44 protein-coding genes and 1 pseudogene (1 of these 45 running past the window's edge) are annotated in these 46,483 nt (G+C 40.5%); 26 read left to right on the plus strand and 19 right to left on the minus strand.

Going from position 1 to position 46,483, the window contains the following annotated elements; translation table 11 throughout:
- Positions 1–1,604: the 5' portion of a BamA/TamA family outer membrane protein gene (locus AC5JMK_RS22205; protein WP_495911052.1), read on the minus strand. The gene continues 988 nt to the left of window position 1, outside the view; only the first 1,604 of its 2,592 coding nucleotides appear in the window; the start codon lies at positions 1,602–1,604; the stop codon falls past the left edge of the window.
- A 276-nt stretch (positions 1,605–1,880) separates the two neighbouring features.
- Complete coding sequence (gene purC, locus AC5JMK_RS22210; RefSeq protein WP_096675539.1) at positions 1,881–2,618, minus strand: phosphoribosylaminoimidazolesuccinocarboxamide synthase; 738 nt, start codon at positions 2,616–2,618, stop codon at positions 1,881–1,883.
- A 489-nt stretch (positions 2,619–3,107) separates the two neighbouring features.
- Between purC and AC5JMK_RS22215 the strand changes: the two genes are divergently transcribed.
- Positions 3,108–3,377, plus strand: a complete 270-nt coding sequence (locus AC5JMK_RS22215; protein WP_096675538.1) for a DUF7219 family protein — start codon at positions 3,108–3,110, stop codon at positions 3,375–3,377.
- Positions 3,378–3,650: 273 nt separating this feature from the next.
- Here the strand turns inward: AC5JMK_RS22215 and AC5JMK_RS22220 are convergent.
- The 5 genes and pseudogenes from AC5JMK_RS22220 to AC5JMK_RS22240 form a co-directional block, all read right to left on the minus strand.
- Positions 3,651–3,893, minus strand: a pseudogene (locus AC5JMK_RS22220) (hypothetical protein); the annotation flags it as partial.
- Between the two features lie 136 nt (positions 3,894–4,029).
- Positions 4,030–5,163 carry a glycosyltransferase family 4 protein gene (locus AC5JMK_RS22225; RefSeq protein WP_096675537.1) on the minus strand — a complete coding sequence of 378 codons (1,134 nt, stop codon included), beginning with the start codon at positions 5,161–5,163 and terminating at the stop codon, positions 4,030–4,032.
- A gap of 245 nt (positions 5,164–5,408) precedes the next feature.
- On the minus strand, positions 5,409–5,699 hold the full coding sequence (locus tag AC5JMK_RS22230; RefSeq protein ID WP_096675536.1) for a hypothetical protein: 291 nt from the start codon (positions 5,697–5,699) through the stop codon (positions 5,409–5,411).
- 12 nt (positions 5,700–5,711) lie between these two features.
- A complete protein-coding gene (locus tag AC5JMK_RS22235; RefSeq protein WP_096675535.1) occupies positions 5,712–6,866 on the minus strand; it encodes an NAD-dependent epimerase/dehydratase family protein in 1,155 nt (384 codons plus the stop codon).
- Positions 6,867–7,026: 160 nt separating this feature from the next.
- Positions 7,027–7,566 carry a hypothetical protein gene (locus AC5JMK_RS22240; protein ID WP_495911053.1) on the minus strand — a complete coding sequence of 180 codons (540 nt, stop codon included), beginning with the start codon at positions 7,564–7,566 and terminating at the stop codon, positions 7,027–7,029.
- Between the two features lie 221 nt (positions 7,567–7,787).
- On the opposite strand from AC5JMK_RS22240, the gene AC5JMK_RS22245 reads away from it, so the two are divergent.
- The 3 genes from AC5JMK_RS22245 (at position 7,788) to AC5JMK_RS22255 (ending at position 10,244) form a co-directional block, all read left to right on the plus strand.
- Positions 7,788–8,129 (plus strand): slr0373 family blue light stress response protein, encoded by a 342-nt coding sequence (locus tag AC5JMK_RS22245; RefSeq protein ID WP_096675534.1) that lies wholly within the window; start codon positions 7,788–7,790, stop codon positions 8,127–8,129.
- Between the two features lie 107 nt (positions 8,130–8,236).
- The gene (ycf46, locus tag AC5JMK_RS22250; RefSeq protein WP_096675533.1) at positions 8,237–9,748 is read left to right on the plus strand and encodes a stress-responsive protein Ycf46; all 1,512 of its coding nucleotides are present in this window, start codon (positions 8,237–8,239) and stop codon (positions 9,746–9,748) included.
- Positions 9,749–9,893: 145 nt separating this feature from the next.
- The gene (locus AC5JMK_RS22255) at positions 9,894–10,244 is read left to right on the plus strand and encodes a DUF1257 domain-containing protein (RefSeq protein ID WP_016863491.1); all 351 of its coding nucleotides are present in this window, start codon (positions 9,894–9,896) and stop codon (positions 10,242–10,244) included.
- Between the two features lie 457 nt (positions 10,245–10,701).
- Here AC5JMK_RS22255 and AC5JMK_RS22260 read toward each other — a convergent pair whose 3' ends face one another.
- A complete protein-coding gene (locus AC5JMK_RS22260; RefSeq protein WP_495911044.1) occupies positions 10,702–10,833 on the minus strand; it encodes a VOC family protein in 132 nt (43 codons plus the stop codon).
- A 116-nt stretch (positions 10,834–10,949) separates the two neighbouring features.
- Here AC5JMK_RS22260 and thrB point away from each other — a divergent pair, with 116 nt between their 5' ends.
- The 4 genes from thrB (at position 10,950) to AC5JMK_RS22280 (ending at position 14,955) form a co-directional block, all read left to right on the plus strand.
- The gene (gene thrB, locus AC5JMK_RS22265) at positions 10,950–11,921 is read left to right on the plus strand and encodes a homoserine kinase (protein WP_096675532.1); all 972 of its coding nucleotides are present in this window, start codon (positions 10,950–10,952) and stop codon (positions 11,919–11,921) included.
- Positions 11,922–12,017: 96 nt separating this feature from the next.
- On the plus strand, positions 12,018–12,530 hold the full coding sequence (locus AC5JMK_RS22270) for a hypothetical protein (RefSeq protein WP_096675531.1): 513 nt from the start codon (positions 12,018–12,020) through the stop codon (positions 12,528–12,530).
- A 232-nt stretch (positions 12,531–12,762) separates the two neighbouring features.
- Positions 12,763–14,373 (plus strand): NAD(P)H-quinone oxidoreductase subunit 4, encoded by a 1,611-nt coding sequence (locus AC5JMK_RS22275; protein ID WP_096675530.1) that lies wholly within the window; start codon positions 12,763–12,765, stop codon positions 14,371–14,373.
- 126 nt (positions 14,374–14,499) lie between these two features.
- Positions 14,500–14,955 (plus strand): GFA family protein, encoded by a 456-nt coding sequence (locus AC5JMK_RS22280; RefSeq protein ID WP_495911045.1) that lies wholly within the window; start codon positions 14,500–14,502, stop codon positions 14,953–14,955.
- Positions 14,956–14,961: 6 nt separating this feature from the next.
- On the opposite strand, the gene AC5JMK_RS22285 is transcribed toward AC5JMK_RS22280, so the two are convergent.
- On the minus strand, positions 14,962–15,087 hold the full coding sequence (locus tag AC5JMK_RS22285; RefSeq protein ID WP_495911046.1) for a hypothetical protein: 126 nt from the start codon (positions 15,085–15,087) through the stop codon (positions 14,962–14,964).
- Between the two features lie 154 nt (positions 15,088–15,241).
- Here AC5JMK_RS22285 and AC5JMK_RS22290 point away from each other — a divergent pair, with 154 nt between their 5' ends.
- Positions 15,242–15,448 carry a helix-turn-helix domain-containing protein gene (locus AC5JMK_RS22290; protein WP_495911047.1) on the plus strand — a complete coding sequence of 69 codons (207 nt, stop codon included), beginning with the start codon at positions 15,242–15,244 and terminating at the stop codon, positions 15,446–15,448.
- Complete coding sequence (locus AC5JMK_RS22295) at positions 15,441–16,115, plus strand: class I SAM-dependent methyltransferase (protein WP_096675528.1); 675 nt, start codon at positions 15,441–15,443, stop codon at positions 16,113–16,115. The genes AC5JMK_RS22290 and AC5JMK_RS22295 overlap by 8 nt, the downstream gene beginning before the upstream one ends.
- 33 nt (positions 16,116–16,148) lie before the next feature.
- On the opposite strand, the gene AC5JMK_RS22300 is transcribed toward AC5JMK_RS22295, so the two are convergent.
- The 5 genes from AC5JMK_RS22300 to AC5JMK_RS22320 all read right to left on the minus strand — a co-directional run bounded on the left by AC5JMK_RS22300 (position 16,149) and on the right by AC5JMK_RS22320 (position 20,492).
- Complete coding sequence (locus AC5JMK_RS22300) at positions 16,149–17,435, minus strand: bifunctional folylpolyglutamate synthase/dihydrofolate synthase (protein WP_495911048.1); 1,287 nt, start codon at positions 17,433–17,435, stop codon at positions 16,149–16,151.
- A gap of 168 nt (positions 17,436–17,603) precedes the next feature.
- Positions 17,604–18,293: a hypothetical protein gene (locus AC5JMK_RS22305; protein WP_495911049.1), complete on the minus strand. Its 690-nt coding sequence runs from the start codon at positions 18,291–18,293 to the stop codon at positions 17,604–17,606.
- Between the two features lie 294 nt (positions 18,294–18,587).
- The gene (locus tag AC5JMK_RS22310; protein ID WP_016863499.1) at positions 18,588–18,713 is read right to left on the minus strand and encodes a photosystem II protein Y; all 126 of its coding nucleotides are present in this window, start codon (positions 18,711–18,713) and stop codon (positions 18,588–18,590) included.
- A gap of 567 nt (positions 18,714–19,280) precedes the next feature.
- Positions 19,281–19,808 (minus strand): copper amine oxidase N-terminal domain-containing protein, encoded by a 528-nt coding sequence (locus AC5JMK_RS22315; protein ID WP_096675525.1) that lies wholly within the window; start codon positions 19,806–19,808, stop codon positions 19,281–19,283.
- Between the two features lie 153 nt (positions 19,809–19,961).
- Entirely contained in the window at positions 19,962–20,492 is a 531-nt protein-coding gene (locus AC5JMK_RS22320) for a gamma carbonic anhydrase family protein (protein WP_096675524.1), read from the minus strand.
- On the opposite strand from AC5JMK_RS22320, the gene AC5JMK_RS22325 reads away from it, so the two are divergent.
- The 6 genes from AC5JMK_RS22325 to map all read left to right on the plus strand — a co-directional run bounded on the left by AC5JMK_RS22325 (position 20,482) and on the right by map (position 26,553).
- Positions 20,482–20,658: a hypothetical protein gene (locus tag AC5JMK_RS22325; RefSeq protein WP_495911050.1), complete on the plus strand. Its 177-nt coding sequence runs from the start codon at positions 20,482–20,484 to the stop codon at positions 20,656–20,658. The two genes, AC5JMK_RS22320 and AC5JMK_RS22325, sit on opposite strands and share 11 nt — an antisense overlap.
- A gap of 33 nt (positions 20,659–20,691) precedes the next feature.
- Positions 20,692–21,201, plus strand: a complete 510-nt coding sequence (locus AC5JMK_RS22330) for a TIGR02652 family protein (RefSeq protein ID WP_495911054.1) — start codon at positions 20,692–20,694, stop codon at positions 21,199–21,201.
- 128 nt (positions 21,202–21,329) lie between these two features.
- Positions 21,330–21,782: a VOC family protein gene (locus tag AC5JMK_RS22335; RefSeq protein WP_096675523.1), complete on the plus strand. Its 453-nt coding sequence runs from the start codon at positions 21,330–21,332 to the stop codon at positions 21,780–21,782.
- Positions 21,783–21,999: 217 nt separating this feature from the next.
- A complete protein-coding gene (locus AC5JMK_RS22340; RefSeq protein ID WP_096675522.1) occupies positions 22,000–24,816 on the plus strand; it encodes a M16 family metallopeptidase in 2,817 nt (938 codons plus the stop codon).
- Positions 24,817–24,874: 58 nt separating this feature from the next.
- Entirely contained in the window at positions 24,875–25,456 is a 582-nt protein-coding gene (locus AC5JMK_RS22345; RefSeq protein WP_495911051.1) for a cupredoxin domain-containing protein, read from the plus strand.
- A 269-nt stretch (positions 25,457–25,725) separates the two neighbouring features.
- A complete protein-coding gene (gene map / locus AC5JMK_RS22350) occupies positions 25,726–26,553 on the plus strand; it encodes a type I methionyl aminopeptidase (protein ID WP_096675521.1) in 828 nt (275 codons plus the stop codon).
- A 73-nt stretch (positions 26,554–26,626) separates the two neighbouring features.
- On the opposite strand, the gene AC5JMK_RS22355 is transcribed toward map, so the two are convergent.
- The 5 genes from AC5JMK_RS22355 to AC5JMK_RS22375 all read right to left on the minus strand — a co-directional run bounded on the left by AC5JMK_RS22355 (position 26,627) and on the right by AC5JMK_RS22375 (position 34,960).
- Complete coding sequence (locus tag AC5JMK_RS22355) at positions 26,627–29,425, minus strand: caspase family protein (protein WP_096675520.1); 2,799 nt, start codon at positions 29,423–29,425, stop codon at positions 26,627–26,629.
- A 1-nt stretch (position 29,426) separates the two neighbouring features.
- Entirely contained in the window at positions 29,427–29,807 is a 381-nt protein-coding gene (locus AC5JMK_RS22360) for a Pepco domain-containing protein (RefSeq protein WP_016863508.1), read from the minus strand.
- A gap of 371 nt (positions 29,808–30,178) precedes the next feature.
- Entirely contained in the window at positions 30,179–31,309 is a 1,131-nt protein-coding gene (locus tag AC5JMK_RS22365; RefSeq protein WP_096675519.1) for a CO2 hydration protein, read from the minus strand.
- Positions 31,310–31,389: 80 nt separating this feature from the next.
- A complete protein-coding gene (locus AC5JMK_RS22370; RefSeq protein WP_096678881.1) occupies positions 31,390–32,886 on the minus strand; it encodes an NADH-quinone oxidoreductase subunit M in 1,497 nt (498 codons plus the stop codon).
- 217 nt (positions 32,887–33,103) lie between these two features.
- Positions 33,104–34,960 (minus strand): NAD(P)H-quinone oxidoreductase subunit F, encoded by a 1,857-nt coding sequence (locus AC5JMK_RS22375; protein WP_096675518.1) that lies wholly within the window; start codon positions 34,958–34,960, stop codon positions 33,104–33,106.
- Positions 34,961–35,609: 649 nt separating this feature from the next.
- Here AC5JMK_RS22375 and AC5JMK_RS22380 point away from each other — a divergent pair.
- The 10 genes from AC5JMK_RS22380 to AC5JMK_RS22425 all read left to right on the plus strand — a co-directional run bounded on the left by AC5JMK_RS22380 (position 35,610) and on the right by AC5JMK_RS22425 (position 45,864).
- Entirely contained in the window at positions 35,610–35,918 is a 309-nt protein-coding gene (locus AC5JMK_RS22380; protein WP_009457333.1) for a carbon dioxide-concentrating mechanism protein CcmK, read from the plus strand.
- Between the two features lie 186 nt (positions 35,919–36,104).
- Positions 36,105–36,449 carry a carbon dioxide-concentrating mechanism protein CcmK gene (locus AC5JMK_RS22385; protein WP_039748664.1) on the plus strand — a complete coding sequence of 115 codons (345 nt, stop codon included), beginning with the start codon at positions 36,105–36,107 and terminating at the stop codon, positions 36,447–36,449.
- A 7-nt stretch (positions 36,450–36,456) separates the two neighbouring features.
- Positions 36,457–36,759: a beta-carboxysome shell vertex protein CcmL gene (ccmL, locus tag AC5JMK_RS22390; RefSeq protein WP_096675517.1), complete on the plus strand. Its 303-nt coding sequence runs from the start codon at positions 36,457–36,459 to the stop codon at positions 36,757–36,759.
- Between the two features lie 71 nt (positions 36,760–36,830).
- Positions 36,831–38,519: a beta-carboxysome scaffolding protein CcmM gene (gene ccmM / locus AC5JMK_RS22395; RefSeq protein WP_096675516.1), complete on the plus strand. Its 1,689-nt coding sequence runs from the start codon at positions 36,831–36,833 to the stop codon at positions 38,517–38,519.
- A 169-nt stretch (positions 38,520–38,688) separates the two neighbouring features.
- Entirely contained in the window at positions 38,689–39,450 is a 762-nt protein-coding gene (gene ccmN, locus AC5JMK_RS22400; protein WP_096675515.1) for a beta-carboxysome scaffolding protein CcmN, read from the plus strand.
- Between the two features lie 100 nt (positions 39,451–39,550).
- A complete protein-coding gene (ccmO, locus tag AC5JMK_RS22405) occupies positions 39,551–40,306 on the plus strand; it encodes a beta-carboxysome assembly protein CcmO (RefSeq protein WP_096675514.1) in 756 nt (251 codons plus the stop codon).
- A 253-nt stretch (positions 40,307–40,559) separates the two neighbouring features.
- Positions 40,560–41,480, plus strand: a complete 921-nt coding sequence (locus AC5JMK_RS22410) for a LysR family transcriptional regulator (RefSeq protein ID WP_096675513.1) — start codon at positions 40,560–40,562, stop codon at positions 41,478–41,480.
- Between the two features lie 233 nt (positions 41,481–41,713).
- Positions 41,714–43,330 carry a serine/threonine-protein kinase gene (locus AC5JMK_RS22415; RefSeq protein ID WP_096675512.1) on the plus strand — a complete coding sequence of 539 codons (1,617 nt, stop codon included), beginning with the start codon at positions 41,714–41,716 and terminating at the stop codon, positions 43,328–43,330.
- 526 nt (positions 43,331–43,856) lie between these two features.
- The gene (locus AC5JMK_RS22420; protein WP_495911055.1) at positions 43,857–44,624 is read left to right on the plus strand and encodes an FHA domain-containing protein; all 768 of its coding nucleotides are present in this window, start codon (positions 43,857–43,859) and stop codon (positions 44,622–44,624) included.
- 529 nt (positions 44,625–45,153) lie between these two features.
- A complete protein-coding gene (locus AC5JMK_RS22425; protein ID WP_096675509.1) occupies positions 45,154–45,864 on the plus strand; it encodes a DUF2459 domain-containing protein in 711 nt (236 codons plus the stop codon).
- Positions 45,865–46,483 lie beyond the last annotated feature (619 nt).

Below are 46,483 nucleotides of genomic sequence, written 5' to 3' on the forward strand. Positions count from 1 at the left end.
TTCTGGTTTCTACCGTTGAGGTTTTGCTCTTGGTAACTGATAGTACCAAACAAGCCGCTAGCAGAACTGATACCTGCACCGGCGGCGATGGAACCACTGTTACGCTCAACTACATTAACTTGTACATCGACTTCACTGGGGTTGGTACCGGGGTTAAGAGAAACATTCACATCTTCAAATAGCCCCAGACTGTATACACGTTGTAAATCTTTTTGGATGATGTTGCGGTTGAATACTTGTCCGGGCTTTAATTGGATTTCCCGTGTAATAATATACGGCTGTGTCCGCCCCCGGATCGGGTTTCCATTTTTATCGGTTTCTTGACCTTCTTTATTGCGGTATTGGACATTAATATTTTCTACTACCCCTTCTGCTACATTTAGCGTGACAACTCCATCTGGGGATACTTGCGGAGAGCCAACTACTTGTGCTAAGACGTACCCTTTGTCTTGATATACCTTGAGTAACTTTTTAACACTGTCTTGCAACTCACGTAGGTTCAAGATTCTACCATACTGGCTACTAAAGATTTGATTGACAGTGTTTGGAGGTAATACAGAAGCTACATTTGTACCAGGATTAGCGTCAATTTTTACTTGATTTAATACGGGATTTAACTGAACTAAAAATGTGACTCGTACCCCTAATGGTGTATCTTCTGGCACTGCTTGCACATTTGAGAAAAAACCAGTAGCAAAGACAGAGTTAATATCTTCTTGCAGTTGCGATCGCGTTGTTGTTCGTCCTGGTTGAGTACGAATTACCCCGTAAACTTGGTTTTCTTGTTCTGCTGGTAGCGGTTGTCCACCTTCTGTTCTAACCACAACCTCTGATACTAATACGCGAGGTTCTGCTTCTGTTGTTGGTTGTTGATTAGTTGGTGGTTGTTGATTAGTTGGTGGTTGTTGATTAGTTGGCGGTTGTTGGTTAGTTGGTGGTTGTTGGTTAATTGGCGATTGTTGATTAGTTGGTGGTTGTTGGTTAGTTGGCGATTGTTGATTAGTTGGCGATTGTTGATTAGTTGGCGATTGTTGATTAGTTGGTGGTTGTTGGTTAGTTGGTGGTTGTTGGTTAGTTGGCGGTTGAGTGTTTTGAGGAACAGCCGTGGGAGGATTCTGTGCAGTTTTTGAAGTTGTTAAAGTTGTTGTTGATGTTACGCTTTTGGGTGTTGTCTTTAGTGCTGACGCACCGACAGTATTAACTAACACTTGTTGGTTTGCTGTCGATGTCCTAAGTGTTGTTGGCTGTGTTTTTTGAGAATTATGTATTTTTTTTGACGTATTGTTAGTTAGTCTAGATAAGTCTAATGTCGTCTTTTTCGCAGGAAAAACGGCGACAAATTCTTCTTTTTCTGGTTTTACCACTGCTGTTGTATCTTCGGCAGTCTCTGTAATATTTGGATTAATGGAAGTTGGGATTGTTACCTCTGCTTTTGTATCATTTGTTGGGAATCCTGCAACAACTTCTTGGTCTTGATTTGTTGTTGGGACGAAAAAATCTGCTGTTTTTTTGGAATTGTTCGCGGTTTGCGCGTTAGCATGAAGCGAACCGCTTAAAGGTGTGGCGATCGCCACCATAGTCATCAATACCGGAGACAAGCGCATTTTATTCTGATTGTTCTTCACTTCCACACCATCAAATAGAGATTTAGCTTTTAGTCAAAAATTTTTGTTGGTCAATGGTCAACAGAGCATCCCAAATGTTTAAAATCCCCGCAGACTGGAAGTCTGGGGCTAGACAAACTTAGTCCGCGCAGGCGGACTAATTGTACCTACGTAGGCAGGCTTTGTTGTTCTAGCCGCGAATAGAAGTCGCTCTTGTTTTTTCAAAAATTGGGATGCTCCCATAAATGCCCAATGTCCACTCCTCACACTTCCCCATTACCTTTTTTCCACCGCTTCTAGCACTCTTGTTAAAACCTCCTGGTAAGCATTCTCAACATTCCCTAAGTCCCGACGAAAGCGGTCTTTATCTAGTACACGACGATTGGGGTCATCTCCTGCGGATATGTCCCACAAACGACAGGTATCGGGACTAATCTCATCTGCTAATAGCAACTGTTGTTGTGAATTCAAACCAAATTCTAGTTTGAAGTCCACTAAGGTAATGCCACACCCCTGGAAAAACTCTTTGAGAAATTCGTTAATTTGCAATGCAAGATGGATTATACTGTCAACTTGTTCCGGAGTTGCTAATTCCAGAAGCAGGAGGCGATCGCGTGTCAACAATGGATCTCCCAATTCGTCGTTTTTATAATAAAACTCCACTAATGGCATTTTGAGTACAGTACCCAGTACTAACCCTGTTTGTTGACAAAGACTACCTGCGGCTATGTTCCTGACAACTACTTCCAATGGCAATATTTTTACTGCCTTGATCCGCATTTGGTTTGAAGCAGGACTGTCAATAAAGTGGGTCTTGACACCACGGGTTTCTAGCTGTTGAAATATTTTACTAGAAATGATATTATTTATGTTTCCCTTATTTTCAATACTGCCGCGTTTTTGAGCGTTGAATGCTGTAGCATCATCTTTAAAAACAGCCAATAAAATTTCCGGGTTATCCGTGGGATAAATAATTTTGGCTTTGCCTTCGTATAACTTGGTTTGGGCAGTCATGGTAGGAAGTAAATTTAAGTTCGATGGCTTGCTTCTATGCGTTTAGGCTTAACCATTTTATCTTTTGTTTTTCGTTATTAGTCATCAGTAAAACACTTAAGCAAAACTGTTGACTAAAGATAGATGCATAGAATAATAGTGGGAATTTAACATAAATTATCTATATTTGTGTTTATTGAAGTAGTCGCTATTTTCCACAAGAGAAAATTAATAATTTAAATGTATAAATTAGAACAATATCATAAATTACTTAGTAATTAAAGTTAAATAAATTAGTATTTCACAATAATTGTGGAAAATCCGTAAACCTACTCAAAACTAAATAATGAATTTTTGACAAAATTAACCTTGGTAAGGATTAAATACTAAGAAACAAGGACTTCTTAACCTTTTTGCTTTATCGTTCCCAAGTTTTAAGAAAAATATCAAGATTGCCAGTTCTTCAGTTTGGGATTACAAAAAATAAGGAGGTGAAAATTGGATCAAAATATGCCTAACAAAGATGACTTTCTTTATCCTCGTGGTCGCTATTACGGTCAGGTAAAGCCAGAAAATTTGGTATTTAACGCGAATCTGCAAGAATTTGCCCAAAGAGTCAGCTATATCTGCAATTTAGAGACAGCTGGTAAAATATCTACTGAAGAGGCTTATGAAAAGATCAAGGGTCTTTGGAAAAGCTTGAAACAGGCAAAAAAACAGTTAAGAATTGGCGAAAACCCTTTCCGAATGGACGACGATGGTAATCAACCAGAAGATTAAAGAATTAAAAGTCATTAGTCATTAGTTATTGTCCTCGCGTCTGTGGATTTTTCTTGTCTGTGTATTCTTCTTATTTATGCATCATTGTCCAAACTCCATCCCAAGAATTTAGTAGAGTTTCTCTAAGGTAAGTACGAGCGCGTTTCAAGTGAATATTGACAGTCTGATCTACTGGTCGGATTTTTTTTGCTGATTCAAAGTACGCGATCGCACGCTTAAAATCCCGATTTAGATAAGCATCACGTCCAGAATTATAGTCAGACAGAAAATCTTGAGTTGCAGCGTTTTTAATGTAATTGCCTCTAGAATTTTCTCCAACATTGTTTCTAGGGCTTCATTATTAATAAGTTCAATTGCGCGCAGAAATTGCTGAAATTCCGCAGTAATAAAGTCTAATAAACAAACAAATTCATTAACCGAAAGATCTTTAACGCGACGTAGTAAAGCATGAGTGCGATTAACTTGAGTCAGTTCAGTTAATGTAGCCAAAACACTACCAGTATTTAGAAGTGACATGATTTTATATTAGGGGATCGGGGATTAGGGGACAAGGAGGACAAGGAGGACAAGGAGGACAAGGAAGAATTATTTAACAAGTCTCTTCCCAATACCCAATACCCAATACCCAATCCCCAATACCTGACCCATAAAATTACGCTGCTTTCGGTAATTCTGAATAAATTACCTTTTGATAATAATCTTGCAACTGACGAGTTGCAGCAGCCCATCCCCAGCGTTCCGCTTCTCTACGAGCATTTTGACGAATCGATTCTCGTTCTTGTTTCATTTCTAACAAGCGAACCGTAGCAGCGATCGCACCCTCGTCACCAGTATCTGGAGCAAATAGGTATCCATTGACACTATCTGTCACGATATCGGGAATGCCACCAGAGCAGGCTGCAACTACCGGACATCCAGCCGCCATTGCTTCTAGAAGTACTAAACCTAATGTTTCTGTGCGAGAAGGAAAGATAAAAGCATCGGCGCTAGCAAAGGCTGATGCTAATTCTTTACCAACCAGATAGCCCACAAAATTGGTGTTTGTATTAGCAAAGTGTTTTTCTAAGGCTTGGCGGTGAGGGCCATCTCCCACTAGTGCTAGTCTGGCTTCGGGGATAGCTTCTAGTATGGGTTTGATCCGCTCAATTTCTTTTTCCACAGAAAGACGCCCAACGTATAGCAACAAAGGGCTATCTGGATGATTTTGTGATAGACGCGATCGCATTTCTTCACTAGTTAAGCTAGGATGAAATGTCTCTGTGTCTACTCCCCGTTGCCACAACTTGACTCTTTCAATGCCGTGCGTTGTTAGTTCCTCCATCATCGCTGTAGAGGTACATAGATTTAAAGCTGCTTGATTGTGACCTGCTTTCAGTAATTCCCACAAGAAGCCTTCCAACATTCCTAAACCGTAATGTTGGAGATATTGAGGCAAGTGGGTATGATAAGAAGCCACCAAAGGAATGTTAAGTATCTTGCTATAGAATATACCAGCTAATCCTAAAACTGCTGGATTGACCACATGAATAATATCTGGCTGAAACCGTTCGACTGTATGACCAATTGCTGGGCGAGGCAGTGCCATTTTTAACTCTGGATAGAGTGGCAGCGGAAAACCAGAGACACCATATACTTTGGCTCCTTTATATTCTGTAATACCGCCTTCTGGGCAAATCACTAGTACTTCGTCGCCACTGCGTTGTAAATGTTCAATACTATGACTTAAGCGTGTGACAATGCCGTCAAGCTTAGGCAAAAAGGTTTCGGTAAATAGAGCAATCCTCATAAAATATCATTCACTACAGGCAGGGTGTTCAGATAATCTCAAGCTTCTGGACAACTTCCAGTATTACTCACAGGGTATACTGTCTCATGCGTTACAATCAATTCCACGCGACCAAAAATCAGTTATCAGTTACCAATTAATAATTGATAAGTGTTTACCAATGTGATTTTTCATCCTTGATAAACAGACTGGCCGTCATACTGTGCGAGAATGTGACGACCAGGTTGATCAATATGTTTTTGAAGTCAAGATGTTTTGTTTGGCAGGGTGCAAATACCATGAATGCCAATGACTGCTATTACCCCACCTAACAAAACTCCGACCCCTTCAGCAAAGCAATTAATTCTGTGTCTGTTTTCTGCTGCTTCAGCAACAAGTAAGTCACTCACCTTTACAGATGGGGACTTTACAACTTGTTGATAATTTTTATGAACTGCATCTAATGTTACCCATTCAGGAAACAGATAGTAGACACTGATGCTACTAAATGCAACTCCAGGTAACACAACAAACACAAATAGAACAAGCGATCGCATATTCATGCTTTGCTATTTACGATGCCAACTGACTTTTGGCAAAATTTGGTTTTTATCAACTCGGATTCGATACTTGACAGCAAAGTTCAACAGAGAATCAAGCAGGGAGTCAGAGAGATAGTGAGGTTGTAAACCCAGATCCAAGAGTTTAGTATTTTTGGCGTTAAAGTAGTGTTCTTCTTTTTCGACTCTGGGATTATCCAAGTTATTAACTTCTACATTTAGTCCCATTGCGTTCCCGGCTTTTTTCACCATCATTGCCAAGTCGCCGACGCTGAATTGTTCGGTAAATTGGTTGAACACACGCAATTCACCAGGTTGTGCAGGGTTGGCGATCGCCAGTTCGATACATCGCACTGTGTCCCGAATATCCAAAAATCCCCGCGTTTGTCCACCTTTACCATAAACAGTTAGGGGGTGTCCAATTGCTGCTTGGATACAGAAACGGTTTAGTGCTGTGCCAAACACACCATCATAATCTAGGCGGTTAATTAACAGCTCGTCCATACCAGTTTCTTCTGTGAGGACACCGTAAACCACACCTTGATTTAAATCTGTTGCCCGTAGTCCCCAAATCCGACAAGCAAAGTGGATATTGTGACTGTCGTGGACTTTGCTTAAGTGGTACATTGAACCAGGTTGTTTGGGATAAGGCAAAGTGTCTTTGCGCCCGTTGTGTTCAATGGTGATATAGCCTTCTTCTATATCTATATTCGGTGTACCGTATTCACCCATGGTTCCCAATTTTACCAAATGGCATTCTGGGAAATCTTCTTTCATTGCGTACAACAAATTCAGCGTACCCACAACGTTATTGACTTGTGTCATCACGGCATGTTCACGATCAATCATCGAAAATGGTGCGGAACGCTGTTCGCCAAAATGCACGATCGCATTTGGTTCAAATTTGTGTAGGGCTTTTTGGAGAAACTCGTAATTGGTGATATCACCAACAAACAAATCGATGGATTTACCAGTTAAGTCTTTCCAGCGTTGAATGCGTTGCTGAATTGGTGCGATCGGGGTTAGAGTTTCCACACCCAATTCATTATCCCAGTGCCGCCGCACCAAGCTGTCTAAAATAGCAACTTCGTAACCTCGATTGGAAAGATAAAGCGCGGTTGCCCAACCGCAATAGCCATCGCCACCAATAACCAGGACTTTCATTTTCACCTGTTTTTACTCGCTGATAGCTAAATCTACCAGGTTTGTGTCACCTCTAGACCATGAAGATTGGGGATCAGGGATCGGGAATTGGGGATTGGGGACAAGGAGGACATGGGGGACAAAGGAGAATAACCAATGCCCAATGACTATTGACCAATGACTATTGACCAATTTTATAACTACTGGCTATGTAATCAAAAAAGCGGTAATAATTATCAAATTCTGGACTGGGTGCTTTTCCTTGCCAATAGTATTTCACTTTTCCTTGGGCTAATTTCAGCGTCATAACGCCTTCTTGTTGTCCGACTTCTACCGTCAGTACTCCAGATACTCCTTGGGCTGTAGTAAAGTTGGAATTTATCGATGTTTTTGGGTTTTTTTCTGAGGTTATGCCTTCTGGTAGTTGCATTCCTGCCCAACTACGAATCTCTACAGTGTTATTTCTTGGGGAAATAAAGACAATGCCGTCGCCGTTGTCTGATGGCACAGATTTCCAGGTGCTGGGATAGGGAAATTCAAAGCCATATCGAGCATTTTTATAGAGTTTCCAAGTCTGATTAGAGATTTTGAAACTAGGGGTTGTTGTACAGCCTCCTAGAATTACAGACAAAGCGATCGCGTAAATAATGTGTCTTAAATTCCTCATGAAGTGGAAAGCAGTGGGTAAAAGACTCGAAGCTTTATTAGGCAAAGCTTTCATCAATATAGCCATCAAAGGGAACTTATCGGTATCTCACTAAATATTCTTGAGATAGTGTTGTTTTTGTACCACTAGCTGCTGTGATGGTGCAAAGCCTTGTGTTCAATAGTTTTTATAAAGAAATATTACGATATTGACGTCAAAGCGTCTTATTGTATTGACAAGGTAAACACGAGTAGATATCGTAAGATACATACCCGGGTAAGACCGTTAACAGAGTTATGCAAGCTAATAAGCAAAAGGTTACTTTATATTTATCGCCAGAACTGCACAGAAAACTGAAAATACGTTCAGCTATTGATTCAGCACCAATGTCGGATCTTGCCGAACGCGCCCTCGTTTTCTACCTGGCAAATTCGGAGCTAGTTGAAGAAGTAGCTATCTACGGAAAAACTCACAGAGTTTACACCTGTCCTAATTGTGAAAGCTCATTGGTTTTACGGGATGGCGAACTGGTTGCTATGGGCAAACAACCAGGAGTAATTGGTCAAGAACATCTGTCAGTGGAAGAGATGGAAGAGCAAGCCCATCCTAAAGGTGAGGAAGAATTAGTTCCTTGCTAAATATTCAGAATTGCGAATACATAATTACTTATGAATTCTGAGATTCTGCCGTCTTTGCCAACTGCGATGTCTAGAGTTTCTGTAAAAGGTCTCAAGTAGGTCGATGTATGAAAGAAGAGCTCAATATCCTCATTCAAGCTCAATACCCTTTAATCTACCTTGTGACCTCCGAGGAAGAGCGGGCTGAGCAGGCTATCTTTACAATCGCTCAATCGTCAAAACCACAACGGCGAGTGTACGTTTGGACAGTAACTCACGGCATCGTGGAGTATGGTCAACCCCGGAATGTAGGTCAGCATAATACTGTTTCACCAGAAGCGGCGATTGATTGGATTATCCGGCAAAGAGAACCTGGTATATTTATTCTTAAAGATTTACATCCTTTTATAGATGCGCCTGCAACAACAAGGTCTTTACGGGATGCGATCGCCAGCTTTAAAGGCACGCAAAAGAACATCATTTTGATGTCACCGATGCAGCAGGTACCCATTGAACTGGAAAAAGAAGTAGTTGTTTTAGACTTTGCGCTTCCAGATATGGGTGAGTTGAATAAAGTATTAACTCATCACATAGACAATAATCGTGGGCGACGACTACCAACAGAAGCACGGGAAAAACTTCTCAGAGCTGCTTTAGGATTAACTAAAGACGAAGCTGAAAAAGTATATCGTAAAGCCCAGGTAACAACGGGACGCTTAACAGAAGAAGAAGTTGATATAGTTTTATCAGAGAAAAAACAACTAATCCGTCGCAATGGTATATTAGAGTACATAGAAGAAGATGCAACCATTGACGCGGTCGGTGGGTTGGAAGAATTGAAGAAGTGGTTAAAGCAGCGCTCCAATGCTTTTACTGAAAGGGCGCGGGAATATGGTTTACCTCAACCAAAAGGGATGTTAATTCTCGGTGTTCCGGGTTGTGGTAAGTCATTGATTGCTAAAACCACATCTCGACTTTGGGGCTTGCCACTGTTGCGGTTAGATATGGGTCGGGTTTATGATGGGTCAATGGTAGGACGTTCGGAAGCAAATTTACGCAACGCCCTCAAAACTGCTGAATCTATTTCCCCCGCAATATTATTTATCGATGAATTAGATAAATCCTTTGCTGGTAGTACTGGATCTTCTGATTCTGATGGTGGTACTTCTAGCAGGATATTTGGCTCTTTCCTTACCTGGATGCAAGAGAAAAAATCCCCGGTGTTTGTGATGGCCACTGCAAACCGAGTGGAAAGATTGCCAGGGGAATTTTTAAGGAAAGGTCGTTTTGATGAAATTTTCTTTGTGGATCTGCCCACACCCGAAGAACGACAAGATATATTTAAGATCCACCTCAATAAGCGCCGGAAAGACATCTCTAGGTTTGACTTAGAACAGTTGTCTAAAATGTCAGATGGCTTCTCTGGAGCAGAAATTGAACAGGCGATCGTCGCGGCGATGTATGAAGCTTTCGCCCAAGATCGGGAGTTCACTCAATTAGATATTATTGCTGCGCTCAAAGCGACATTGCCGTTGTCTCGGACGATGCAAGAACAGGTAACAGCCCTTAGAGATTGGGCTAGACAGCGTGCGCGACCCGCAGCGTCTTCCATTGCTGAATATCAGCGAATGGAATTCTAAAAGCTTTCCCCTGTGAACGCAGGGGGGAAGAGCTAGCACTAAAAGCTAGCTGTTAATAAAAAAACCGCGTTCTGCTAAACGCGGCTTACTCTCAAACAAACTAAACTGTTGTCCTTTTTCTCTACTCTCTTTGGAGGAAACCCAAATGTCTCATTTTAGCACTCTGCGTACCAAAATTACCGAAGCTGAAATCCTCAAGCAATCCTTGCGCGATCTAGGTATTAGCGTAAAAACCGAAGCTGATGTTCGCGGTTACAACGGTCAGCGTGTTCGTGCTGACATCGTAGCAGTATTGGAAGGCGAATATGACCTCGGTTGGTCTCGCAACAGCGATGGTTCTTTTGATCTAATCGCAGACCTGTGGGGTGTTGCTAAGAAGCATAATCAGACCGAACTGATTAACTCCATCAACCAAAAGTATGCTGTTAACAAGACCTTGACAGAAGTAAAACAGCGCGGTTTGCAAAATGCCAATGTTAAGTTGGTATTGCAATAGTAATTTATCTGCGCGTTCCCAAAGCTGCACGGGTTAACCTTAGTTAATAGCGGTTAACCCGCTTTTTTTCCCGACTGGATTCACTTCCAGTCGTTGTTTTTTTACAAACAACCTCTTTATGTTTAGTATAGATTTAGTTTACTATTTTTAATCCAATATTTGTAATTTAACATTTTTTAATAAAAAATTGTAGCTGCTTTTAATCAAAACCCAGTTGTCAAAAAGTTACTGGGTTTACAAATTCTGTTCAAGCCTGAATCACAGGAAATAGCACTTCGGTGATGTAAGACTCATTATCTTGTTGATGTTCTACTAATAGTTGATACAGCTGATCCACCTGTTCTCGGTTGTCTGCACTCAAAGCAAGGTGATGTAATCCTGGAGAATAACGGTCATGTTTTTGATTCAGTGATTTTGGGTTTGAGGGAGAAATGGTAATGACTCCATTAGGACTTGCCTAAAGAATTAACTGCGGTGTGTTTTCTGCTTGTTCATAACCCAGAAATTCTAAAAGCGTCTTGTAGAATGCTTCTGATCGCTCTAAATCGGCAACAGTTAGGGCTATGTGATTGATAGTTCCAAGTTTCATCTTTGCTTGTCGAATCTGTTGTTTTCCAGTACACACCCTCCCATAAGGGCAGAGTCAACTCATGAAAAAATCTAAAATCGTGAGATGCTGGTTGATTGATTAGTTAAATTTTTTAAATGGCTGCTGTTGATTCTGTATTTGTTATCGTCCCCGCAACTACCGCAAATTTGGGGCCGGGTTTTGATTGTATCGGTGCGGCTTTAACGCTGTACAACGAGTTTAAGTTTATGCGTGTGGAGTCATCTTTTCCTTTGCAAGGAGAAGTAGAAAAGGTGAAAATAACTATCACTGGTGCAGAAGCTGAACACATGCAAACTGATGAGAGTAATTTGCTCTATCAGTCATTTGTAAAGTTATATCAACACTTGGAGCAAACTCCACCACCCTTGCAAATTGAGATCAAGTTGGGTGTGCCGTTAGCACGAGGTTTGGGTAGTTCAGCAACGGCTATTGTTGGCGGTTTAGTAGGCGCAAATGTGTTAGCGGGTGAACCTCTGAGTCAGTCACAGATAATGGAGTTAGCGATCGCCATCGAAGGACACCCAGATAATGTAGTACCAGCCTTGTTGGGTGGTTGTCGTTTGGCGGCTACGGGGGTAGAAAATCAACCGCAGAGGCGCAGAGAAGGCGGAGAATGGGAAATTTGTGAGGTTCCTTGGTGTGAGAATATTGTCCCTGTGGTGGCAATTCCAGATTTTGAACTTTCCACAAAAGAGGCGCGACAGGTCTTACCTACTCAAGTGAGTCGTGCAGATGCAATTTTTAACACGGCGCATTTGGGGTTGTTGTTGCGCGGTTTGGAGACTGGGAACGGAGATTGGTTAAAGGCTGCTTTGCAAGATAAGTTACATCAGCCTTATCGGAAAGGACTGATTCAAGGTTACGATGCAGTTAAGGCTGCTGCTATTGCTGCTGGTGCTTACGGTATGGTGATTAGTGGTGCAGGTCCAACTTTGTTAGCACTAACTGATACAAACAATTCGGAAGCAGTGGCGGTGGCGATGTCAGCTGCTTGGCAGTCTCAAGGAATTTCGTCTGTAGTGCGATCGCTTGAAATTGATACTCAAGGAGCAAGGAGTTTTTATTAGTCATTGGTCATTGGGGAATAGGTCAATTGACAAATGACTAAGGACAAATAACAAATAACAAATAACAAATGACTAATGACAAAGGGCAAATGATCAATGACTACAGAGCAAATTCTGACAAAAATTGCAGCAGTTCGTTCTCAAATTGAGGCTCTGCGTGAGGAACGTGCCTGTTTGAGTGTTAGCGTCACACTTCCAGAAAATGATTCACCCCAAGCAATAGCAGAAGCTTATCGTCGTTATGCTCGCGAAAATTCCCAATTGATTGCGGAACTCAAAGGGATAGATGATGCGATCGCTGCTTTGGAAGTTCAATTGACCCAAAAACAAGCTCAGTTACAACAAAGGCAAATATTAGCCAAACAACTTTCCCTAGAGGAACAACTAGAAGAAGCAAGAAAGATTGCTCAGGTTCATGCTCAACGCATTAATGAACTTGCGGCGGAACTTGCGACAGAAATACGCGGTCTCAAGGCTTGCGCTGACGAACTCAGTCCGTTGTATTGGCAAGTCTATTACAAGCCGTTTATTACTGGCTTCAAGACAATCTCGGTTCCCTATGTCCGTTCTGACGGTGATGTCTGGACAATTGTTAACCGCATTGTGTAAAAAGCAAAATTTTTAAGACAGTTTATATTAAGATTTATAACGGTGGCTGGAGCCACCGTTTTTTATTGGTTTAGCAAAACTTTACATTTAAACTGAGTTTGACAAATATACTGAGTATTTATTACTAATATTATTGAAGATTTGATGTTTATAGGGAGAAATATCGTTTACAAAACTATTAAGTGCTTAATATAATGTAATTAAAAGTAAAAACGAAAAACGATTGTCAGTGATGATTGCTCAATTTCCTTGGTTAACAACCATAATTGCCTTGCCTTTGGTGGCTGCCTTAGCCATTCCGCTCATCCCAGATAAAGAAGGCAAAACTGCCCGGTGGTATGCTCTGGGAGTTGCGATCGCCGATTTTGGATTAATGATTTCTGCTTTTTGGCAGAGCTACGATTTTCAAAGTTCAGCATTTCAACTTATAGAAAAATATCCTTGGATTCCGCAATTAGGTTTAAACTGGTCTGTTGCAGTCGATGGATTATCAATGCCTTTAATACTGCTGACAGGCTTAATTAACACCCTCGCAATCTTCGCGGCTTGGAAAGTAACCAACAAGCCGCGTTTGTTTTATGGTTTGATGTTGGCGTTATACAGCGCTCAACTTGGCGTATTTGTTGCCCAAGATTTGCTGCTGTTCTTCTTAATGTGGGAAATCGAATTAGTACCCGTCTACCTGTTGATTTCCATCTGGGGAGGAGAAAAGCGCCGTTATGCAGCTACTAAATTTATTCTTTATACCGCCGCAGCTTCTATATTTATCTTGGTAGCAGCTTTTGCAATGGCATTCTCTGGCGATACCGTAAGTTTCGATATGGCAACTCTCGGAGCCAAACAATATCCCAGAATTTTAGAATTATTGGTTTACGCAGGTTTCTTAATCGCCTTTGGTGTCAAACTACCAATTTTCCCTCTCCACACTTGGCTACCCGATGCTCACGGTGAAGCTTCTGCACCTGGTTCGATGATTTTGGCTGGTGTGTTGTTAAAGATGGGTGGTTATGCGCTGATTCGCATCAACATGGAGATGCTAACCAATGCTCATGTTTACTTCGCTCCAGTTCTGGCAGTTTTAGGTGTAGTCAATATTATCTACGGTGCTTGTTGTGCCTTTGCTCAAACCAACCTCAAGCGTCGTTTAGCCTACTCTTCGATCGCTCACATGGGATTTGTGCTGGTTGGTATCGCTTCCTATACAGAAATTGGTATGAGCGGTGCTGTACTACAAATGATTTCCCACGGTTTGATTGCTGCTAGCTTGTTCTTCCTTTCTGGTGTCACTTACGAACGCACCCACACCTTAATGATGGATCAAATGGGTGGTATCGCCAAACTCATGCCTAGAACCTTCGCTCTATTTACAGTCGGTGCAATGGCTTCTCTAGCGTTACCAGGGATGAGCGGTTTTGTAGGTGAGTTGATGGTATTCCTGGGTATTGCTACCAGCGATGTTTACAGTTCCAGTTTCAAAATTGTAGTTGTATTACTGTCTGCTGTAGGCGTGATTCTGACTCCGATTTATCTGTTGTCGATGTTGCGTCAAGTATTCTACGGTAAGCAGAATACAGAATTACATCTCGATGCAGTAGTCCTCGATGTCAAACCCCGCGAACTGTTCATCACTGCTTGTCTTTTACTTCCAATCATCGGTATCGGCTTGTATCCCAAATTGGCAACCAAAACCTACGATGTCAAGACTGTAGAAGTTGCAGCCCATGCTCGTCAGTTTCTACCAGTAGTTGCTAGGCAACAGCCATCAAGTTTATATTCAACTATTATGACCGCGCCAACATTGGCAAATTCACAAGTTCCAAGTTTGGTTAATATTGCTGATTAATATTTCAAGGGCTGGTGCTATTAAATAAGCTTAGAAAGAAAAGGTGGGGGTGATTTTGCGATCGCCCCCACAGTTGTTTATATTGCTTACAGGCAAATACTCTATCGAAATGTAGAGGAGAAAGTAGTGAGTGCTTCATATACCGGAGGTTGTCAGTGTGGACAGATTCGTTATGAAATTCGTGCTGAACCTTTAACTCTTTATTTATGTCATTGCAAAGAATGTCAAAAACAATCATCTAGTGCTTTTGGTATGTCTCTGACAGCCCCAAGAGATGCTGTTGTCGTCGTTCAAGGACAACCAAAAGCCTGGACTCGTAAAGCCGATAGTGGACGCGAGGTGAAGTGTCTGTTTTGCGATAACTGCGGAACAAGATTGTTTCATGATCGTGCTTACAATCAACAGACAATCAACGTCAAAGCCGGAACTTTAGATGATACCAGTTGGTTACGTCCTGTGGGTAACATCTGGACAAGCAGCGCCCAGCCTTGGGTGTTAATTTCTGACGAGTTGCTTAATTATGAAGGACAACCACAAGATGTGCATCCATTGTGGGAAAAATGGACACAACACCTCGGATAAGTCTATTTATTTTTTGTTATTTTTTGGGTTGATTTTCTCTAGTTGTTGAGCAATTACAGTTGCATCTTTTCCAAAAAAAGTTTCGCGATCGCCATTACTCCAAGTGATGCGACAAGCAAACCGCCAACACATAATAATTGTGGCTAGAGAAGCGGTTGTTTGCTGTCCAGGCGAGAACTGCTTTCTCTATATTTAGTATGCGTTAACTTGCTTTCGCATCAATTAGTTCACGTGATTTTGTTAACGGTAAATTCATGCTATGAATTAATACATGGAAAAAAACTATGTGTCTAAAATCGCAAAACTCCGAGAAGAACAAGGCCTAACACAGCGTCAAATCGCAGAGAGGCTAGGCGTTGATGTATCTACGGTTCGGAACTGGGAAAAGGGTAGAGAAGGTGTAAAAATGTTTGTCAGAGTTGCAAAACTCTGTGAACTGTTTGATTGCCAACCTACAGATTTATTTGAAGAGGAAAAGATTGGCAATGATTGACAAAATTAGGAATGATTTTGATCGCATTGCTTTGCATGATCAACAGGGTTGGAATCACAACAATCACTATCACCGTTTTTTACTCAAACAGTTACCAGCAAAATGCAAAACAGTGCTTGAGATTGGTTGCGGAACTGGTGAATTTTCACGTCTTCTGGCTCAATATACAGACAAAGTTGTTGCAATCGACTTATCCCCGAATATGATTGAAGTTGCCAAGCGACGCTCAAGAAATTATCAAAACATTGATTTTCAAGTTGCTGATATTTTGCAGTGGAATTTTCCAGTCGAGCAATTTGATGCGATCGCTTCAATAGCTACAGTTCATCATCTACCACTAGAAAACTTACTCCCCAGTCTGAAAACTGCTTTAAAGCCTAGTGGTAAGCTAATAATTTTAGATTTGTTAGAGCATGAAAACCTAAAAGACATGTTGAGCGATTTGATTGCTGTTCCACTCAACTGGTTACTTCAGCAAACCCTAAATAGACATATTCAACAGTCACCAGAAGCAGCAGAAGCGATGAGAGAGCATCTTCGTACAGACAAGTACCTTACTCTATCGCAAGCACAACAAATATATACAAACACATTGAAAAAAACTAAAGTAAGAAAACACTTGTTTTGGCGTTATTCAGTAGTTTGGGAAAAGTCGGCTGTGGTATAAGGGACTTCCAAATAAAAAATATCCATTTCACAGCTATTTAATTTTTGAGTGTTTCAAAAAATCCCCAATTAAATACAACGAACCACATAAAACGACTAAATCTTCTTTCAAAGAAAAAGCTACTTCTAGCGCAGATGCTACATTTGGAAAACAATTACAAACACTTAACTCTGGACAAATCTCATTAGCTAATTTTGCTAATTCATCAGGATTTGCTGAACTATGATCAGGTACTGATACTAAATACAACTGGTCATTTGGTCTAAGTAAAGCTTGAAAAATTTCCTGATGGTCTTTTGTAGAAAGCATTCCCATCACCCAAGTCACGCTTATTTTGGATTGGGTGTCAGTTTGTTTAGTATTTAATAAAACATCTAGATAATTTCGCAAAACTTGAGCAGCAGCTGGGTTATGAGCGCCATCAAGCAATAGTTGATGATTCTTCCAAGTCATCCATTGCATCCGTCCTGGCCACTTGGTTTTGCCCATACCATTAATAATGGCTTGCTCAGAAATTTGCCAATTATTTTGTTGCAAAATTTCTAAAGCAGATAAAGCTATGGCTGAATTCGTCAACTGAATCTGTCCCTGTAGCGGTAGGAGATACTTTATTTTTTTGGAATCAAAAACTGATTGATATTCTACCCATTCGTGATCTATTTGATGTGCTGGTTTTGGTGTAAAGATAGGACATTCTAGTTCTGCAATACGCGATCGCACAACTTGTTCTGCATCAGGTGGTAAGGGGCCAATCACCACCGGACATCCTGGTTTGAGAATCCCCGCTTTTTCTCTAGCGATATCAGCAACGGTGGGGCCGAGTATTTGCCAATGTTCGCGACTAATAGATGTAATAATGGTCACAAGAGGTTTTTCGCAAACGTTGGTAGCATCCAAGCGTCCTCCCAATCCAACTTCTACTACTGCGACATCAACTTTTTGTTGAGCGAAATATAACCAAGCTGCGGCGGTAATCACCTCAAACTGAGTTGGTGGGTCATCATTTGGGGAGATAGCAGCTTTAACTTCTAGTAATAATTCGCAAAATTCTTTAGAAGAAATTGGCTGTTGGTTAATACAAATGCGTTCTGTCCAATCAACTAAATGGGGAGATATGTAGCGTCCGGTGCGATATCCCGCCTCCGTAATCACCGAAGAAAGATAGGCACAAACAGAACCTTTACCGTTAGTACCAGCAACATGAATTACCGGAACTTGATGATGGGGATTACCAAGATTTGCCAACAACTTTTGGCTGGATTCAAGTCCCAAGCGCACACCAAAATGTTGGAAAGGTTTTAATAAAGAGTCTATATCCACAAGTTTTTAAAGGTTGATGGTTGGTAGTTAGCCTGACATTTTACACCTTCTCCATAAAAGTAAGATATTAGGACTTACGAAAAACTACACCCTGTAGGGTCAATTCATGAATTGACCTACCTTTAAATCAGAGTTTTGACTATTGTTTGCTTAAGTCAAGCGTAACACTTATGTTTGTGGTAGCAGCCCTTCTTGATTAATTGCTGCGATAGCATCCTTTACTAATTTTTTCCAGTTTTCTTCTGCTTCTTTATTTTTTATCCGATCCTCAGCTCCTGGCCAAAGAATAGCTTTATTGCTATCATCACTATAAAAATCCCGCCAGCCTGTCTGAGCTTTTTCATGTTTAATTGCAACAGTGACAAATTTGTCAAATTTAGCGTATGCCTCTTCATTCGGAAAAGTGAGCCGACTTTTCAGTTCTTCTCCACATTTGTCAACAACTTTATCCCGTAAGGATGAAATTTCTTGTCGGATTTTTTCTAAATATTCATTTGCTTCTTGCCGAATTTCCTCTAGAGATTTATTTACAGGCAAAGATGAGGCTTGGATGATGCTCGGCTGAGAATTTTTTTTATCAATCCATTGTCGCATCAATGATGATATGGTCTTAATAGATAAACTCAAAAATTTCTTATTTATTTCGTTAGGGAACGGAACGCCTAACCAAGTCATTATAGCAGCCCCAATCTCAGACAATTGGTCTTCCGTAGAATTATCAATTTTATTCTCAATTTCTTTCTCAATTTTTTCAACATCTTCATCTTTAATTTCAGAAGCAGTGTTTTTCAGTTCATTAATTTGTTTAAGCGTTACTCCAAAATTTTGTGGCCAACAGATTAAATAGCCCTGATCCACAAATTGATATGACCTATATGTTTTAGAATCAAAGACAAAAATCTAATTTCCGGATATGTCCAATCTAAAATTTGGCTTAATAAGCCTTCTCCTGTATTAAGATTGGGTGCAATCAAATCAATTTATGCATCTCTGAGATAACTGAGTTTGCGTATTCTGTGTAAACTCGTGGCGATTCCTGGATAATAAAAGTTGGTTTTTCCAAATAAATAAAAAACAAATTTAATAATATAAAACCGACTGCTCTCATTTAAGAAAAACAGTCGGTATAAAACTAAGGATACTGAGTATATTTTATGCTTCTCTATTCAAAAAGTTTTGTACTTGTCTTAAAGCAGCAGCACCAATGTTAAACAATGCCCAACCAGCCGCGATCGCAACTGGCGCTAATACAATAGCCACACGCATATCTAAGTCCATATCTAGTAGTCCTCTCTTAAGTACAACATGAACTACCTACGCACTCCGCTTGCGCTATGTGCGAGGTTTGTGACGTCTCATCTGGCAAACTTACCGTTGGAGTCCGGAGGCTCTACTAGGTAGGGGTTTTACCATCCACGTCTAACGACGCTAGTTCCTAACGCCGATAACAATAGATTTTGTTATTTTGTTGACAGGGGACTTATTTTTTCGTCGTAGTCCTGCCTTACGGGTTATCGTCTCCGGATACTGCCGCCACCTGTATCGTTCAGGGGTAGAAAAGTCGCTCTTATAAACAAGGAGGTTATCATCCCTGGCAGCAAGCGGGTCTGTTACTGTTTATGCCTCGCTAGATGTATTTTCCCACAAATTCGTTTTGCAATCAATTAAGCCCCTTGCTTTCATCTCTCTCACAAGGCGAAAATGAGTGAACGGACAAGAAGAAAAAGATCAAAAAAGAAAAAGGCTAGAACAAGAAAATCAAGCGCAGCGTGAACGGACAGGAGAGCTTGAGAGGCGTTTAAGATAGTCTTTTAATGCTGTCGGTTAGAACGGCAGCTCATCGTTTCAGGGAACCCCGTTAGTGATGGAGATAAGCGGGACAGTTGGGCGTTGAACATAGGTGACCTGAACACCCATTGTTTTAGACACCATGCGTAGCGGCACCATTACGACACCCCTGCGAACGAACGGCATCTCGTCTCTATTGAAATTCTGTCTATTACCTTCCATTTTAGCCGTACTGCCACCAGGCAGTGAAAGCTGCACCGTGGACGCGCCGCGCTTCGCCGTAATAAGGCGCTCCCGGCTGTTGTAAGTGACTGTTGCACCTAATGCCTCAAAGATATCTCGAAACGGGACGAAAGTTTGCCCATTCACTTCGACCGGCGCGACAGAACTTTTGAGTGGTTGTCCGTTGATCCGCACCTCAGGATACCGTTCGGGAGCTTTGCGTGTGTTGGACTCGCGTGTGGTGGGTTTACGCCTGTTCCAACGCTGCGTCTCAAGGTGTGGAGTCAGCCAGTCCATTTGTGCGTGGGCAGGTGCCACTACGGTTAAAGTGGCTAAGACAGCAACTAAGATCAGTTTTTTCATTGTGTTCACTTCCTCAGAATTTTTGAGCGACTAAGTACAACTTTGCATAAGTTCGTAGCGAATTGACAGAGGAAAATTGTTGACGGTAGGGTTAGAAATCTCCAGAGTGCGATTCGTTGATGATCGAACGCCTTATAAGTAACCTCTTGTCTCTCAATTGGAGTCTATAAAACCAATATCAGTCCCTTTTCCAGCATGGACTAAAGCTAACTTTTTGTAACGTTCAGCGTGTTCGATCAGTTCTGCTGCTTGAGTGTCAGTTACTTGACGCATTATCTTGGCAGGAGTCCCAACAACAAGAGATTGAGGCGGTACATCTTTGGTTACGACTGCGCCAGCCCCGACTATGCTCCCAGCGCCAATTCTTACCCCATCTAAAATCACTGCTCCAATCCCAATCAAGCTACCACGTTCAACGTAGGCAGAATGTACCACCGCTCGATGTCCTACGGTAACATGGTCTTCTAAGATAGTAGGTTTACCCGGATCACCGTGTAGAATTGCTCCATCTTGAATGTTTGTGCATTCGCCGATTTCAATACGTTCCACATCTCCCCTAATGACTGTTCCATACCAAATGCTAACGTCAGCGGCTATATTCACTAAACCGATCACAACGGCGTTAGGTGCAACGAAGGCTGCTTGAGAAATATCAGGAGAAGACCAATAGGAAGTGTTAGACACGATAGAATATGAATATGGTACTCAGGAACACTGGACAAATTCCAACTTTGGAGACTGGTTGCAAAACCAGAATATCACGGCTTCGAGCCTGTTCGCTGAGGCAGCAGTCAGTAGATACCCTTATCATGTGGCGCAGAAGTGTAACAAAAATCAACGTCACTGGTGAAGACAAAACCATTCTTCTTATACGCACTTCATGATGAATCCAGGCTTGCAGTACCCTATATTTGGTCCCGACATACAGTGTCCCCACTGCCGACAGACAATTCCGGCACTGACACTGACAGATACCTATCTGTGTCCCCGTCATGGCGCGTTTGAAGCCAACCCAAAAACAGAAGAGTTGATTCATTTGCAATCAGGGCGTCATTGGCGCAGGTGGAATGGAGAATGGTATCGGCAACACACCCATCCCGATGGCATTCGATTTGAAATTCACGAAGCCTTAGACAAGTTATATACACAAGGTTATCGAGCAACACGAGTGATTATCGCTCGCCGCTATCAGGAGTTGATGAGTGGGTATTTAGAACGCAGTACTCCTTGGCGGGGAGGACAATCTGAAGGGACTTCGGCACGACTATATGGTTTACCAGTAGAGTTTAGCCCTGATTCCACAGACGAACCCTGTTGGGAAGTAATTAATTTTGATTTGGAAAAAGAACCTGGTGTGCCTGTGCGCTACCCTTATTTTCGATTATTTGAATAATAGTTATTAGTCATTGGTCATTGGTCATTGGTCATTGGTCAATCGTTAATATTTAATAGTTGGTAGTTGGTGATTGTTGATTGTTGGTTATTTCCAATGCCCAATGCCCAATGCTCAGTGAAAAATTTATGCACCACGCTTCTATTCGTACCGCCAATATTTATAAAGCGATCGCCTTCTACGAACAATTAGGGTTTACAGTTTGTGAACGCTTCACCACAGGTTATACCCTTGCTTGTTGGATGGAAGGACTAAGCGGCAGAATAGAACTGATTCAAATACCCGAACCAAAACCAGCACCAGATGCATTTGCTGACGAACATTATGTCGGCTACTATCACTTATCTTTTGATTTGACTGAACTCACGACCGATTTACCTAGCTACTTGGCAAAATTAAAAGAATCCTTTGCTGTGGCTGCACAAAATCAACCAGAATCTTTACAACCACTAAAGGTTTTATTAGAACCAACACAACAGCAAATAGGTGATCGCATTTATGAAGTCGCTTTTATTGCTGATGCTGACGGCTTACCCTTGGAATTAATTCGAGTTTTAGCAATATTAGGGGATCGGGGATAAGGAATCGGGGGTCGGGGACAAGGAGGACAAGGGAGAATAACCAATACCCAATTCCCGATTCCAAAAAATCAATCCTCAGCTAGTTGTCATTGTATTGCTTTTTCTGTAGAATATTCATTTTCTGTAGTGTTGCTGAGGTAACAAAATACTCGGCAGTAATACACTATAGTCATAGAAAAATTCTGTGATTTAATTTACAGAGATATCCAGCAAATACATGTCTGTGTTTAACAAGTTGCATAGATATCGTTTTTCAATTATTGTGTTAACTCTCTGGTTAATTGCGGTTTTGTTACTTAGTGATGGATCAGCGACCAGTCACACTAACGCAATTTCTAGCTTAGTAAAAATACATAAAGAAAAAGCATTAAAAAAAACAAGCAAAAATTACGTGACAGAAAATGTTTACCAGACAGTACTGGAAAATGGTTTGATTGTGTTGACCAAGGAAGTTCATTCAGCACCAGTAGTGTCAGTACAGGTATGGTATGAGGTTGGCTCTCGTAACGAACAAGCAGGTGTAAATGGTATTGCCCACCAATTAGAACACATGATGTTCAAAGGCACAAAAGACCGTCCGGTTCAATTTGGACGTTTGTTTAGTGCTTTAGGTAGCGACTCCAATGCTTTCACTAGTTATGACCAGACTGCATACTATGGCACCGCAGAACGTGATAAGCTTAACGCCCTGCTGATGCTAGAAGCAGACAGAATGCAAAATGCTTTGATTGATGCAGAGAAATTAGCAAGTGAAAAGCGGGTGGTAATTTCTGAGTTACAAGGTTACGAAAATAGCCCAGAGTATCGCCTGAATCGTGCGGTGTTACAAAAAGTATTTCCGGAACATCCTTATGGCTTACCTGTGGGTGGCACTAAAGCTGATGTTGAGAAATTTCAAGTTAAACAGGTACAAGAATATTACCGTAAATTCTACAGACCCGACAATGCTGTTTTGGTAATTGTCGGTGATTTTGATACAGCTAACACTCTCAAAGTTGTTAAAGATGTATTTGGGAAAATCCAGAAAAGTCAAGATTCAAATGTCAAGAGTCAAGTGTCTAGCGTCAATAGTCAAAAACTTTCCCACTCTCCCATAGTCTTACGCGAACCGGGAGCAAATGCATTATTACATGCGATATATCCTTTACCAGATGTAAATCATCCTGATATTCCAGCATTAGATGTGATGGATTACATCTTGACAGAGGGACGAAATTCTCGCTTGGATCAGGCATTGGTAGAATCTGGAATGGCAACTGATGTTACAGGTTCCATTGTAAGTTTGCGGGAAACTGGTTGGTATGAATTATCTGTGACTGCTACACCTGATGAAAACTTGACAAAAATTGATGCAGTCATGCAAAAGGCGATCGCAACTCTGGCTTCACAAAAAGCAAAAGTAGAAGAGGTGAATCGCGCCAAAGCACAGTTAGAAGCTTCTGTAGTTTTGAATAACCGTGATATTACTAGTCAAGCAATGCAACTTGGTAACGATAAAACTACATCTGGTGATTATAACTATACAGACCGCTATCTAGCAGCCGTCCGTCGGGTAACTGCTACGGATGTGCAACGTGTTGTAAATAAATACTTAAAACCAAAAGCACGCTCATTTGGCTTTTTTGAACCAACTCAAATCCAGGCTTCACAAAAGAGTGACGGGAAATCACATTCCACACTCATAACCGAAAATTTCTCAGAAAATACACCTAAAGTTGCTACAGAGGTGATGAAATATTTACCACCTGTAGATCTGACAACACATCCCACTAACCTGACTTTACCACAGCAATTTAAATTATCTAATGGCATTGAGGTGTTGTTGTTACCAGACAAGAGTACTCCGACAGTAACTTTAAGTGGTTATATTAAAGCTGGTAATGAATTTGATCCAGAAGATAAAGTCGGACTAGCATCTCTTGTCGCAGAGAACTTGATGAACGGGACTAAAACTAGAAATGTGTTGGCGATCGCTAAGACTTTAGATGAACGCGGCGCTAGTTTAGATTTTGAATCTTATCGTGAAGGTACAGAAATTCAGGGTAGCGCCTTGGCAGGAGACTTGCCTATTGTCCTGCATATTCTAGCAGATGTGGTCAAAAATCCAACTTTTCCAGGTAAAGAATTAGAACTGACTCGACAACAAGCTTTAACTGACCTGAAAGAGGAATTGGACGATCCTACAGAAGTGGCTAAAAGAACATTTGTGCAATCTGTGTATCCAAAAACCCATCCACTGCACAAATTTGCGACACCAAAAACTTTGCAACGTATTCGCCGACAAGATTTAATTGCTTTTAAAACACAGCACTACCGTCCAGATACAACAGTACTAACACTGGTAGGAGATTTTGATCCTCAGAATGTGCGATCGCTCATTGAAGCTGAATTCGGTAACTGGAAAATTAGCGGTCAAGCTCCAAAAATAGAATATCCTGTGGTACCAATGCCAAACAACATTGTGCGTCTCAATCCGATATTACCAGGTAAAACCCAAGCTGTTACTTATATGGGTAACACAGGAATTAATCGGAAAGACAAGCGATATTACGCAGCTTTGGTGTTGAATCAGATATTGGGTGGTGATACTTTATCTAGTAGACTGGGAGCAGAAATACGCGATCGCCAAGGTCTGACTTACGGAATTTATAGCACCTTCCAAGTTGGGCAAAACATTGGTATATTTTTGATTGAAATGCAAACAGCACCCGAAGATACCACTCGCGCCATCAACAGTACCCGCCGACTACTAGAAGAAATTCATCAGCAAGGTGTCACCTCTGAAGAATTGGAAACAGCAAAGCGTACCTTGATCAGTAACTACAATGTTTCTCTTGCCAACCCAGACGAATTGTCATACAAAATTTTGATGAACAAGGTGTATGGATTGGATAAGCAAGAATTGCACTCTTTTGTGAGTAAAATCGCATCAGTCACCCTTAAGCAAGTCAATCAAGCAGGTCGTGAGTTACTTCATCCAGATAAAATTGTTGTTGTAACTGCTGGACCAACTGTAGTAGCAGAGAGTCGTTAGTCATTGGTCAATGGCCATTGATTAATATTTACTACTTGTTACAAAAGACAAAGGACAAATGACAAAAATCTTTCTAGAAGTGTTACACCGCATAGGTGTTTTAATTCAATACGGTTCAGTTAAGCCCACAATTCTTTGTAGAGACGCGAAATTTCGCGTCTCTAACACCAATTTTCTGTACCAAAAATCCTTAACTGAACCGTATTGTGTTTTAATTATAATTCTCCTAAGTTTCACAATCTTCATTGCTACTCCAGCAGAAGCAGCAAGCTTATCTGGAGATTTACTGAAGCAACCGCCTACAGAAATTACAGTGAGTCTCGGTAATTCTGCTAATGAACTGAAGTATGAGCCAAATCATCTAGAATTCTTGGCAGGTAAACGATACAAACTTAAGCTGATCAATCCTAGCAATCAAAAGCATTACTTTACTGCCAAGAATTTTGCTGATGGGATTTGGACACAAAAAGTCGAAGCTGGTAAAGTGGAGGTGAAAGGGGCGATTCATGAAATCGAACTCAAGCCAGGCGCTGAAGCTGAGTGGGTATTTGTACCACTAAAATCTGGTAAGTATGGCTTACATTGTCCAATTCTAGGACATACTGAAGCTGGGATGACAGGAGATATTGTGATTCAGTGAACAGTTATCAGTTATGACTGGAGAAGGTAGTCCCAATCAAAAAATTTCACTACAAAGCATAAAAATATAACTCCTCCTACATCCCCACACCCCTACACCCTTTTTCAAGTTAGAAGGTAAAAATACGTTAACTTAAATATAGATATTATTTCTCAACTAGCCTCAGCCGCTTGTACAGTAGTTACTAGTTGCTTCAAACAATAAACAACGAACAACTAAAAACTAAAAACTAAAAAAGCAGCAAGGCGCAAATAACTACTGAATTCCCCATGAACATTCTAAGTAACCTGCTTTCTCAACCAACTCAAAATAACCATCCCAAAAGACAACGCAGAGGTATTGAAATTAAGTCGCCACGTGAAATTGAAATTATGCGGCAATCAGCTAAAATTGTGGCAACTGTACTGAAGGAAATTTCTGAGTTGGTACAGCCAGGAATGACCACTGCTGACTTAGATGCTTATGCGGAAAAACGCATTCGAGAAATGCGTGCTACACCTAGCTTCAAAGGCTATCATGGTTTTCCTGGTTCTATTTGCTCCAGTATCAATAATGAAGTTGTGCATGGTATTCCCAATAAAAAGAAAGTCATTCGGGCTGGGGATGTTTTAAAAGTAGATACAGGAGCTTATTACGAAGGTTTTCATGGTGACTCTTGCATTACCATTGCTGTAGGTGAAGTTACTTCAGAAGCTGCGAAATTAATTCGCGTCGCCGAAGAAGCACTTTATAAAGGTATCGAACAGGTAAAAGCCGGAAATTACCTGATGGATATTGCAGGTGCAATTGAAGATCATGTCAAAGCTAATAAATTAACCGTAGTTGAAGATTTTACTGGGCATGGTGTCGGCCGTAACCTCCACGAAGAACCATCTGTGTTCAACTTTCGGACTCACCATATGCCCAATGTCAAACTACGTCCAGGAATGACGCTGGCAATTGAGCCAATTTTAAATGCTGGATCTAAGTATACACGAATACTAGCAGATCGTTGGACAGCTGTGACTGTGGATAATGCTCTGTCGGCTCAATTTGAGCATACTGTGTTGGTGACAGAAACAGGCTACGAAATTTTGACAGACCGCTCTTTGGTGTGATTGTTACTTTAGCACTTCAAAATAGTAAGTATTATCAAAAGAGGCAGAGTTTTCTATAAAAAACTTGCCTCTTTTAATTTTTATACTCTTCGCCCATCTCATATAGGTCACTGGATGAGTGATTTTGTGGTTTGCTAATCTTTTTCCCATACAGTTTAGGAATTAAATGCTCCTGAGTTCCAGGTAGTTTGTCTGCTATCTCTGAGCAACCTAACTCAAAAGCATTTTCAACAGAAGATTGATACGCTAATGCTCTATAGAAACCACTGGAAAATGCGATCGCAGTTTGATCGCTTATTGGCTGTATCATCCCAATCACATAATCGATATATTGAGCAAGCGCCAAAGCATGAACTTCGGAATAAGAAGCATTAATGAGTACACATTTTACATAGCGAGCATAGGGTTTAAATAATCTGGCTAGTGCATCTGGCTCAATAAATTTTTCTCTCCCTTGATCATTTTCAAACACTATTCCCTGTCGTCCTGCTCCATGACCAGAAAAGTGAACGATTTCAGGCTTTAACTCTAACATCGCTTTATGAAAGTCTCTAATTCTTATGGCCCACCTGTTTTCTAAAGAGAAAGAACATCCGCGTACACCCCGTATTTCATTTCTTATTTCTCGAATTTCCTCATTAGTACGTAATGTAGATGTACCTCTAGGATTAGAAGCTAGGACTAATATTTTAGATAAATTTTGTTGACTATTCCTAGCTGATACACTAGGAGGAGCAGATGATAAACGTCCCTCAGCTTGTAATGCTTGATATTGAGCGTTATTTCGCTTTAAAACTGGTGTTAAGTATTCATTGCCAATTTCACCATGAATAGCATTACAACCAAGTTTGTAAGCAAACTCAAGAGAACGTCCATTGGTAAGAGCTTCATAGAAAGCGACAGAAAAAACAATTGCTGCTCTATCGCCAATGACTTGACTCATACCAACAACATAGCTAACGTATTTGTTAATAGCTTCCGATTGTATTCCTGTATAACAAGCATTAAGAAATACACAAACTATTTTATTTTTAAATAACTCAAATAATCCCACTAATGCTTCTTGTGAGACCAAATAAGCATTTCCTTCTTCGTCTTCAAGGAAAATACCATCGGTGCTTCCATGCCCACTAAAATGGACAACATGCGGCTCAATTTCCAATAGTGCTTGGCGCAAATCTCGAAAACGAACAGCCCATCTTTCTTGGATCTCAAAATCAATGTCTTCTCGCGAATTACGTAGTATTTCTGAGACCTCACGTACTTCTTTCTCCAAATCCAAACGAGATGTATTTTTCGGGTTGGCAGCGAGAATTAAAATATTAATAGGTTCAGTTTTAGTACTAATTAGATAACCTTCATCATCACCTAAGTTTGCTTGAGAATGACTTGCGAAAGTTTCTGGTTCTACTTGATTGCCATTATTTGTCTCTTCAGATACAGATTCAAAGTTTTTCTTTGGTTGCTCGTCAACAGGTTTAAAGTCAGCAAATGTTTCTGAATCTACATCATTAGGTGGATTAACTAGACGCTCTATTAACTGTTCGTAATTGTTTTGCTTTTCTTGGAAATAATTAACAGATTCTGGTAAAAACTTTTTAAACAATGCAATTAAGAAAGATTTTTTATTTAGTTTTTTACCATTTATTTCATTTATGAAATCTGAGTTAATTTTAAAATATTTATAAATCTGTATCAGATTGTAATTAACAGCACTCTCTGTCATATCCAAATTACGTGCGACTTCGCTGATCCTACGACCGCCCAAAATTTCTTTTAATACTTGCTGTCTTTTAAAAGGTAGGCTATTCAGTTTTTCACGTAATATTTCTGTTGAAAAAACGGGATCATTTTCCAATTCATTCCCAGATTTAGCGCCCTGACTCTCCTCATGAGTTTGACTTTCTTGTTGTTTTACTAAACCTAATTGGCGAAGTCTGTCAATATTATTTTCTGCTTCTTCATTTTTTTCGTTAAGTCCATAGGTAGCTGCTAGTACCTGATGCCATAACTGATAGGCTAATTCCAAATCTTTATCAGTTACCTCAGCTTTATAGGCTTCGATCCTAAGAGCATCTATATCTGTTTTAAAAGTGTTTATGTCAGTATGTGTTACTGATAAACAATGAGGTAAGAGAATCGAATAATATCTTTTTGCAGGTTCAGCTACTGTATAGGGATTTTGTAGAGGTTTTTTATATTGAGAATTAACTTGGGGTACTTTTTCTCTGAGGTAGTTATCTAGTCGTTTTGCTGTTGCACAGTTATTGTCTCCCTTCAGTCTTAGCCCTTCGAGTAAAGCATGAGTGAAGGAACTTTGCTGTAATTCTTCTATTTCCCAAGATTGTTCTTGAGGGCTACAGGAAAAAAATGTAATTACTCCCTGTTGCGCTTCAGTCCCAATTCCTTCTCCTCCTTTGTCTCCTGGATTGTCACGACAGGCATCCAAGATAAGTATTATATTACCAGCGCCACAATTACGCAGACTTTCAACTACATCGCTAACGGCGATCGCAGTTTTTTCCACATTACCAGGATCGCTGTCAGACAGCATTAAAAAGTCACGTTGGTTGCGACGCCTACCATGTCCACTAAAGAAGAACCAGAAGTTGTCTCCAACTCCCATAAATTTTTTTTTAGTGAGAGTCCGTAAAGCTCGTAAGAGGTTAGTGAATTTTGGTTGAGATAGTATTGGTTGGCTGTTTGGCCTTACGATCTTTGAGGAATGGTCTGAGAAGTAAAATACTTCATCAAACTTAGCTTCCTGCTTTAAAAACTCCCCAAATAAATTGGCATCTCGCTCTGCATATTTTAGTGGTCGTAAATTATCGTAATAATTAATACCTATTGAGATTGCCCAATTTTTTACCATTTCACTTGATTTCTGAGCGTTTGAATTTTAGTTTTATGGCCCCTTTGGCTCCAGCCTTAGCTCCATTACCTATGATACTTATCTGCCCTTCAGCGTTTATCTCAACAGATAATTCAATTTCGTCCAGTTGCATTCCAGATTTTCGATGATTCTGAGTTTCAGGGCGAGCCGAAATTCTTTCTACTACATCTAGCAGACGTAACATCTCTTTTTCTAGTTTCTCAACCTTGACATCAGCCACTTTTGTTTTGCTAATGTCAATCTCTAGTTCCTCTTCCTCTATCCAAAATTGACCACCGGTATCGATTGCGCTCTTTGAGCCTTCTGTAATAATAGCTTGTTGCGTGTCTTCTACTATAATCCGGATCGTCTCTTCTTGCATGATGGTAAGCTTATCTTAAGTGTAAGAGTTGATTTTAGATTCAACAGCGAAATAGTAGATTCCGCAAAAAAATCTAATTTTCTTATACCAACAGTTCTGAACGTACAAGCTTTGTAGTGATCAACGAACTTAATGATGTCATAAAAGTTTAACGAATAGATGATATTTGGGTATCACAAATATCATCTACCCGCTATGGTTGACTATATTAGAGTTGTTGGGAAATAAGCCGAAAAATGCCTAGAACTCAGTCATAGCAGATATTTCAGCTATTTTGTCTGAAAATAGTTGAAACCTAAATAGTGCAAGCGTTTCAGCGATTTTTAACGTTATTTCCCAACAAGTCTATTATCTGTTTGTTTTGATATTCTTTAACTATTAACATCCATTAACCGCGATGTTTGCAACCTATCCATCCACTTTTCTAAATAAATTCGATTAAGTTCTTGCTCTTTTGGATCTTGAGTATCCGCAGGGTAAGGCATTAACCCTAAAATAGTTGCTGTAGTAACACAGAACATCGACTTTTGGAAAGTCTGACAAATTTGTACTCGCAAATCATCTTCTCCCCGACGACTGCGGCGATAAACTTCATGTAGATATTCTGGGAGAAAGTGACGCATATCTTGCATTAATAATGTGGGAGGAATACCCGCACCACCAATTGGTAATGGATCAGCATACAAAGCACCGTACTGAAATCTCGCTTGATCTGGTGGAATTTGATATGCTTGGGCGTTGTAGGAAACTGTGCCAGGGAAAGGTGTTCCTCTAAAGAAAACCGCTTCTACATAAGGAATTGCTGTATCTGCCAAGAAAGTTAAGCCCAGGCTAGCAGGAAGAAGATCATAGACTTTATCTTTAATTTTGACAGAGTAGGTAATCGGCTTATTTGCAGCTTCTACTAAACCAAGTTTGATGTGATCTACAACTTGAGGAATTGATTTAATTTTGCCTTGATCATAAAGGTCTGATAAGCTGAGGAAAATATCAGCCATCACCCGCCAAAATTGACCTAAGCCACTGTAATAAGAAGTAACGCGCAACTGTTCAATTAAAAAATCGGGAAAAAGTTGATTAATTCCCATCATGACGGGATTATTTTTAAATTTAGCTGCAATCACAGCTTTAGCTCTTTGTTGAAAATCTTTTGTGTCTAAATATTGATCTAGTCCACCACCACCATGCCAAAACATGGCTTTCATGCAATACTCGGCATACTCAAAATTAATGCGATCGTGCCACCAGTGACGCAGTAATTTCTGGAAAGTAATTTCGCCATTAAAATATTTGAAAAAAGGGAAAAAAACTAAAAATTGATTTTCGGCAATATAAATAAGATTTTTTGAATAAGCATCTAAAACAACGCCGTAGCTTTTAAGAATACCAACTACTTCTAATACATTTTCTGGACTGTCGCGAAGTAATGCTTCGCCAGTTTGCAACTTTTTAATATATTCCACTAATGGATGATGAGCAGGGTTTTTTTTAGTAGTTACCATTGCAGTTCTCCTGAAGAAAGGGGTCGGGAAAAGGGGATTGGGTATCGGGGAAGGTAGGGGTCCCCTACCTTCCCCAATTCCTAATCCCCGATTCCTTCCACTGAAACATGAGCAACAATACTTTGACTATTGGCTATTGCTGTTGTTGTTGCTTCACTCCAACGGGTTAACCAAGCAGGTTGGATACCTAGAATGACGATCAAGACGGCTAGAATGATCGCACTCCAGCGATCGCTCCAATAAACTCGTGGTAAGTTTGTAACTTGTTCTGATAAGCGCCCAAAAAATGCCCGGTTGGTGAGAAGTAAAAAGTAAACCGCAGTTAATCCTGTACCAATCATGGATAACAATGTTTGCACAGGAAAAACTGCAAAACTGGCGCGAAACACAACGAATTCCGCAATAAATCCGACCATTCCAGGAATACCAGCGCTGGCCATGACTCCGATCACTATCAAGCTACCAATTACAGGCATACCTCGTTCTGGGTTCAACAGTCCCCGCAGCACATCTAGATCCCGGCTACCCGCTTTTTTATACACGACTCCGACTAATAAAAACAGTAGTGCAGAGATTAAACCGTGGCTAATCATTTGCATCACAATTCCTAATATGCTTAATGGGGTAGCAGCAGCAGCAGCTAAAAGTATGTAACCCATGTGTCCAATGGAACTGTATGCCACCATTTTTTTCATGTCTTTTTGGGCGATCGCGCAGGATGCACCATAAAGCACGCTGATCACTGCCCAAGTTGCCAAAGCGGGAGCTAGATATCTCCAAGCATCTGGTAACAAGAACATGCCAAAGCGCAGTAAGCCGTAAGTTCCCAATTTCAATAATACGCCAGCCAACAGTACTGAAATTGGTGTGGAAGCTTCTACGTGAGCATCTGGCAGCCAAGTATGAAAAGGAACTAAGGGAATCTTGATGCCAAAACCAACTAAAATTCCTGCCAACAGCAAAATTTGTGTTGCTAAAGGTAAGGCTTTGCTGTTTAAAGTTTCTAGAGCAAAGCTAGGTGAACCACTCAGCCACACTAATCCAAGGAAACTTGCCAAAATTAAAATGCCAGAAAAAGCGGTATAAATCAAAAATTTTGTAGCTGCATAACCGCGTTTTTGACCACCCCAAATGGCAATTAGCAGATAAAGTGGGATGAGTTCTAGCTCGTAAAACAGGAAGAATAGTAGTAAATCCTGGGCGAGAAATGCTCCAGTGACACCTGCACTCAACAGCAATAGTAAAGAGTAATAAAATCGTGGGCGTTGTATATCTTCGTCTGTACTACAAACGGCAATGCAAGTTAAAAGTCCATTCAACAGTAGCAAAGGCAAAGATAAACCATCTATACCGAGGTGATAATTCAGACCTAAAGCATCTATCCAAGGTAAGAATTCAGTAAATTGTTGACTAACGATGGTTGGGTTAAAGTTAACTGCTAAGATAACTATCCACACAAAAGCCAAACTGGCAAATACTAATGTGATGCTACGAGATAGTTTTCCATTCATGCCAACAGGCAAGAAACCTATTAAAGCTGCACCCAATAACGGCAGCAAAATTAAAGCACTGAGCATAGAGGATTGGGGATTGGGGATTGGGGATTGGGGATTGGGGATTGGGGATAAGGGGCAGGTGGGGCCCCTGGAGGGGATAAGGGGTAATGGGGATTGGGGATTGGGATTGGGATTGGGATTGGGGATTGGGGATTGGGAGAAATTTATTGCTTTTCCTCATTGTCTGCCTTCCCGTGTCTTCCCTGTCCCCAATTCCCAATCCCTGAGCGCCGATCACCTAAAAAGGCAATTTCTCCAGCAAACCTAATGACCAGCTGATGAAGAAACCTAGTATGCTGATGCCAACAAGGATAGTGAGTAGATATCCTTGTGATTGACCGGAAATGCTATATTTCAAGCTTTGTCCACCGAAAATTGCTGCAAATCCTACCAAGTTAACTAGACCGTCTACTATGTAGCGATCGCTCCAAGCGGAAATTTTAGAAAGTATGACCACTGCACCAACTACTGTGAATTTATAGATTCGGTCGATGTAGAAGTCGTATCCTAGTAAATCTTGTACAAATCTCCAAGCTAATATTCTCGAACGTGACCAAGCTTTGTGGAGATACATCGTTGAGCCAATAGCTACTCCTAAGAGGGTAGAAAATACCAGCATTCCCACTACATACCAATTGATGCTTTCCCAGGTTGGCAGAAGATACCAATGCTGTAACATCATGGGTAACAATAGGGTCATGATTGTGAGAGTTACCATCGGAAATGCCATTGGCCAAGGTGCTTCCGGGGCGCGACGGGTTTTTTGTTGTGGTTCTCCCCAAAATACTAACCGGAATACTCGTGTTAAATTTAATGCCGTCAAGCCATTCACAAGTACTAATATCCAGAGTACCCAAGGGGTGATAATTGCCAAGCCGTCAGCCCAAGACAACATAGCCCAGAAGCTTCCCAAAGGTAACAAACTTACCATCCCAGTAGAACCAACCACAAAGGCGGTGGTAGTTGCTGGCATTCGCGACCATAAGCCACCCATTTCGGTTAAATCTTGGCTGCTAGTAGTATAAATTACCGAACCAGTACTCATGAATAATAATGCTTTGGCAATCGCATGGGTAAACAGCAAAATTAGAGCCACGCCTCCTTGCTGCAAGCCTACTGCCAAGAATACCAAGCCCATGTATGCACTGGTGGAGTGAGATAGCGCTCGTTTAATATCAGTTTGGGCGATCGATACCAAAGATGCACCAACTGCCGTCATTGTACCAATAATGATCAGAGTGTTGAGGGCAAATGGCGATAAGACTAAGATGGGCTGCAATTTATACAATATATAAGCACCACCAGCTACCACCATTGAATTCCGCATCACCGAAGCTGGGTTAGGCCCTTCCATCGCTTCATCTAACCACAAGTGCAGTGGAAATTGAGCGCATTTACCAGCAGGCCCGGCAATCAATGCCAATCCTAATAAACTTGAAGTTAAAGGGCTAAGTTGTGCTGTTTGCGCCCACTCATATAAATTAGAAAAATTCAAACTACCTGCTTTGGTTGCTAGTGTGACTACTCCCATCAGCAGCAACAAGTCTCCTACACGTTTAGTTAAAAACGCATCTCGTGCTGCTGTAACTACCAGTGGTTGAGCATACCAAAAGCCTACAAACAAGTAGGTAGAAAGAGTCAGCATTTCCAGCAATGCATAGCTTAGAAACAGGGAATCACTTACTGCTAAACCGCTTAGGGCTGCTTCAAAAAAGCCCATTAAGGCAAAAAACCGAGCCAACGACCAGTCTTTTTCCATGTAACCCAAAGCGAAAATTTGTGCTAATAAGCTTAATCCTGCTATTAAAACTGTTGCGCCAACACTGATTGGTGAGATTTCCAAAACAAAGGATATGTTTAAATCCGCAGCACTAAACCAGGTAATGACAAAATTTTCTGGTTCTCCATTCCAAATATCCTGAAATACAATCAGGCTATGGATAAAAGCCAAAAAAGTTGTCAATAAATTAAAATATGCTGCTGGTCTTGGACCAGTACGGCGAACTATTCCCATTGCCCAAGGCAAGGTCAAAATTGCTCCTAATAAGCTATAAAATGGTATCCACCAAGTTGTTGAGAACAAAAACTCATTCATTTAAATTTTCCTTGATGTCTCAGCTTGTAATTCTTTGCCTTGCTAAATGAAATTAATTAATTTTAATTAATTAATTAGACTCTATGATTAAAAGATTTAAATTCCATTAAACAGCATTATTTTACCTTTGCGACTTGATCAACAGGAAAGAAAGAGTAATATTTCCTATAAATTTTCTCTTATTTAAATCTACGCTAACCTCCATCTACATCAGCCGAAATTTCTATCGCGAAAAGAACTATTTATATCAAATATAATATTTTATTATATATTTTTTCTAATTATTTTGATGCAAACAGCAAAAACCGAGGAAAGACACCAATACTACTTTGTAGCTTGCTTGTCGTTCCCCTAGAGACATGATTTACGTTCTATGAACTGCTTTGGAGCAAATATGATAAAGAAATTATAAAACAGAAGTAGGTACTCTAGGAATCCGTGAAGATTGGTTGAGAATAATACACATATAAAAAGTTGTTAAGTTTTTTTAAACTATTTTATTATAAACTATTATACTAATTTATATTGTCAGGGGAGCCAAGCTTTCTTATGCTTAATTTGAGAACAGTTATTTAGCTCAAGATGAGCATCCCCGTCAGAATTTTCAATAAAAGAGTACTAATTGCATTAATTGTGTAGGAGTCCTGCGATGCCTATTGCGGTTGGAATGATTGAAACAAAAGGTTTTCCGGCAGTGGTTGAAGCTGCTGATGCGATGGTGAAAGCCGCTCGTGTCACATTGGTAGGTTATGAAAAAATTGGTAGCGCTAGGGTGACAGTGATTGTGCGGGGAGATGTTTCGGAAGTGCAAGCTTCAGTAGCTGCTGGGGTTGAAGCAGCTAGAAGAGTCAATGGTGGTGAAGTGGTTTCGACCCACATTATTGCTCGGCCTCACGAGAACCTAGAGTATGTTCTACCAATTCGGTACACCGAAGCTGTGGAGCAGTTCCGTACTTAACAATTTTGGATTTTGGATTTTGGATTTTTAGTATTGACTTCGCAGGCAAACGCTTCAAGGGGTAATAGATTCGTCAAAGATTTGGCTTTAGATTTACCAAACCCTAATCCAAAATCTCAAATCTTAAAATTCTTGTGACTTTGCTTGTTTTTGTTTGTTGGAAGCTTCTTAAGGATTGAAAAAATTATGTCAATTGCAGTAGGAATGGTAGAAACGCTTGGCTTCCCAGCAGTAGTGGAAGCAGCAGATGCGATGGTAAAAGCTGCTCGCGTTACCTTAGTAGGTTATGAAAAAATCGGCAGTGGTCGCGTCACCGTGATTGTCCGAGGAGATGTTTCGGAAGTACAAGCCTCGGTAGGAGCAGGAGTAGAATCAGTCAAGCGAGTCAATGGCGGACAAGTTCTATCTACTCACATCATTGCTCGTCCCCATGAGAACTTGGAGTATGTTCTACCAATTCGTTATACCGAAGATGTAGAGCAGTTCCGGGAAAATGTGAATGCAATTCGTCCCTTCGGTAGAAGACCATAGATCATAAATGCAAATTGCCAAAGTTCGCGGCACAGTAGTTAGCACTCAAAAAGATCCAAGTCTTAGGGGTGTTAAACTACTTTTGTTGCAATTAGTTGATGAAGAAGGACGCATCCTGCCAAAGTACGAGGTAGCCGCCGATATTGTAGGTGCTGGGGTAGACGAGTGGGTACTTGTCAGTCGTGGTAGTGCGGCTCGGCAAATTATTGGCAACGAACAGCGTCCATTAGATGCAGCAGTAGTAGCGATAATTGACACAGTTTATGTAGAAGATCGCATGATTTACAGCAAAAAAGATCAATATCGATAGTCAGTAAACAGTAACAGGCTGATAACTGATAACTGACAACTGACAACTGACAATAGAGGAGGAATCTCGCAATGGCAGTCCGCAGCATCGCGGAGGCGGCTCCCCCAACGCCGTGGTCAAGGAATTTAGCTGAACCCACAATAGACCCATCGGCCTTTTTACATTCATTTTCCAACATTATTGGGAATGTCAAGATCGGAGCAAATGTCATAGTTGCGCCCGGCACATCGATTAGAGCGGATGAAGGTACGCCGTTTTATATTGGCGAAAACACCAATCTTCAAGATGGTGTTGTAGTCCATGGCTTGGAAAAGGGGCGCGTAGTTGGTGATGACCGACAACAATACTCTGTATGGATTGGCAAGAATACTTGTATTACCCACATGGCTTTAATTCATGGGCCATGCTACGTAGGAGATGACTGTTTTATTGGTTTTCGTTCTACGGTGTTTAATGCCAGAGTGGGAGCAGGTTGCATTGTGATGATGCACGCCTTAATCCAAGATGTAGAAATTCCCCCAGGTAAATATGTACCTTCAGGAGCAGTAATTACTAACCAGCAGCAAGCCGATCGCCTGCCAGATGTGCAAGCTGATGACAAAGAATTTGCTCATCACGTAGTTGGGATTAACCAAGCACTACGAGCAGGTTATCTGTGTGCTGCGGATAGTAAATGTATTAGGACTATTCGTGATGAATTAACTAATTCTTATACAAGTACAGGCATAGAAGTTGAAGTTTTTGAAAGGAGCGACGAGGTGTCTAGCAATAGCTTGGGTGCGGAAACAGTAGAGCAGGTACGCTATCTGTTACAGCAAGGATATAATATTGGTACAGAACACGTAGACCAAAGACGGTTCCGCACAGGTTCTTGGACTAGCTGTAAACCTATTGAAGTCAGAAGCTTAGGTGAAGCGATCGCAGCTTTGGAATCTTGTCTAAGAGATCATACTGGCGAGTATGTCCGCCTATTTGGCATCGACCCCAAGGGCAAAAGACGCGTGCTAGAAAACATCATCCAACGTCCTGACGGTGTTGTTCAACCATCTAGCTCCTTCAAAGCCCCCGCCTATTCTAGCAGTAATGGTAGCTACAATGGCAATGGCAATGGCAATGGCAACCGTAGCGGCTACAGCAATGGTAGCAACAGACTCAGTGGCGAAACCATAAACCAAATCCGCCAGCTATTGGCTGGTGGTTACAAAATCGGTACAGAACATGTCGATGAACGCCGCTTCCGTACTGGCTCTTGGCAAACCTGCACGCCGATTGAATCAAGCTCTGCTGGCGATGTAGTAGCAGCTTTAGAAGATTGTATGGATAACCATCAAGGCGAATACGTGCGCTTGATTGGTATCGACCCCAAAGCCAAGCGTCGCATCTTAGAAAGCATTATTCAACGTCCCAACGGGCCAGTTGGTACATCTAGCAGCAGTAAATCGAGTGGGACAACAACCGCTTTTGCTTCTGCAAGCACAACAGCAACAGCCAGCAGTAACAAATTAAGTTCCGAAGCTGTGGAACAACTACAGCAACTGTTAGCTGGAGGCTTTAAAATTAGCGCTGAACACGTAGATCAAAGACGTTTCCGTACTGGTTCCTGGTCGAGTTGCGGACAAATTCAGGCTCATAGTATCAGGGAAGCGATCGCAGCCTTGGAAGGCTATATCAACGAATATGAAGGCGAATACGTGCGCTTGATTGGTATTGACCCCAAAGCCAAGCGCCGGGTACTAGAATTGATTGTCCAGCGTCCGTAATTAGGGGTATGAGGGGTATGGGGAGAAAATGGTTTTCTCACTTCCCCTACTCCCCGCACAAGGCAAAAGTTAAAAGTTAAAAGAAATATTGAATCCGTTTTACTTTTTACTTTTTACTTTTTATTTTTTACTTTTTAAGTCTATCCGGGTTTGCGAGGTTAAAAATTTCATGTCTGTGCCGCCACTGCGCCTGGGTAATAACTTTGACTCCTACATCAGTGGCGAGGTAATTATTCATCCGACTGCTGTGATTGCACCAGGGGTGATACTACAAGCGGCTCCAAGCAGTAAGATTGTCATTGGTTCAGGGGTTTGTATTGGCATGGGGTCAATCCTCAAAGTTCATGAAGGAACCCTAGAAGTCGAAACTGGGGCAAACCTGGGAGCCGGTTTCCTGATGATCGGTAGTGGTAAAATTGGCGCAAATGCTTGCATCGGTTCAGCAACAACAGTGTTTAATTGTTCTGTGGAGCCTGGACAAGTAGTTGTACCTGGTTCTGTTCTGGGAGACAATAGTCGCCATTTGAGTGATTCTTTTGCAGTCACTGAGAAAATCCAACAGCCACAGCTATCTACTACTAATCCTGCTTCTAGCCCAGAAAATATGGACGTACAAGAACCAGAGGATCTGTGGAACGAAGAGGATACGGGAACGCAAAAACAGAACGAAACAGGCAATTTCTCTGCGTCTTCTACTGGGGATTCTACTCCTGCTTCCAAGCCCACACCTCCACATCCTCAGCCTTCTACATCTTCCGCCACTCAAAACTCACAACTGGACAATCAGGTTACACAAGATCCTACCACTGAATCTGAAAATCACATCGGTACTCATATTTACGGACAGGGAAGCATTCAGCAATTGTTAATCACTTTATTTCCACATCGGCAATCCTTGAATAAACCCTCCTCTGACGGGAAGTCTGAGTAAGTGTTATATGGAAGTATGAAGTATGAACTATGAAGTAATAATTATTTATCCTTCAGCCTACAGCCTTCATCCTTTCTTTTAAACATCTTGGAGAATTCATATGGACGCATACAATGTCCACACATCTCGTCGAGACATGCTCAGGGATACCGCTTTAGGGTTAGTATCAACTATTAGCTTTCCGGCAATAGTAGGTACGGCAGATATGATGCTGAAATCGGCTGGGGTTCACCTAGTTGGATATGAAAAGATTGGCAGTGGTCATTGTACTGCGATTGTTCGAGGAGCGATCGCTGATGTCCGTCTAGCGGTGGAAGCTGGTGAGCAAACTGCTAAACAATTTGATCAGTTTGTTTCTAGCTTAGTAATTCCCAGACCATTCCCTAACTTAGAAGTTGTATTACCTATCAACAACCGTCTGCGTGCTATTACTGAGGACGGCACTTATAGTCGTTTAAGTAACCAAGCAGTTGGCTTAGTAGAAACACGGGGTTTTCCGGCAATGGTAGGCGCAGCTGATGCCATGCTCAAAGCTGCTGATGTCCAGCTAGCAGCCTATGAGAAAATTGGTTCAGGTTTGTGTACAGCCATTATTCGTGGCTCTGTAGCAAATGTTGCAGTAGCAGTAGAAGCTGGAATGTACGAAGCAGAACGCATTGGAGAATTAAACGCTGTAATGGTAATTCCTCGACCACTGGATGAATTAGAGCAAACCTTGCCAGTAGCAAGTTGTTGGCTAGAGGAGCGTCAACCTGTAAGATTGCCACTCAATATCAAAGAGCCAGTTATGGAAGCAGAATTACTAGAGTTACCAGATTTATCTACATTACCTGTAAAAATACAGGAGGAATTATAAAAAATTTGACTACGAAAAAAACGTTGTACACACCCAGCAGGATGAGGTTAGTACAACGTTGATTACTATCCCCAAAAAGCACCTTTAAGGTGTGCAACGTTGGCTGGAAGGCATCTTACGCTTTGCTTGTTGTTCTGATAATAACTTTTTAATTCTATAAGTTAAATACCTATCTAATAATAACAGGCATAGATTAATATCTATATTTAGAACTCACAACTTGAAGTTGCCATTATATAGAGGAGAATCACTCTTGAATCAAGCGACGTTGCACCAGTTGAAGGTGTTTGAAGCGGCGGCGCGACACGGTAGCTTTACACGTGCCGCCGAGGAACTTTTTCTTACTCAACCTACTGTTTCCATGCAAATTAAGCAACTGACGAAATCAGTAGGTTTGCCGTTATTTGAACAAGTAGGTAAGCGCCTGTATTTGACAGAAGCTGGACGGGAATTATACGCTACCTGTCGGCAAATTTTCGAGACCATAGCCCAATTTGAAATGAAGGTGGCAGATTTAAAAGGGCTAAAACAAGGGCAATTACGTCTAGCTGTTATCACCACAGCTAAATATTTTATACCACGTTTGTTGGGACCTTTTTGTCAACGTTATCCAGGAATTGAAATATCACTACAAGTGACAAATCATGAAGGCATTCTGGAACGCATGACTAGCAATATGGACGACTTGTATATTATGAGTCAAGTTCCAGAGCATTTGGATGTAAGTTACCAACAGTTTTTGGAAAATCCTTTAGTAGTTTTAGCACCACATCATCATCCTCTGGCAAAAGAAAAATATATTCCCATCCAACGTCTTGCTGAGGAACCTTTTATCATGCGTGAACCTGGTTCAGGAACACGTCGGGCTGTGCAGAAATTACTAGATCAGCATGAGGTGCATGTCAAAGTTAAATTAGAATTGGGAAGCAACGAAGCAATTAAACATGCCATAGCTGGCGGCTTGGGAATTTCCGTATTATCTCGCCATACCTTGTTACCAGATACAGGGGATTTAACTGTATTAGATGTAGAACACTTTCCGATCAAACGTGACTGGTACATGGTTTATCCTTCAGGAAAACAACTATCCATCGTTGCTCGTACTTATTCTGAGTATCTACTAGATGCAGCCAAGCAAATTGTTGAGCAAACTGTTTCTTCTAGTAGTCATTAACACGAAGACAGCAGCAAAGTGAACTAAAGTCTGAAATTTTCAAATTTAGATTTTCACGGGAAATGTAAAAATTAAGTGAGTCTACTATTGCTTTACGTCAGCTTTGCCTAAGTTTAGCAATTCTTCAAAGGATTTCCAGCAAAAATGACCTGGTAAAAGTAGCTTTTGATCTAAATAATTGAGATCTGGAGTGTAAGACTCCCGTGATTTTTCGTGCGGCGAGTTGACAATGCATGAGCTACTGCATAAATCCTAACTGTCCCAATCCAGAAAACTTGGCCTATAGCCAGAGGTGTCAGTCTTGTGGCTCAAGATTGCTGTTGCGCGATCGCTATCGGGTAATGAAAGCTTTGAGTCAAGGTGGTTTCGGAGCAACTTTTTTAGCCAATGATCAAGGCTTACCAGGCGAACCGAGTTGTGTTATCAAGCAATTACGTCCATCGGGAAGCACACCCCACGTTCTACAAATGGCACGCGAATTGTTTGAAAGAGAAGCTGTAACTTTGGGCAAAATTGGCAATCATCCGCAAGTACCACGCTTATTAGACTTTTTTGAAGAGTGCGAACAATTCTATTTGGTTCAGGAATACATTAGTGGCTCTACTTTACAGCAAGAGGTCAAACACACAGGAGTTTTTACTGAAGCCAGAGTGAAGCAATTTTTGAGCGAGATCCTGCCATTGCTTAAATACATACACGAATGTAAGGTAATACATCGTGATATCAAACCTGCCAATATAATTCGCCGTGATCAAGATAGTAGATTAGTCCTCATAGACTTTGGTGCTGTTACCAATCAAGTCACACAAGCTGTTGTGAACCATTCAGAACATACAGCATTAACTGCATATGCCATTGGTACTCCTGGTTTTGCACCTCCAGAGCAAATGGCAATGCGTCCAGTCTACGCTAGTGACATCTACGCCTTAGGAATTACATGTATTTATCTACTAACCAGCAAATCTTCTAAAAATCTGCAATATAACCCTACAACTGGTGAACTTCTTTGGGAAAATCATGTACAAGTGAGTGATCATCTAGCAGATGTATTGCGGAAAATGCTGGAAATATCTGTACGTAATCGTTACCAAACAGCCTTAGAAGTACTTACAGCATTAGAACTAGAACCGTATCTAGAGAGTTTGTCAAAAAGTTTGGTTTCTCAACCAAATGGTAGTGTGAAAGAACGAACGATTCATCGTTTAGAAGATTCTGGGATTTCTAACAGCAATCCTTCCAGTGTATCTAGTAGCGTGGCACAGGTTGCAGCAGCAATTCGGGCAAGACGAGCTAGGATTACAGAAGGCACTGGTGGTGTTACCCATGCAAAGGGGACACGACAACGGATGCTGACAACAAAACCAACCACTTTGTCTAGCAATGGTAGTGGTTCTCAAGATCAAAAATCTCAGGCTATGCGCCAATTAGATAGCCGAAATCTGATCTCAGCTTATCTCAAAGGAAGACGAGATTTTGCCTTACACAATTTAAATCTCCTCAATTTGCAAGGCGCTAATTTATCGGAAATAAATTTTCATTCTTCTCAACTGCAAAAAGCGAATCTTCAAGGATCTGATCTCCACAGTAGCGACTTTGGTAGAGCTAGTCTCAATCGAGCTAACCTTAGAGATAGTAATTTAACCAAAGCTTATCTCAATAATGCTGATTTAGAGGGAGCAGACTTACGAGGTGCAGATCTCAGCTATGCTTATTTGCAAAATGCCAACCTGCGGGGAGCTAATTTGTGTGGCGCTAATTTAACTGGAGCGAAAATTTCTGAAGAACAACTAGCACTAGCCAAAACAAATTGGATGACGGTACGTCCTAATGGTAAACGAGGGTTATTGTAAGTCAGGGCTAAATCTGGTTTGATACGCAGCTTCGTTACAGGTGAGACAAGTACGGATATATCCTTTTACTTTTATATTTGATATCCAACCTAAGTATTTTCTCACGATTCAGTTCGGACTATTATAGAAAGCTGTTTAAATGTAACTATTTAATAAATATTGTTTTAATTAATAATCTCATATAACAATTCTATATGATTTGTGAGAATCGCAAAGCTTAGAACCCCGACAACTTTTGCGAAGTCGGGATTCTAATTGTTCACGAATGATTTAGGAATGCTATAGCGTTGTTGAATTTAATAATAAAAACATTATAAAAACTTTTCTATTAAGTAGGATTGCGGTTACTTTAAACGAAAGAGAAACTTTAATCTGAGAGAGCGAAAGTTCAATAATGTCTATTGCTTGATGAGCAAAATTGCAACGTCAATTATGTGATATATATTTCCAGATTATCAAATCAGACTAATTGTTCATAACTGACTTAAAAATAGATATTTATTAGTAAAACAAAGGCTAAGTGATGATGGCGGAATTATTAGATAAAGAATTAGAAAAACGACTGAGTTTATATCAAGTTTTCCTCAAGTTGTATGAACACCATAGTAGATTTTTAGATGAAATTCTTCAGTTGGAAAATTTACCTCAATCGCCGTTTACTGAGGTACACGGGTGTTATATACAAGGTATAGTTGATGGTTCTGCTGTTTATATGATTACCAATTTATGTGAGGGTAAAACGCAAAGATTATTACAGTCACAGCATATATGGACTATAGGTCGCGATCGCACTTGTGGAATTTACGTTTGTGATCAACGTGTATCCCGTCGCCATGCTGCTATTCAGTATATTAAAGATGTTGAGTACTCAGGATTTTACTTGGTTGACTTCAGTAGCACCAATGGTACTTTTGTCAATAGTGAGCCTGTTTATCGTCCGATTAAACTTCAAGATGGCGATCATCTTCGACTAGGTAGCATGACTTTTTCTTTTTACACGAATTCTACACCACCCCAAGTCCTGCCTAGAGTTGCTGTCGAGTTGTTAATGCAACTAGTTACACGCAAAAGCAGTGATGAAGCATCAATCAATAGTAATCCTTCTGGTAAAAAAACTTCTTTGAATGAGAACTTTGATCAGACGCTAGAAGCGTTGAGACAGTTACCAATACTCAATATTGAAGAAATTGCAGTATCGCTAAGTCAAAAACAGCAGTCTGATATTTTAGATGATTTCTTTAGCAAACAAATATCTAATAATACTAGCAAACAAATATCTAATAATACTATATAACCCACATTCCGCACTTCAAAATGTCATATATTAATGCTTCAACAAATCTTACAAAAAACCGTTAATGGTATTAAGTATTAACACTGCTATTTTTTAGGCTTTTGGCGATCGCTATTTAACTACGCATTAGCCCAAACTTCATAAGACAAGCATATTACAAAACGAAGTGCGGAATGTGGGATATAAGTAAATCGGTGGGAATAAACATAACTGAGTAATACCATTTCCATATGCGTCTTCATATGGAAATGGTATTACAAAAGGTAAACATGCCTAAAACCCTTACCAATGACCAATGACTTAGACGCGCCTTCTTCAGCTTCAAGGTAGAGTAGAACAAATGATAGTAATTTTTATAGCTTAAACGTAAAAATATTCATATGCTGCCTACACTCTCTCGAAATTTACTCAATGCTTACGCAAAAATCGCCAAAAATCTTAACTTAATTGAACCGCGAAGAAGGCAAGAAGCCAAGGATTCGCAGAGTGTGCGTAAGTCCTATTACTCTCAAACTGTGCAGGTATTTTTATGAACTATACAAATTATTCAGTTTTTATACGATTATTATATAGGTTGCCTTGTTATATTTTAGGATTAGTTTTATTTAGCTTAATTTTACTAGCTATCAGTGCATTTGTACCTAGAAAATGGCATTCTTACTCACAAACTAATTGTGACATACAAATTTGTGTTTCTAACACAGGTATTCACTCTAATATTATAGTGCCAACAAAAAATAATATTTATGATTGGCACAAGTTTTTTTCGCTCAGCAAAATCGGTGTAGATACTGCTCTAAATTATAATTATTTAAGTTTTGGCTGGGGAGACAAAGATTTTTATATGTTAACTCCTTCTTTGTCTGATTTAAATTTTTCTACTACTCTGAAAGCACTATTTATACCTACGCCTTCTGTTATGTATGTCAAAGGTTATCAAGTAATCCCAACTGATTTAGAAGTTAAGTGTATCCGAGTCAGCAAAAATGATTATTCAAGATTAATTGAGTATGTCCAAGGTAGTTTTCAACTGGATACAAAAAAGAAAACAGTCCGCTTGGGTAACGGCCACACCGTCAATGCAGGTTTTTATGCAGCAGTTGACAGTTATTCAATTTTGAGAAATTGTAATTCTTGGACAGCATCTGGTTTAAGAAGGGCTAATATTAATACTCCTCTCTGGGATGGGCTTTCGGCTGCGATTATCTTCCATCTCAAAAATAGCTGTAAGGTTAAATAAAAAGACAAACTTAAAGAAGTAAATTGCTAAATATTATTCTTATCTTTTACCTTTAATTTGAGGATAAGCTTGATTGTATTAGCAAAGTGATGGAAAACCACTTATACCAATTAAATATGAAGCTGCACATTATTTTAACCCCTCCCAACCTCCCCTTACCAAGGGGAGGTGCCGAAGGCGGTGGGGTTCTTTCTATGCATCTTCATATGGAAATGATATTACTCATAATTGTAATAATAAATATTGTCAAATATGTATAGTAATATATCTATAGAAAGGATTGATTTTAAAAGCTGTTTAGAGAATTGATATAAATTAGAGTTAATGATAGCAAAAATCAAAATGTCGAATGAATCTCATCGTAAGGATAAATTATGAGAGCGATCGCACAACTGGGGCAAATGATAACTTGAACGCAGAGATTTAAAGCGATCGCATCTTTCAAGCTAGTATCACAACTAAATTTAATACTAATTCCTCCATCAGTTATACTGATTAATCAGAAATTACTCCCATTAGTTAGAGGAATCAGAAACTTTAAACTCTTAGGATTAAGTTAGGAATATCTATAGCGTTTCTTAATCTAGTGAAGTACAGTAACAACAATGGGTAAACCAAT

The organism is Pelatocladus sp., assembly GCF_059505505.1.

Bases quoted from the DNA above. Each gene is read 5' to 3' on its own strand.
- purC (WP_096675539.1), bottom strand. From the start codon at position 2,618: ATGACTGCCCAAACCAAGTTATACGAAGGCAAAGCCAAAATTATTTAT.
- AC5JMK_RS22215 (WP_096675538.1), top strand. From the start codon at position 3,108: ATGCCTAACAAAGATGACTTTCTTTATCCTCGTGGTCGCTATTACGGT.
- AC5JMK_RS22225 (WP_096675537.1), bottom strand. From the start codon at position 5,163: ATGAGGATTGCTCTATTTACCGAAACCTTTTTGCCTAAGCTTGACGGC.
- AC5JMK_RS22230 (WP_096675536.1), bottom strand. From the start codon at position 5,699: ATGCGATCGCTTGTTCTATTTGTGTTTGTTGTGTTACCTGGAGTTGCA.
- AC5JMK_RS22235 (WP_096675535.1), bottom strand. From the start codon at position 6,866: ATGAAAGTCCTGGTTATTGGTGGCGATGGCTATTGCGGTTGGGCAACC.
- AC5JMK_RS22240 (WP_495911053.1), bottom strand. From the start codon at position 7,566: ATGAAAGCTTTGCCTAATAAAGCTTCGAGTCTTTTACCCACTGCTTTC.
- AC5JMK_RS22245 (WP_096675534.1), top strand. From the start codon at position 7,788: ATGCAAGCTAATAAGCAAAAGGTTACTTTATATTTATCGCCAGAACTG.
- ycf46 (WP_096675533.1), top strand. From the start codon at position 8,237: ATGAAAGAAGAGCTCAATATCCTCATTCAAGCTCAATACCCTTTAATC.
- AC5JMK_RS22255 (WP_016863491.1), top strand. From the start codon at position 9,894: ATGTCTCATTTTAGCACTCTGCGTACCAAAATTACCGAAGCTGAAATC.
- AC5JMK_RS22260 (WP_495911044.1), bottom strand. From the start codon at position 10,833: ATGAAACTTGGAACTATCAATCACATAGCCCTAACTGTTGCCGATTTA.
- thrB (WP_096675532.1), top strand. From the start codon at position 10,950: ATGGCTGCTGTTGATTCTGTATTTGTTATCGTCCCCGCAACTACCGCA.
- AC5JMK_RS22270 (WP_096675531.1), top strand. From the start codon at position 12,018: ATGACTACAGAGCAAATTCTGACAAAAATTGCAGCAGTTCGTTCTCAA.
- AC5JMK_RS22275 (WP_096675530.1), top strand. From the start codon at position 12,763: ATGATTGCTCAATTTCCTTGGTTAACAACCATAATTGCCTTGCCTTTG.
- AC5JMK_RS22285 (WP_495911046.1), bottom strand. From the start codon at position 15,087: ATGTGTTGGCGGTTTGCTTGTCGCATCACTTGGAGTAATGGCGATCGC.
- AC5JMK_RS22295 (WP_096675528.1), top strand. From the start codon at position 15,441: ATGATTGACAAAATTAGGAATGATTTTGATCGCATTGCTTTGCATGAT.
- AC5JMK_RS22310 (WP_016863499.1), bottom strand. From the start codon at position 18,713: ATGGACTTAGATATGCGTGTGGCTATTGTATTAGCGCCAGTTGCGATC.
- AC5JMK_RS22315 (WP_096675525.1), bottom strand. From the start codon at position 19,808: ATGAAAAAACTGATCTTAGTTGCTGTCTTAGCCACTTTAACCGTAGTG.
- AC5JMK_RS22330 (WP_495911054.1), top strand. From the start codon at position 20,692: ATGAATCCAGGCTTGCAGTACCCTATATTTGGTCCCGACATACAGTGT.
- AC5JMK_RS22335 (WP_096675523.1), top strand. From the start codon at position 21,330: ATGCACCACGCTTCTATTCGTACCGCCAATATTTATAAAGCGATCGCC.
- AC5JMK_RS22340 (WP_096675522.1), top strand. From the start codon at position 22,000: ATGTCTGTGTTTAACAAGTTGCATAGATATCGTTTTTCAATTATTGTG.
- AC5JMK_RS22345 (WP_495911051.1), top strand. From the start codon at position 24,875: ATGACAAAAATCTTTCTAGAAGTGTTACACCGCATAGGTGTTTTAATT.
- map (WP_096675521.1), top strand. From the start codon at position 25,726: ATGAACATTCTAAGTAACCTGCTTTCTCAACCAACTCAAAATAACCAT.
- AC5JMK_RS22355 (WP_096675520.1), bottom strand. From the start codon at position 29,425: ATGGTAAAAAATTGGGCAATCTCAATAGGTATTAATTATTACGATAAT.
- AC5JMK_RS22360 (WP_016863508.1), bottom strand. From the start codon at position 29,807: ATGCAAGAAGAGACGATCCGGATTATAGTAGAAGACACGCAACAAGCT.
- AC5JMK_RS22365 (WP_096675519.1), bottom strand. From the start codon at position 31,309: ATGGTAACTACTAAAAAAAACCCTGCTCATCATCCATTAGTGGAATAT.
- AC5JMK_RS22370 (WP_096678881.1), bottom strand. From the start codon at position 32,886: ATGCTCAGTGCTTTAATTTTGCTGCCGTTATTGGGTGCAGCTTTAATA.
- AC5JMK_RS22375 (WP_096675518.1), bottom strand. From the start codon at position 34,960: ATGAATGAGTTTTTGTTCTCAACAACTTGGTGGATACCATTTTATAGC.
- AC5JMK_RS22380 (WP_009457333.1), top strand. From the start codon at position 35,610: ATGCCTATTGCGGTTGGAATGATTGAAACAAAAGGTTTTCCGGCAGTG.
- AC5JMK_RS22385 (WP_039748664.1), top strand. From the start codon at position 36,105: ATGTCAATTGCAGTAGGAATGGTAGAAACGCTTGGCTTCCCAGCAGTA.
- ccmL (WP_096675517.1), top strand. From the start codon at position 36,457: ATGCAAATTGCCAAAGTTCGCGGCACAGTAGTTAGCACTCAAAAAGAT.
- ccmM (WP_096675516.1), top strand. From the start codon at position 36,831: ATGGCAGTCCGCAGCATCGCGGAGGCGGCTCCCCCAACGCCGTGGTCA.
- ccmN (WP_096675515.1), top strand. From the start codon at position 38,689: ATGTCTGTGCCGCCACTGCGCCTGGGTAATAACTTTGACTCCTACATC.
- ccmO (WP_096675514.1), top strand. From the start codon at position 39,551: ATGGACGCATACAATGTCCACACATCTCGTCGAGACATGCTCAGGGAT.
- AC5JMK_RS22415 (WP_096675512.1), top strand. From the start codon at position 41,714: ATGAGCTACTGCATAAATCCTAACTGTCCCAATCCAGAAAACTTGGCC.
- AC5JMK_RS22420 (WP_495911055.1), top strand. From the start codon at position 43,857: ATGGCGGAATTATTAGATAAAGAATTAGAAAAACGACTGAGTTTATAT.
- AC5JMK_RS22425 (WP_096675509.1), top strand. From the start codon at position 45,154: ATGAACTATACAAATTATTCAGTTTTTATACGATTATTATATAGGTTG.